Source organism: Kitasatospora sp. NPDC001540, assembly GCF_042894345.1.
Lineage (GTDB): Bacteria > Actinomycetota > Actinomycetes > Streptomycetales > Streptomycetaceae > Kitasatospora > Kitasatospora phosalacinea_C.
The window spans coordinates 112,034-161,306 of record NZ_JBIAVO010000018.1; the positions used below are offsets into that span (position 1 = coordinate 112,034).

At 75.4% G+C, this 49,273-nt stretch carries 44 protein-coding genes and 1 riboswitch (1 of these 45 only partly in view); of the genes, 20 read left to right on the forward strand and 24 right to left on the reverse strand.

The genetic code is table 11. The features are described from left to right. A protein-coding gene (locus tag ACFY00_RS21790) for a carboxymuconolactone decarboxylase family protein (protein WP_388033099.1) crosses the window boundary here: on the reverse strand, positions 1–134 show its start. Its footprint begins 316 nt before the window's first position; the window shows 134 of its 450 coding nt (coding positions 1–134); it begins with the start codon at positions 132–134; its stop codon lies beyond the left edge, outside the window. An 83-nt stretch (positions 135–217) separates the two neighbouring features. On the opposite strand from ACFY00_RS21790, the gene ACFY00_RS21795 reads away from it, so the two are divergent. After that, complete coding sequence (locus ACFY00_RS21795; protein ID WP_388033100.1) at positions 218–1,108, forward strand: sigma-70 family RNA polymerase sigma factor; 891 nt, start codon at positions 218–220, stop codon at positions 1,106–1,108. 535 nt (positions 1,109–1,643) lie between these two features. Here the strand turns inward: ACFY00_RS21795 and ACFY00_RS21800 are convergent. Next, positions 1,644–1,790: a hypothetical protein gene (locus ACFY00_RS21800; RefSeq protein WP_388033101.1), complete on the reverse strand. Its 147-nt coding sequence runs from the start codon at positions 1,788–1,790 to the stop codon at positions 1,644–1,646. 44 nt (positions 1,791–1,834) lie between these two features. Continuing rightward, the gene (locus tag ACFY00_RS21805) at positions 1,835–2,506 is read right to left on the reverse strand and encodes a TetR/AcrR family transcriptional regulator (protein WP_388033102.1); all 672 of its coding nucleotides are present in this window, start codon (positions 2,504–2,506) and stop codon (positions 1,835–1,837) included. Between the two features lie 76 nt (positions 2,507–2,582). On the opposite strand from ACFY00_RS21805, the gene ACFY00_RS21810 reads away from it, so the two are divergent. Next, positions 2,583–3,170 (forward strand): peroxiredoxin-like family protein, encoded by a 588-nt coding sequence (locus ACFY00_RS21810; protein ID WP_388033103.1) that lies wholly within the window; start codon positions 2,583–2,585, stop codon positions 3,168–3,170. Between the two features lie 143 nt (positions 3,171–3,313). Here ACFY00_RS21810 and ACFY00_RS21815 read toward each other — a convergent pair whose 3' ends face one another. The 3 genes from ACFY00_RS21815 to ACFY00_RS21825 form a co-directional block, all read right to left on the reverse strand. Next, positions 3,314–3,919, reverse strand: a complete 606-nt coding sequence (locus ACFY00_RS21815) for a bifunctional 4-hydroxy-2-oxoglutarate aldolase/2-dehydro-3-deoxy-phosphogluconate aldolase (RefSeq protein WP_388033104.1) — start codon at positions 3,917–3,919, stop codon at positions 3,314–3,316. Between the two features lie 174 nt (positions 3,920–4,093). Continuing rightward, the gene (locus ACFY00_RS21820) at positions 4,094–5,764 is read right to left on the reverse strand and encodes an amidohydrolase family protein (RefSeq protein ID WP_388033105.1); all 1,671 of its coding nucleotides are present in this window, start codon (positions 5,762–5,764) and stop codon (positions 4,094–4,096) included. Further along, a complete protein-coding gene (locus tag ACFY00_RS21825) occupies positions 5,764–7,179 on the reverse strand; it encodes an amino acid deaminase (protein ID WP_388033106.1) in 1,416 nt (471 codons plus the stop codon). Before ACFY00_RS21825 ends, ACFY00_RS21820 begins: the two co-directional genes overlap by 1 nt. Before the next feature lie 258 nt (positions 7,180–7,437). Here ACFY00_RS21825 and ACFY00_RS21830 point away from each other — a divergent pair, with 258 nt between their 5' ends. From ACFY00_RS21830 to ACFY00_RS21840, 3 genes are all read left to right on the forward strand, one after another. Beyond that, entirely contained in the window at positions 7,438–8,538 is a 1,101-nt protein-coding gene (locus ACFY00_RS21830) for a sugar kinase (protein WP_388033107.1), read from the forward strand. Between the two features lie 64 nt (positions 8,539–8,602). Beyond that, positions 8,603–9,361, forward strand: a complete 759-nt coding sequence (locus ACFY00_RS21835) for an IclR family transcriptional regulator (protein WP_388033108.1) — start codon at positions 8,603–8,605, stop codon at positions 9,359–9,361. A gap of 32 nt (positions 9,362–9,393) precedes the next feature. Continuing rightward, complete coding sequence (locus ACFY00_RS21840) at positions 9,394–9,804, forward strand: RidA family protein (RefSeq protein WP_388033109.1); 411 nt, start codon at positions 9,394–9,396, stop codon at positions 9,802–9,804. Between the two features lie 64 nt (positions 9,805–9,868). On the opposite strand, the gene ACFY00_RS21845 is transcribed toward ACFY00_RS21840, so the two are convergent. Next, positions 9,869–11,008, reverse strand: a complete 1,140-nt coding sequence (locus ACFY00_RS21845; protein WP_388033110.1) for a cobalt-precorrin-5B (C(1))-methyltransferase — start codon at positions 11,006–11,008, stop codon at positions 9,869–9,871. 141 nt (positions 11,009–11,149) lie between these two features. Between ACFY00_RS21845 and ACFY00_RS21850 the strand changes: the two genes are divergently transcribed. Beyond that, positions 11,150–11,890 (forward strand): cobalt-precorrin-6A reductase, encoded by a 741-nt coding sequence (locus ACFY00_RS21850; RefSeq protein ID WP_388033111.1) that lies wholly within the window; start codon positions 11,150–11,152, stop codon positions 11,888–11,890. A gap of 19 nt (positions 11,891–11,909) precedes the next feature. Here ACFY00_RS21850 and ACFY00_RS21855 read toward each other — a convergent pair whose 3' ends face one another. From ACFY00_RS21855 to ACFY00_RS21865, 3 genes are read right to left on the reverse strand one after another with little or no spacing between them, the layout of a single operon-like run. After that, the gene (locus ACFY00_RS21855) at positions 11,910–13,505 is read right to left on the reverse strand and encodes a precorrin-2 C(20)-methyltransferase (protein ID WP_388033112.1); all 1,596 of its coding nucleotides are present in this window, start codon (positions 13,503–13,505) and stop codon (positions 11,910–11,912) included. Continuing rightward, positions 13,502–14,128 carry a precorrin-8X methylmutase gene (locus ACFY00_RS21860; protein ID WP_380236043.1) on the reverse strand — a complete coding sequence of 209 codons (627 nt, stop codon included), beginning with the start codon at positions 14,126–14,128 and terminating at the stop codon, positions 13,502–13,504. The genes ACFY00_RS21855 and ACFY00_RS21860 overlap by 4 nt, the downstream gene beginning before the upstream one ends. Beyond that, a complete protein-coding gene (locus ACFY00_RS21865; RefSeq protein WP_388033113.1) occupies positions 14,125–15,339 on the reverse strand; it encodes a cobalamin biosynthesis protein CobG in 1,215 nt (404 codons plus the stop codon). Before ACFY00_RS21865 ends, ACFY00_RS21860 begins: the two co-directional genes overlap by 4 nt. Positions 15,340–15,579: 240 nt before the next feature. Further along, a riboswitch (cobalamin riboswitch) is annotated at positions 15,580–15,655 on the forward strand. A gap of 203 nt (positions 15,656–15,858) precedes the next feature. Here ACFY00_RS21865 and cobN point away from each other — a divergent pair. Next, on the forward strand, positions 15,859–19,467 hold the full coding sequence (gene cobN, locus ACFY00_RS21870) for a cobaltochelatase subunit CobN (protein WP_388033114.1): 3,609 nt from the start codon (positions 15,859–15,861) through the stop codon (positions 19,465–19,467). A gap of 163 nt (positions 19,468–19,630) precedes the next feature. Continuing rightward, positions 19,631–21,190 carry an apolipoprotein N-acyltransferase gene (lnt, locus tag ACFY00_RS21875; protein WP_388033115.1) on the forward strand — a complete coding sequence of 520 codons (1,560 nt, stop codon included), beginning with the start codon at positions 19,631–19,633 and terminating at the stop codon, positions 21,188–21,190. Positions 21,191–21,245: 55 nt separating this feature from the next. Here the strand turns inward: lnt and ACFY00_RS21880 are convergent, their stop codons facing one another. The 3 genes from ACFY00_RS21880 to ACFY00_RS21890 all read right to left on the reverse strand — a co-directional run bounded on the left by ACFY00_RS21880 (position 21,246) and on the right by ACFY00_RS21890 (position 23,988). Next, positions 21,246–22,010, reverse strand: a complete 765-nt coding sequence (locus ACFY00_RS21880; protein WP_388033116.1) for a VOC family protein — start codon at positions 22,008–22,010, stop codon at positions 21,246–21,248. Then, the gene (locus tag ACFY00_RS21885) at positions 22,007–22,930 is read right to left on the reverse strand and encodes an NADP-dependent oxidoreductase (RefSeq protein WP_388033117.1); all 924 of its coding nucleotides are present in this window, start codon (positions 22,928–22,930) and stop codon (positions 22,007–22,009) included. The genes ACFY00_RS21880 and ACFY00_RS21885 overlap by 4 nt, the downstream gene beginning before the upstream one ends. A 164-nt stretch (positions 22,931–23,094) precedes the next feature. Continuing rightward, positions 23,095–23,988, reverse strand: coding sequence for an NADP-dependent oxidoreductase (locus tag ACFY00_RS21890; protein WP_388033144.1), 894 nt, complete (start codon positions 23,986–23,988; stop codon positions 23,095–23,097). A gap of 239 nt (positions 23,989–24,227) precedes the next feature. Here ACFY00_RS21890 and ACFY00_RS21895 point away from each other — a divergent pair, with 239 nt between their 5' ends. Next, positions 24,228–24,641, forward strand: a complete 414-nt coding sequence (locus tag ACFY00_RS21895; RefSeq protein WP_388033118.1) for a winged helix-turn-helix transcriptional regulator — start codon at positions 24,228–24,230, stop codon at positions 24,639–24,641. 163 nt (positions 24,642–24,804) lie between these two features. Next, positions 24,805–25,743 (forward strand): zinc-binding alcohol dehydrogenase family protein, encoded by a 939-nt coding sequence (locus ACFY00_RS21900; RefSeq protein WP_388033119.1) that lies wholly within the window; start codon positions 24,805–24,807, stop codon positions 25,741–25,743. A gap of 226 nt (positions 25,744–25,969) precedes the next feature. Here the strand turns inward: ACFY00_RS21900 and ACFY00_RS21905 are convergent, their stop codons facing one another. Continuing rightward, entirely contained in the window at positions 25,970–26,230 is a 261-nt protein-coding gene (locus ACFY00_RS21905; RefSeq protein WP_388033120.1) for a hypothetical protein, read from the reverse strand. Positions 26,231–26,563: 333 nt separating this feature from the next. Between ACFY00_RS21905 and ACFY00_RS21910 the strand changes: the two genes are divergently transcribed. Next, the gene (locus tag ACFY00_RS21910; protein ID WP_388033121.1) at positions 26,564–27,106 is read left to right on the forward strand and encodes a tetratricopeptide repeat protein; all 543 of its coding nucleotides are present in this window, start codon (positions 26,564–26,566) and stop codon (positions 27,104–27,106) included. Positions 27,107–27,127: 21 nt separating this feature from the next. On the opposite strand, the gene ACFY00_RS21915 is transcribed toward ACFY00_RS21910, so the two are convergent. Beyond that, positions 27,128–27,628, reverse strand: coding sequence for a DoxX family protein (locus ACFY00_RS21915; RefSeq protein WP_388033122.1), 501 nt, complete (start codon positions 27,626–27,628; stop codon positions 27,128–27,130). Between the two features lie 102 nt (positions 27,629–27,730). Continuing rightward, complete coding sequence (locus tag ACFY00_RS21920) at positions 27,731–28,129, reverse strand: hypothetical protein (RefSeq protein ID WP_388033123.1); 399 nt, start codon at positions 28,127–28,129, stop codon at positions 27,731–27,733. 120 nt (positions 28,130–28,249) lie between these two features. On the opposite strand from ACFY00_RS21920, the gene ACFY00_RS21925 reads away from it, so the two are divergent. Further along, entirely contained in the window at positions 28,250–28,795 is a 546-nt protein-coding gene (locus ACFY00_RS21925; RefSeq protein WP_388033124.1) for a phosphotransferase, read from the forward strand. A 46-nt stretch (positions 28,796–28,841) separates the two neighbouring features. Here the strand turns inward: ACFY00_RS21925 and ACFY00_RS21930 are convergent, their stop codons facing one another. From ACFY00_RS21930 to ACFY00_RS21950, 5 genes are all read right to left on the reverse strand, one after another. Then, positions 28,842–29,738 (reverse strand): SDR family oxidoreductase, encoded by an 897-nt coding sequence (locus ACFY00_RS21930; protein ID WP_388033125.1) that lies wholly within the window; start codon positions 29,736–29,738, stop codon positions 28,842–28,844. A 174-nt stretch (positions 29,739–29,912) separates the two neighbouring features. Then, on the reverse strand, positions 29,913–30,356 hold the full coding sequence (locus ACFY00_RS21935) for a hypothetical protein (protein WP_388033126.1): 444 nt from the start codon (positions 30,354–30,356) through the stop codon (positions 29,913–29,915). A 633-nt stretch (positions 30,357–30,989) separates the two neighbouring features. Continuing rightward, positions 30,990–33,206 carry a putative bifunctional diguanylate cyclase/phosphodiesterase gene (locus tag ACFY00_RS21940; RefSeq protein WP_388033127.1) on the reverse strand — a complete coding sequence of 739 codons (2,217 nt, stop codon included), beginning with the start codon at positions 33,204–33,206 and terminating at the stop codon, positions 30,990–30,992. Further along, entirely contained in the window at positions 33,203–34,009 is an 807-nt protein-coding gene (locus ACFY00_RS21945; protein ID WP_388033128.1) for an SAM-dependent methyltransferase, read from the reverse strand. The genes ACFY00_RS21940 and ACFY00_RS21945 overlap by 4 nt, the downstream gene beginning before the upstream one ends. A 1,138-nt stretch (positions 34,010–35,147) precedes the next feature. Continuing rightward, positions 35,148–37,307, reverse strand: a complete 2,160-nt coding sequence (locus ACFY00_RS21950) for a glycoside hydrolase family 6 protein (RefSeq protein WP_388033129.1) — start codon at positions 37,305–37,307, stop codon at positions 35,148–35,150. An 850-nt stretch (positions 37,308–38,157) separates the two neighbouring features. Between ACFY00_RS21950 and ACFY00_RS21955 the strand changes: the two genes are divergently transcribed. Together ACFY00_RS21955 and ACFY00_RS21960 are read left to right on the forward strand one after the other, a co-directional pair. Next, positions 38,158–39,351 (forward strand): winged helix DNA-binding domain-containing protein, encoded by a 1,194-nt coding sequence (locus tag ACFY00_RS21955; protein WP_388033130.1) that lies wholly within the window; start codon positions 38,158–38,160, stop codon positions 39,349–39,351. 105 nt (positions 39,352–39,456) lie between these two features. Then, positions 39,457–40,095: a DUF7003 family protein gene (locus ACFY00_RS21960; protein ID WP_388033131.1), complete on the forward strand. Its 639-nt coding sequence runs from the start codon at positions 39,457–39,459 to the stop codon at positions 40,093–40,095. An 18-nt stretch (positions 40,096–40,113) separates the two neighbouring features. Here ACFY00_RS21960 and ACFY00_RS21965 read toward each other — a convergent pair whose 3' ends face one another. After that, complete coding sequence (locus ACFY00_RS21965) at positions 40,114–40,692, reverse strand: GNAT family N-acetyltransferase (protein WP_388033132.1); 579 nt, start codon at positions 40,690–40,692, stop codon at positions 40,114–40,116. Between the two features lie 255 nt (positions 40,693–40,947). Between ACFY00_RS21965 and ACFY00_RS21970 the strand changes: the two genes are divergently transcribed. Beyond that, positions 40,948–41,184, forward strand: coding sequence for a hypothetical protein (locus ACFY00_RS21970; RefSeq protein WP_388033133.1), 237 nt, complete (start codon positions 40,948–40,950; stop codon positions 41,182–41,184). A 199-nt stretch (positions 41,185–41,383) separates the two neighbouring features. Here ACFY00_RS21970 and ACFY00_RS21975 read toward each other — a convergent pair whose 3' ends face one another. Together ACFY00_RS21975 and ACFY00_RS21980 are read right to left on the reverse strand one after the other, a co-directional pair. Further along, the gene (locus tag ACFY00_RS21975; protein ID WP_388033134.1) at positions 41,384–42,094 is read right to left on the reverse strand and encodes a helix-turn-helix transcriptional regulator; all 711 of its coding nucleotides are present in this window, start codon (positions 42,092–42,094) and stop codon (positions 41,384–41,386) included. A gap of 10 nt (positions 42,095–42,104) precedes the next feature. Then, positions 42,105–43,118: an alpha/beta hydrolase gene (locus ACFY00_RS21980; protein ID WP_388033135.1), complete on the reverse strand. Its 1,014-nt coding sequence runs from the start codon at positions 43,116–43,118 to the stop codon at positions 42,105–42,107. 179 nt (positions 43,119–43,297) lie between these two features. Here ACFY00_RS21980 and ACFY00_RS21985 point away from each other — a divergent pair, with 179 nt between their 5' ends. The 5 genes from ACFY00_RS21985 (at position 43,298) to egtD (ending at position 49,019) form a co-directional block, all read left to right on the forward strand. Then, positions 43,298–44,497, forward strand: a complete 1,200-nt coding sequence (locus ACFY00_RS21985) for an aminotransferase class I/II-fold pyridoxal phosphate-dependent enzyme (RefSeq protein WP_388033136.1) — start codon at positions 43,298–43,300, stop codon at positions 44,495–44,497. Next, a complete protein-coding gene (egtA, locus tag ACFY00_RS21990) occupies positions 44,494–45,822 on the forward strand; it encodes an ergothioneine biosynthesis glutamate--cysteine ligase EgtA (RefSeq protein WP_388033137.1) in 1,329 nt (442 codons plus the stop codon). The genes ACFY00_RS21985 and egtA overlap by 4 nt, the downstream gene beginning before the upstream one ends. A gap of 85 nt (positions 45,823–45,907) precedes the next feature. After that, complete coding sequence (egtB, locus tag ACFY00_RS21995; RefSeq protein WP_388033138.1) at positions 45,908–47,254, forward strand: ergothioneine biosynthesis protein EgtB; 1,347 nt, start codon at positions 45,908–45,910, stop codon at positions 47,252–47,254. A 5-nt stretch (positions 47,255–47,259) separates the two neighbouring features. Beyond that, positions 47,260–48,036, forward strand: a complete 777-nt coding sequence (egtC, locus tag ACFY00_RS22000) for an ergothioneine biosynthesis protein EgtC (RefSeq protein WP_388033139.1) — start codon at positions 47,260–47,262, stop codon at positions 48,034–48,036. Next, complete coding sequence (gene egtD, locus ACFY00_RS22005; protein WP_388033140.1) at positions 48,033–49,019, forward strand: L-histidine N(alpha)-methyltransferase; 987 nt, start codon at positions 48,033–48,035, stop codon at positions 49,017–49,019. The genes egtC and egtD overlap by 4 nt, the downstream gene beginning before the upstream one ends. Positions 49,020–49,273: the final 254 nt, after the last annotated feature.

Here is a 49,273-nt window from a genome sequence, read left to right on the forward strand (position 1 = left end):
TTGACCTGACTGGCGCGCAGGTGGACCAGCGACAGCAGCCGCCGGTCGACGCCCCCTGCGGCTATCGCCTTGTGGAGGTGCTGGATCGCGGTCACCAGGTCGGGGTTCATCGCACCCTTGAGGCGTGCTTCCATCAGTCCTGCTCCTTCATCGGTTACCTGGACCCGTCCGGGCCCGTCATCCCCCATGACGGAGCGGATTCGGGGAAGGTGACAACATGGTCGAGACCGGCTCGACGGACCTGGTGGCCCGGGCGTTCGACGCCCAGCGCGACCGGCTGCGCGCGGTCGCCCACCGCATGCTCGGCTCGCACGCCGACGCCGAGGACGTGGTCCAGGAAGCCTGGCTGCGACTGTCCCGGCAGGACGCGGAGAGCATCGAGAACCTGGCCGGCTGGCTGACCACCGTGGTCGGCCGAATCAGTCTCGACGTCCTGCGCTCGCGCCAGGCCCGCCCCGAGGCGTCCTACGACGGACGCCTGACCGAGCTCGTGGTGACGCTCGACGACGCTCCCGCCCCGGACGACGACGCCGTGCTCGCCGACTCGGTCGGGCTCGCGCTCCTCGTCGTCCTCGAATCGCTCCGGCCCGGCGAGCGACTGGCGTTCGTGCTGCACGACCTGTTCGCGGTGCCGTTCGACGAGATCGGCCGCATCCTCGGCAAGTCCACCGACGCGACCAAGATGCTCGCCAGCCGCGCCCGCCGCAAGGTCCGGACGACCGAGCGGGAGACCGAGCGGACGACCCGCGCGGACCGGCAACAGCGCGAGGTCGTCGACGCTTTCCTGGCGGCGGCCCGCGGCGGCGACTTCGAGGGGTTGCTGCGCGTGCTCGACCCCGAGGTGAAGCTCACCGTCGACACCCCCGGCGGCACGGTCGTCACCCTCGGCGCCACCAAGGTCGCCGCCGGCGCACAACTGGCCGCCGGTGCGGCCTCCCTGGGCCGGGCGGCGCTCGTGGGCGGCCGCCCCGGAGTCCTCTCCTGGCGCGAGGACGGCACCCCGCTCTCGGTCCTCGCGTTCACCGTCGCCGGAGGCCGGATCACCGCCATCACCGCAGTGGTCGACCCGGCCAAGCTCACACGGATGAACCTGCCCGGCCCGGCGTGACCGGCACCGTTGCACCGCCTGCCCGTGCTGCGCCGCTGGGGCCCCGCCCGTATCGCCTATCTGCTCGGAATCGACCCGGCCACCGCCCACCGGTGTCCGCGCACTGAACGACGACACCGGTCGAGGGGCGGCGGGCGGCGGGCGGCGGCTACTGACGGCCCTGGGCCTGCCGCGGGTCGCGCCGCCCCTCGTTCTCGGTGACGACGTGGGCCCGCGCCCGCTTCGGAACGCTCGAGCGGGTCACCGTCTGCTCCTCGTGCATCGCGTTGCAGAGGCGGCGCCACGCGACACGGTCATCGGGCTCGTTCCAGGTGCCGTTGTCGAGTGTCGCCGGTGGCCCCTCGTTCCTCGGATGGACGCTCCGAGCCAGTTTCCGGTGCCCCGAGGGGTGCGGTCCACGGAATACTCGTGCCCGCCGCGTGTGGACGGGACGGGGCGACGGGTCGATCCGTTGGACGGGACGACTCGGTGGGGTTGAGTGAGCGGCGACCGGCGGAGAGTCGGCCTTCGAAGGCGAACTCCAGGAGCCTCTCCGTCAGCCGCTGGAGCAGGCCGCCGACACCGGTGAGCTGCAACCGCTCGCGCGGGCCAGGTCGACCAACCGCCCGATCAACTGGTCGTCCAGGACGTCCGCCTGCAACTCCACCGGCCGCACGGCCTCGGCGGAACCCTCGCCGGCCACCCCTGGCAGCCCGCGGGCCACTTGATCCACTTGGGAAACGGGCCCTAACGGTCCAGCCCCAGGCCCAGGCCGTCCAGGACGGTGCGCGCGCCGTCGGCGAAGGCGAGGGCCGGGTCGGTGGTGGCGCGGGTGGTCAGGGCGGCGGCGAGCAGCGGGAAGGTCTCGGGGACGGACGCACCGGCAGGAGCCGCGGAAGCGGCGGCGGCCTGGTGTTCGAGTTCGAGCGCCCCGATCACGTACGACACCAGCGCGTGCAGTGCGGACGCCCGGCGCGGCGCGTCGAGTCCGGCCTCGGCCAGCGCCTCCAGCAGCCGCTCGCGCCAGCGCAGCGCGGACGGGCAGCCGCCGTGGTGCCGGACCGCCAGCGGCAGGACGCCGGGGTGCGCACCGACGGCCTCGCGCATGAGCTCCAGCAGGACGAGCAGCCGGGCGCGCGGCCCGACCGCCGCGGCGGGCCGGTCGGCGCGGTCCGAAGCGACGTGGTCGGAGGCAACGTGCTCGGAGGCGGCGCGGTCCAGGACGGCGCCGAGGGCGAGGTCGACGACCAGGCACTCGAGTTCCTCGCGGTCCTCGACGTAGCGGTACAACGCCATGGTGCGGCGGTCGAGTTCGGCGGCGACGGTGCGCATGGACAGTGCCGACAGGCCGTCGCGGTCGATCACGGCGAGCGCGGCGGCGGCGATCTGCTGGGTGGTCAGGGAGCGTGGACGGGGCACGGGTTGACAGCGTACGGCATACGCCTACAGTTTAGGCGTACGGTCTACACCTACGAGGAGCTTCCGAGGAGCCCACGTGTCCCGACTCCGGACCGGCACCACCGCCCCGCCCCTCCCCGCCACCGCCGACGCCTCCGGCACGCCCCTGCCGCCGGTGCCCGCGGACGGCCTGACCCACCTGCAGTTCCGCCGCTTCGCGGGCTGCCCGATCTGCAACCTGCACCTGCGCAGCTTCGCCGTACGCCACCCGCAGCTGCGGGAGGCGGGGGTGCGGGAGGTGGCCGTCTTCCACTCGCCCGCCGACGAACTGCGGCCGTACGCCGACGGGTTGCCCTTCCCGCTGCTCGCCGACCCCGAGCAGCGGCTGTACCGCGCGTACGGCGTCGAACGCGGGGCCCGCGCGCTGCTCGACCCCCGGGTCTGGCCGTCGATCGTCCGTGGCCTGGCCCGCAGCGTCCCGCTGGTCCTGCGCGGCCGTGAACGCCCGCCCGCGTCCCGCCCCCTCGGTGGACGCCTCGGTCTGCCCGCCGACTTCCTGCTCACCGCCGACGGTCGGATCGCCGCCGCCCACTACGGCACCCACGCCGCCGACCACTGGTCCGTCGACCAGGTCCTCGCCCTCGCCGCCGAACACCGCACGGCGCCGGTACCCCAGCGCGACTGACCCCCTGCCACCCCGGGAGGGGCCCACCCCGACGAGGGCCGGCTCGGCCGAGCGGGAAACCGCCGGGCCGAGCAAACCCCCGCCCCGGCGAACCGAAAACCGCCCGCCCGAGCAGACCCCAGCCCTGCTGAGCAGAGCGGCGCTCAGTCCAACAGGGCGAGCGAGGCGACGAACTCCTTCGCGCGGCGGGTGATGTCGGCCCAGTCGCCGTCCGCGACGGCTTGCGGGGGGACGACGTCGGTGCCGGCGCAGACGGCGAGTGCGCCGTGGTCGAGGAAGGCCTTGGCGTTTCCGGTGTTGACGCCGCCGGAGGCGACCAGCGGGACGCCGGGGTAGGGGCCGTGCAGGTCCTTGAAGTAACCGGGGCCGAAGGCCTTGGCGGGGAAGATCTTGACCGCGGCGGCGCCGAGGTCGACGGCGTCGGCGACCTCGCTGGGCGTCAACGCGCCCATCACGACCGGGATTCCGGCCTCGCGGGCGATGTCGGCGACGGCGGGGCGCAGGCCGGGGGTGACCAGGAACCCGGCTCCGGCGGCGATGCCCTCGCGGGCCTGGTCGGCGGTGAGGACGGTGCCGACGCCGATCCGGCAGCCCGCTTCGGCGGCGCGGGCGACGTGGCGGGTCACGTCCGGTGTGGTGAAGGTGAGTTCGGTCCAGGCGATGCCGCCCTCGGCCAGGGCTTCGCAGAGCGCGACCGCGTCGGGGATCACGGGGGCCCGCACCACGGCGATCACCGGCTGCCGGGCCAACGCCGCGCGCAGGAGGTCCGCCCCCTCCGCCCCCGCCCCTGCTCCCGCTCCCGCTCCCGCCCGGGCTCCCGCTCCCGTCCCGGTTTCCGTTCCCGTCCCGGTTTCCGTTCCCATCCTGCCAACTCCTGTTCGATGTGCACTGGTTCGAAGTGATCGGGCGTTCCCCGCCGGAGGTCAGCCCCGGCTCGGGGCTCCGGCCCGAACCTTCCGGTCCGTGTCGCGGCGCAGGGCCCGGCCCGCGAGTTCGCCGGTGGGTTTGCCGTCGGTGAGGGCGGCGACGCCGTTGACCAGGACGTGCTGGATGCCTTCGGCGGCCTGCCGGGGGTGGTCGAAGGTGGCGGTGTCGCGGACGGTCTGCGGGTCGAACAGGACCAGGTCGGCGTGGTGGCCGGGGCGGACGAGTCCGCGCCGGTCGAGGCCGAGGCGGCGGGCGGGGCGGCCGGTCATCCGGGCGATGGTCTGCTCGAGGGTGAGGACGCCCAACTCGCGGCTGTAGTGGGCCAGGTAGCGGGGGAAGGTGCCCCAGGCGCGGGGGTGCGGGCGGGCACCGACCAGGAGGCCGTCGCTGCCGACGGTGTGCGCGGCGTGCCGCATGATGGCGCGGACGTTCTCCTCGTGGCCGACGTGCTGGAGGATCGTGGTGCCCAACTGGTCGGCGCGCAGCAGGTCGAAGAAGACCTCGGTGCCGGTGCGGCCCTGTTCGGCGGCGAGTTCGGAGATCTTCCGGCCGACAGCGGCGGAGAGCGAGCCGTGCCGGACGCCAGAGACCTGGATGGTGTCCCAGTCGGTGACGACGCCGTGGCAGCCGTCGCTGCCGCGTTCCTCGACGTCGACGCGGATGCGCTCGCGGGCGGCGGGGTCGGCGAGCCGGGCGAGGGTGGCTTCGGGGCCGCCCTCGGTGGACCAACTGGGCAGCAGGGCGGCCAGGGTGGTGGATCCGGGCAGGTAGGGGTAGCTGTCGAGGGTGATGTCGATGCCGTCGGCGAGTGCGGCGTCGACCAGGGCGAGGAACTGTCCGGCGCGGCCTTCGTTGACGCCGAAGTTCATGGTGGCGTGGGTGAGGTGGAGCGGGCAGCCGGAGCGCCGGGAGATCTCGACCATCTCGGCGTAGCCTTCCAACGCGCCCGCGCCGTAGGAGCGTTGGTGCGGGGCGTGGAAGCCGCCGCGGGCGGCGACGACGGTGCACAGTTCGACGAGTTCGGCGGTGTCGGCGTACATGCCGGGGGTGTAGGTGAGGCCGGTGGACATGCCGACCGCCCCGTCGGCCAGTGCTTCGTCCAACAGGTGCTTCATCCGGTCGAGTTCGGCGCCGGTGGGGGGACGGTTGGCCCAGCCCATGGCGAGCATCCGGACGGAGCCGTGCGGGACGAGGTAGCAGGTGTTGACGGCGGTGCCGGTGTCGAGGCGGTCGAGGTACTGGGCGACGGTGCGCCAGTTCCAGTCGAACTCCTCGTCGGCGGGATCGCCGTTCCAGCCCGCGAGTTGGCGGCGCAGCGCGGCGAGGGTGGTGTCGTCGACGGGGGCGTAGGAGAGGCCGTCCTGGCCGAGGACTTCGAGGGTGACGCCCTGGGTGATCCGGGAGGGGTGGTCGGGTTCGAGGAGCAGGCGCAGGTCGGAGTGGGCGTGCATGTCGATGAAGCCGGGGGCGAGGATCAGCCCGTCGGCGTCGATGACCCGGCGTCCGGTCAGGCGTTCGCCGGCGACCCGGGCCGTATCGGCACCACCGGCGCCGCCGGGGCGGCTGATCCGGTCGATGCGCCCGTCGGTGACGGTGACGTCGGCGCGGTAGCGGTCGGTGCCGGTGCCGTCGATGACGGTGGCGTCGCGCAGGAGGAGGTCGGCCATCAGAAGTACGTCCGGACAAGGTCGACGACGCGGGGGTGTTCGGCGTCGGCGTGGTCGAGGACGGGGATGAGGCTCCACTTGTCGAAGGCGGTGCAGGGGTGGGAGAGGCCGAGGCGCAGGACGGCGCCGACGGGGGCGGCGGCTCCGGCGTTGCGCAGGAAGGCGTGCTGGTCGTTGAGGGCGGTGACGGTGGCGCCCGCCGGGGTGTCCGCCAGGGGGCCTGCGCCGCGGACGAGTTGGGGTTCGGGAAGGCCTTCGTCGAACGGGAGGTCGCGCTTTCCGGCGTCGAGGAGGGCGAGTTGGGGTTCGGGGTGGGAGACGACGCGGGCCCAGCCGTGCATGGCGGAGCGCAGCGGGGTGGTGTCGGGGCGGCGGGAGAGCGGGGAGATGCCGCGGTAGAAGCCGTCGTCGTGGGCGAGGTAGGCGCCGGCCCGGACGATGACGGTGGTGCCGGGGACCTGCCGGGTGAGGGGGGTCAACTCCTGGGCGACGGTGTCGAAGTAGGCGCTGCCGCCCGCGGTGACGACGGGGGTGGGGGTGGGGTAGTCGGCGGCGAGGCGGCGGTGCAGGTCGGCGAGGTCGGCGAGGTAGCCGCGGACGGCGGCGAGGGCGGCGTCGGAGGCGTCGTGGGCGAGGGCGCCTTCGTAGCCGCCGACTCCGGCGAGGCGCAGGGTGGGGGCGGCGAGGACGGCGGCGGCGACGTCGAGGGCGGCGGGGACGCCGCGGGCGCCGGTCCGGCCGCCGGGGCCGCCGAGTTCGACCAGGACCTCGACGGGGCGGCGGGCTCCGGCGGCGCGCAGGGCGGCGTCCATCTGGCGGACGCTGTCGGTGGAGTCGACCCAGGAGGTGAAGGCGAAGTCGGGGTCGCGGTCGAGTTCGTCGGCGATCCAGGCGAGTCCGGCGGGGTCGAGCAGGGTGTTGGCGAGGAGCAGGCGTTGGACGCCGAAGGCGCGGGCGACGCGGAGTTGGGGGAGGTTGGCGAGGGTGATGGCGTGGGCCCCGGCGGCGAGTTGGGCCTGCCAGAGGGCGGGGGCCATGGTGGTCTTGCCGTGCGGGGCGAGGCGGACTCCGGCGTCGCGGCACCAGGCGGCCATGGTGTGCAGGTTGTGGGCGAGGGCGGCGGCGTCGAGGGTGAGCAGGGGGGTGCCGAGGCCGTCGAGGGTGGGGCGGGTGGCGAGCCAGTCGCGGACGGTGCGGCCCCAGGCGTCGGCGGGGACGGCCTTGAAGCGGAAGTCGAGGATCTCGTCGGCGAGGGCGGCGACGGCGGCGGTGTCGATGCCGATGCCGGGGCCGTCGCCCTCGCCGGGGCCGGGGCTGCGGACGGGGTCGGCGAAGTACTGCGGGCCCGCCTCCGCCCGTCCGGCGGTTCCGTTCGCCCGTTCCGCGGTTGCGTCCGTCCCGCTGTTCTCGCCCATCGCACTGCCTCCGTGTCAGACCCGTCAAGCCCCGGCCCGCCGACGAGCTGGGAAGTTGCAACATGCGCAACCTGTATTGCGCATGTTGGTGATACGGTTCTAGCATTCACGCCGGACGGCGGTCAACGGACCGCGGCGCGGCCCGTCCACCCCTCCCACCAGGCACGCAGCACCGGGGCTCACCGCCGAGCGCCGGGCCGCGCGGGCCGTCGGCGGTGGGGGCGGGGGTGCGGGCCCCAGGGTGAGGGAGCGGGTTTGATGGCGGATCGAGGCGGTGCGGACCGGGCCGGTGCGGGCCGGGACGATGCGGCCGCCGCCCGGGCGGTGTGCCTGGGCGAGTCGATGGCGGTGCTGCTGCCCGACCGGCCGGGGCCGTTCGAGGCCGTCGGCGCGTTCCGGCCCTCGGTGGGGGGCGCCGAGTCGAACGTGGCGGCCGCGCTGGCCGCGCTGGGCGTGCCGACGGCGTGGATCAGCCGGGTCGGCGCGGACGGCTTCGGCCGCCGCCTGACGGGCGACCTGGCCGCGGCGGGGGTGGACGTGTCGGCCGTCGCGGTCGACCCGCACCGCCCGACCGGCGTGTACCTGAAGGAGACCGGCGGTTCCGGCCTCCCGCACGACCTGGGCCCGGGCCGTTCCCGCCTGCACTACTACCGCACCGGTTCGGCGGCCTCCGCGCTCTCCCCCGCGCTGCTGGACGACCCGGTGGCCGCGGCCCTGCTGGACGCCGCGCCGCTGCTGCACCTGACCGGCATCACGCCCGCGCTGTCGGACGACTGCCTGGCCCTGGTGCGCGCCCTGCTGGCCCGCCGCCGCCCGGGCCGGCTGGTCTCCTTCGACCTGAACTGGCGCCCGGCGCTGTGGCGGCTGCGCGACCCGGCGGTGCTGCCGGAGCTGCTGGATGCCGCGGACGTGCTGCTGCTGGGCGCGGACGAGGCCGAGGAGGCGTTCGGCACCGGCGACCCGCGGGCGCTGCGGGCGCGCTTCCCGTCCCCGGCCACCGTGGTGGTCAAGGACGCCGGGCACCTGGTCACCGCGCTCGACCAGGGCGGCGGCTCGGTCACCGAACGGGCGCTGCGCGTCGAGGTGATGGAGCCGACCGGCGCGGGCGACGCGTTCGCGGCGGGCTACCTGGCGGGCACCCTGCGCGGTCTCGACCAGCGCTCCCGGCTGCGCCTGGGCCACCTGGCGGCGGCGGGCGCGCTGACCGCCCCCACCGACCACGGCGCGCTGCCGGACGCGGCGACGGTGGCCGCGCTGCTGGCCGCCGACGAGCGGGCCTGGGCGGCGACCCGGGTCTCCGCGTCCGGCATCGACTCCCCCGCGCTGCCGGCCCCCGTCCTGCCCGCCCCCGTCCGCTGAGCCCCTGCCACCACCGCAACCGCACCGCACCCTCCCGGCACCCTCGAAGACCCTCGGGACACCCATGAGCCAGACCGTCACCCGCGCCCTGCGCCTGCTCGCCGAACTCGGCGAGGGCGAGCGCTCCCTCGACCAGTTGGCCGAGCTGATCGGCGTGCACAAGACCACCGTGCTGCGGCTGCTGCAGAGCCTGGAGGAGGAGCGCTTCGTCCACCGCGACGCCCAGTACCGCTACCACCTCGGCGCGGGCCTGTTCGCGCTGTCCAGCCTCGCGCTGGAACAGCGCGGCATCCGCCGCACCGCCGCCCCGCACCTCGCCGAGCTGAACGCGGCGACCGGCCAGACCGTGCACCTGGCCGCGTACGAGGGCGGCGAGGTGGTCTACATCGACAAGTACGACTCGCGGCACCCGGTGCGGATGTACTCGCGGATCGGGCTGCGGGCGGCCCTGCACAACACGGCGGTGGCCAAGGTGCTGCTGGCCGACCTGTCACCGGCCGAGCGCCGCCGGGTGGTGGACGGGATCGAGTTCACCGTGCACACCCCGAACACGATCACCAGTCCGAAGGCGCTGCTGGCCGAGCTCGACCAGGTCGCGGCGCAGGGCTGGGCGCAGGACCACGCCGAGCACGAGGCGTTCATCAACTGCGTGGCCGCGCCGATCCGGGACGTCTCGGGCCGGGTGGTGGCGGCGGCGTCGATCTCGGTGCCGGACGTGGTCCTCCCGTACGAGCAGGTGCTCGAACTGCTCCCCCAACTGCTCGCCTGCACCCGGGCGATCTCCGCCGACGCGGGCCTCCCGGCTCGCGGCACCGTTCACTGACGCATCGTCGACAACCGTATGGAGCAAGACACATGAGCGACAAGATCGAGGTCCGCACCGATGGCGCCCCGGCCCCGGCGTGGATGTTCTCGCAGGGCGTGCGCAAGGGCCCGATCCTGCAGGTGTCCGGCCAGGGCCCGCAGGACCCGGCGACCGGCGAGTACCTGTACCACGGCGACGTGAAGGCGCAGACCCGGCGGACGCTGGAGAACGTCAAGGCGATCGTGGAGGCGGGCGGCGCGAGCATCGAGGACGTGGTGATGTTCCGCGTCTACCTGACCAAGCGGGCCGACTTCCCGCTGATGAACGAGGTGTACGCCCAGTTCATCGAGGAGAACATCGCCCCGGGCGGCGTGAAGCCCTGCCGCACCACGGTCTTCGTCGAACTCCCGCAGGAGCCGATGCTGGTGGAGATCGACGCGCAGGCCGTCGTCACGGACTGAGCCTCCTCCGGGCGTCGGCCGCGCCGCCCCGCGCCGCCCGGTCCGCCGCCCCGGGGCCGTCCCGTCAGGGGCCCTTCGGGGCGGCGCGGCCGACGATCGTGCCCGCGCGGTCGATGCAGATCACGTCGACGGTGACGGGGGCGCCGAGCAGCACGTCGAGGGCGGTGGCGCGGGCCCGTTCGGCGACCAGGTCGCCGAGGGGGACGCCCGCCGCCGTGCACAACTGCACGGCCTCCAGGGCGGTGTTGGCGGCGGCGACCCGGGCGGCCAGCTCCTCGGTGGCGCCGCCCTCCCTTGCCAGGGCGGCGAGTTGGGCCTTGTCGACCTGGGAGCGTCCGGAGTGCAGGTCGAGGTGTCCGGCGGCGAGCTTGGAGAGCTTGGCGAAGCCGCCGCAGACGGTGAGGCGCGGAACCGGGTGCCTGCGCAGGTACTTGAGGACGGCCCCGGCGAAGTCGCCCATGTCGAGCAGGGCGTCCTCGGGCAGGCCGTACTCGGCGACCACCACCTTCTCGGAGGTGGAGCCGGTCGCGCCCGCGACGTGGGGGTGCCCGGCGGCGCGGGCCACGTCGATGCCGCGGCGGATCGAGTCGATCCAGGCCGAGCAGGAGTAGGGCACCACGATGCCGGTCGTGCCGAGGATGGACAGGCCGCCGAGGATGCCCAGGCGCGGGTTCCAGGTGTGCCGGGCGATCTCCTCGCCGTGGTCGACGGAGAGTTCCACCTCCACGTCGCCGGACGCGCCGAACTCCCGGGCCACTTCGGCGACCGCCTCGCGCATCAGCTGCCGCGGCACCGGGTTGACGGCCGGTTCGCCGACCGCCAGCGGCAGGCCGGGCTTGGTGACCGTCCCCACGCCCGGTCCGGCCCGGAACACCACGCCGCTGCCCGGCGGGCCCGGCCGCACCGTGGAGCGGACCAGCGCGCCGTGCGTCACGTCGGGGTCGTCGCCCGCGTCCTTGACCACCCCGGCGCTGGCCCGGCCGGGCGCGAGTTCCTCCACCGCCAGCGCGAACGCGGGCCGCTCGCCCTTGGGCAGGGTGATGACCACCGGGTCGGGGAAGCCGCCGCCGAGCAGCGCCGTGTACGCCGCCTTGGTCGCGGCCGTGGCGCACGCGCCCGTCGTCCAGCCGGGCCGCAGTCCGCTGCTACGCAGCTGCCCCTTGCGCCCGCCGCCCACCGGGCCGTCCTGCGCCGCGCTACTCACCGCTCACCACTCGTCCCGCCGTTCACCGCTCGTCCGCCGTTCTCCTGGCCGTTCCCACTGCTCCCACCGTCCCACGTCGGCGGCCTCGGGCGCCCGGTTAGGGTGGTGTGTCCTGCTCGCACCGGCCCAGGGAGCTTCCGCATGCACGTCCTGATCCTCGGCGGCACCAGTGAGGCCCGCCGGTTGGCGGAGGTGCTGGTGGCCGATCCGGCGCTGCGGGTGACCAGTTCGCTGGCCGGGCGGGTGGAGCGGCCGCGGCTGCCCGCGGGGGAGGTCAGGGTCGGCGGGTTCGGCGGCCCGGCCGGTCTGGCGGCCTGGCTGCGGGCCCACGCGGTGGACGCGCTGCTGGACGCCACCCACCCGTTCGCGGAGCGGATCAGCCGCAACGCTGCGCTGGCCGCCGCCGAGACGGGCACGCCGCTGCTGGCGCTGCGCCGCCCGGGCTGGGTGCCGCAGGACGGCGACCGCTGGCACGCGGTGCCGAGCCTGGCCGCGGCCGCGGAGGCGCTGCCCGCGCTCGGCCGCCGGGTGTTCCTGACCACCGGGCGCCAGGGCATCGCCGCCTTCGCGCACCTGGACGGGCTGGTCTTCCTGGCGCGTTCGGTCGAGCCGCCGGTGGCGCCGATGCCCACCGTGACCGAAGTGCTGCTGGAGCGCGGCCCGTTCACCCTGGACGGGGAGCGGGCGCTGCTGCGGGCGCACCGGATCGAGGTGCTGGTGACCAAGGACAGCGGCAGCGCCGCGACCGCGCCCAAGCTGACGGCGGCCCGCGAACTCGGCCTGCCCGTGGTCGTGGTGCAGCGCCCGGCGCCCCCGGAGGGGGTGCGCACCGCCCCGGACGTCGCCGGGGCGGCCGACTGGGTCAGGCGGCTGGTGGGCTGACGCACCGTCGACTCGCCTGCTACGCCTCGGGGTAGCGGCGCGGCGTCCACACCACTTCGGCGCCGCCGCCGCGCCGCGCCCACTGGGTCTGGCTGGAGCCGACCAGCAGCAGGGTGCGCATGTCGACGTCCGCCGGGTCGAGTTCGGCGAGCGCGACGGTGCGGATCCGTTCGGTGGGGCCGCCGACGTCCCGGGCCAGCACCACGGGGGTCTGCGGGGAGCGGTACTCCAGCAGCAGGTCGCGGGCCGAACCGACCTGCGTGGTGCGGGACTTGGAGCCGGGGTTGTAGAGCGCCAGCACCAGGTCGGCCTCGGCGGCGGCGCGCAGCCGCCGGGCGATGACCTCCCAGGGCTTGAGCCGGTCGGAGAGCGAGACGACCGCGTAGTCGTGGCCGAGCGGCGCCCCGATCCGGGAGGCGGCGGCGTGCGCGGCGGTCATGCCGGGCAGGACGCGGACCGGGACGTCCCGGTAGGGGTCGGTGCAGGCGGCCTCGAGGACGGCGGTGGCCATCGCGAAGACGCCCGGGTCGCCGGAGGAGACCACGGCGACGCGGCGGCCGCGGCGGGCCAGGTCGAGGGCGAACTCGGCCCGGACGCCTTCGACCTTGTTGTCGGAGGCGTGCCGGAGCTGCCCGGCGCGGACGGGGACCCGGTCCAGGTAGGTGGTGTAGCCGACCAGGTCGGTGGCGCTCGCGAGGGCGCCGCGCGCCTCGGGGGTCAGCCACAGCGGCCCGGCGGGCCCGGTGCCGACCACGACGACCTCGCCGACGGCCGGGGGCACGTCGCCCGGGGTCGCGTCGACCGGAGCCTCGGCGGCTGAAGCCGCGTCGACCGCAGCCGTATCGGCCGGGTCCGTGTAGGGCCGTCCGCTGGAGTCGAGCGCGGCGACCTTGCTGGGCAGCACGGCGACCGAGAAGTACGGGACGCCCTCGGGGTCGATGTCGGCCAGCCGTCCGGTGCGCTCGCCGTCCATGGTGGCGCGCTCCACGTACCGGGCGTCGTCGAGGCGCCCGGCCCGTTCCAGGGCGCGGCGGACGGTGGGGAAGGTGCGGCCGAGCTTCATGACGACGGCGGAGTCGGTGGCGGCGAGCCGGGCGGCGAGTTCCTCCTCGGGGAGGGTGCCGGGGATGATCGTGAGGACTTCCTCGGCTTCGACCAGGGGGGTGCCGAGGCGGGCGGCGGCGGCGCTGATCGAGGTGACGCCGGGGACGACCTCGGTCGGGTAGCGGTGCGCGAGCCGCTTGTGCATGTGCTGGTAGGAGCCGTAGAACAGCGGGTCGCCCTCGGCGAGGACGACGACGTCGCGTCCGGCGTCGAGGTGGGCGGCGAGCCGGGCGGAGGCCTCCTGGTAGAAGTCGTCGAGGGCGCCGCGGTAGCCGCCGGGGTGGTCGGTGGTCTCGACGGTGACGGGGTACATCAGCCGCTCTTCGATCTGCCCGCCGGTCAGGTAGCGTTCGGCGATGGCCCGGGCGTGCGAGCGGCCGTGCCGGGCGCAGTGGTAGGCGATGACGTCGGCCTTGCCGATGAGTTCGGCGGCGCGCACGGTGACCAGCGACGGGTCGCCGGGGCCGACGCCGACCCCGTACAGCCTGCCGGTTTCCTGACGTTCCGTCATTCTTCTTCGCTCGCAATCGCGTTGATGGCTGCGGCGGCTATGGCGCTGCCGCCGCGGCGGCCCCGGACGACGAGGTGCTCCAGGGCGGAGGGGTGGTCGGCGAGGGCCTGCTTGGACTCGGCGGCGCCGATGAAGCCGACGGGGACGCCGATGACGGCGGCGGGGCGGGGGGCTCCGGCCTCGATCATCTCCAGCAGGCGGAACAGCGAGGTGGGGGCGTTGCCGACGGCGACGACGGCGCCCTCGAGGCGGGGCAGCCACAGTTCCATGGCGGCGGCGCTGCGGGTGGTGCCCATGGCGCGGGCGAGTTCGGGGACGGCGGGGTCGGTGAGGGTGCAGAGCACCTCGTTGTCGGCGGGCAGCCGTTTGCGGGTCACGCCGCTGGCGACCATGTTGACGTCGCAGAGGATCGGCGCTCCGGCGAGCAGGGCGCGGCGGGCGTCGGCGACGGCGTTCGGCGACCAGAGCAGGTCGTCGACGAGGTCGGTCATGCCGCAGGCGTGGATCATCCGGACGGCGACCCGGGCGACGTCGGCGGGCAGGTGGGCGAGGTTCGCCTCGGCCCGGATGGTGGCGAAGGACTGGCGGTAGATGGCCGCGCCGTCCTTCTCGTAGTCGATCATTTGGGCCTCCGCCATTGGGCGTTGCGGGCTTCGGCGACTGCCTCGGCCGTCTGGTTCTCTTCGGTGTCGCGGACGGTGCCGTCGACGGTGACGCGGTGTCCGGCCGCGGTGGCCAGGACGTCGACCCAGCGTCCGGCGGGGTGCCCGCAGCGGCGGGCGCAGCCGGACCAGTGGACGGGCAGTCCTTCGGCGGGGACGTCGGTGTGGGCGCGGGTGGCCTGGGCGCGGACGTCGGCGAGCGACTTGGCGCAGCCGGGCAGGCCGGTGCAGGCGGTGACGCCTTCCCAGGGGCCGCCGGGGGTGGTGCGGAATCCGGCGTCGGCGAGGTGCGGGAGCCGGGCGGGGTCGGCGCCGGGCAGCACGACGCCGCGCCAGGGGGTGAGCCGGGCGGTGCGGCCGGCGGGGAGGGCGTCGGCGAGCAGCCGCCACTGGGCGCTGGTGGCGCGGCCGAAGCGCAGTCCGACCGAGAGGCCGTCGCCCACCTGCCCCAGCAGGGGTTGTTCGCCCGCGAAGGGGGGGAGCGGGACGGTGCCTTCGGGGAGTTCGGACTGGATCTCGCGGGGGTGCCAGGCGCGTCCGGCGGCGAGGTCGAGGAAGCGGCGGGCGGCGTCGAGCGCGGCGGGGACGGGTGCGTCGACGGCGGTGGCGCGGCGGGCGCGGCCGAGGCGGAGCAGGGCGCGGCCGCTGCCGACTGCGATCAAGGTCACATCGGCCTGGAGGGCCGCGACGTCGCCGCGGCCGTCGTCGAGGGCGAACAGGAACTTCCCGGACAGTCGGGCGGCCCACGGCGCGGCGCACAGCGCCTCGTCCAACTCCCTTACCCAGCACTCGAATTGGGCATCGCCTGCGCCGCGGCCGTCGATTCCGGCGAGTGGGGAGGCGACGATGTTGCGGACGCGCTCGTGGGTGTCGGAGGGCAACAGGCCGACGGTGCGCAGGCGTTCGGCGAGGTCGGCGGCGCAGGCCTCGGCGAGGCCGCGCAGCTGGGCGTTGCCGCGGGAGGTGATCTCGATGCCGCCGTCGCCGAGGGCGTCGGCGGCGTCGGCGATCGCGCACAGCTGACGGTGCGTCAACTTCCCGCCGGGGAGCCGGAGTCGGGCCAGGTGCCCGTCCTCGGCGGGGTGCAGTCGGAGCGCGCCGGGGCAGGCGTCGGCGCGGCCTCGGTCGGGCCCGACGGAGGGTGCCTGGGCGGCGTCGGGTGTGGGTGGCATGGCGGCGAGCATACCCATCGGGCGCGTTCGCGCCACCGCCTCCTCCGTCACACCCGCCCGGCGGCCCGGGCGCCCGCCGCGCGGCGATTGCGCAGCTCAGGGCGGTGCGGGCCGGGAGCGGGGGGCGCGGGTGGTCGGGTTTCGGTCAGCGTCGCAGCTCACACTCCCCCGGGGGCCGATCACCCCGTACGATGCTCGCGGGCGTCTCTCGGGGCGTCCGCTGCCAGCGACGGCACAGCGGAGGAAGTCCGGTGCGAATCCGGTGCGGTCCCGCCACTGTGACCGCGGCTCAGTGAGCCGTGGGAGCCAGGAACTCCGGCCGTCCTCCACTGCCCGGGGCGAGGACCCCGAGGAAGGCCGTTCCATGCGCTGCCGCCTGCCCGCGCTCCGCCGGGTGCCCGCCGTTGCCGGGCCGCCCCGTGCCGTCCGCAGGGCGCGACCTGCCCGCCCCGCCCTGCCCGGGTGCCCTGCCCTGCCCGTGTGCCCCGTGCCGTTCGAGACGCCCGGGAGGGCCTCCGCATGATCCTGCTGCTGTCGACGTCCGACACCGACCTGCTGAGCGCCCGGGCGGCCGACGGCCCGGTGCCGTTCCGCTGGGCGAACCCGGCGCGCCTGTCGCCCCAGGAGCTGCCCGCGCTGCTGGAGGGCGTGGAGCTGGTGGTGGTGCGGCTGCTGGGCGGCCGCCGGGCCTGGCAGGAGGGGTTGGACGCGCTGCTGGCGGGTCCGCGCCCGGTGGTGGTGCTGACCGGTGAGCAGGCGCCGGACGCGCAGCTGATGGAGCTGTCGAGCGTCCCGGCGGGCATCGCGGCGGAGGCGCACGCGTACCTGGCGCACGGCGGCCCGGCGAACCTGGCGGAGCTGGGCGCGTTCCTGTCGGACACGGTGCTGCTGACCGGGCACGGTTTCGCTCCCCCGGCGTCGGCGCCGTCCTGGGGCCCGCTGGAGCGCGAGGCGCGCACCGCCGAGGGCCCGGTCGTCGCGGTGCTGTACTACCGGGCGCACCACATGAGCGGCAACACGGCGTTCGTCGAGACGCTCTGCCGGGCGGTCGAGGACCGGGGCGCGCAGGCGCGGGCGTACTTCTGCGCCTCGCTGCGCGGGGCGGAGCCGGAGCTGCTGGCGGAGCTGGGCGCGGCGGACGTGATCGTGACGACCGTGCTGGCGGCGGGCGGCACCCGGCCCGCGGACGCGCAGGCGGGCGGCGACGAGGAGGCGTGGGACGCGGGGGCGTTGGCGGCGCTGGACCGGCCGATCCTGCAGGCGCTGTGCCTGACCTGGTCGCGGGCCCAGTGGGAGGGCAGCGACGACGGCCTCTCCCCGCTGGACACGGCGACCCAGGTGGCCGTCCCGGAGTTCGACGGTCGGCTGATCACGGTGCCGTTCTCGTTCAAGGAGGTCGACGCGGACGGGCTGACGGTGTACGCGGCGGACCCGGAGCGGGCGGCGCGGGTCGCGGGCATCGCGGTGCGGCACGCCCGGCTGCGGCACACCCCGGCGTCCGAGCGGCGTCTGGCGCTGGTGCTGTCCGCGTACCCGACCAAGCACGCCCGGGTGGGCAACGCGGTGGGCCTGGACACCCCGGCGTCGGCGATCCGGCTGCTGGAACGGCTGCGCGCGGAGGGCATGGACCTGGGCGACGGCCTGCCGGGTTTCCACACCGGAACGGAGCGGGGCCACGAGGGCGACGCGCTGATCCACGCGCTGATCGAGGCGGGCGGCTACGACCAGGCCTGGCTGACCGAGGAGCAGTTGGCCCGCAACCCGGTGCGCATCCCGGCGGCCGACTACCGCCGCTGGTACGCCACCCTGCCGGCGGCGCTGCGCGAGCGGGTGGAGGAGCACTGGGGCCCGGCGCCGGGCGAGCTGTACGTGGACCGTTCGCAGAACCCGGACGGCGACCTCGTCCTGGCGGCGATCCGCTCCGGCAACCTGCTGGTGCTGGTCCAGCCGCCGCGCGGGTTCGGCGAGAACCCGGTGGCGATCTACCACGACCCCGACCTGCCGCCCAGCCACCACTACCTGGCGGCGTACCGGTGGATCGCGGCGGACCGCGCGGACGGCGGTTTCGGCGCGCACGCGGTGGTGCACCTGGGCAAGCACGGCAACCTGGAGTGGCTGCCGGGCAAGACGGCGGCGCTGTCCGCCGAGTGCGGCCCGGACGCGGCGCTGGGCGACCTGCCGCTGGTCTACCCGTTCCTGGTGAACGACCCGGGCGAGGGCACCCAGGCCAAGCGCCGGGCGCACGCGACGCTGGTCGACCACCTGGTGCCGCCGATGGCGCGCGCCGACTCCTACGGCGACATCGCCCGGCTGGAGCAACTCCTCGACGAGCACTCGAACATCGCGGCGATGGATCCGGCGAAGCTGCCCGCGATCCGGGCGCAGATCTGGACGCTGATCCAGGCCGCGAAGCTGGACCACGACCTGGGGTTGGCGGAGCGGCCGGAGGACGACGGCTTCGACGACTTCCTGCTGCACGTGGACGGCTGGCTGTGCGAGGTGAAGGACGCGCAGATCCGCGACGGCCTGCACGTGCTGGGGCAGGCGCCCAGCGGCACCGACCGGGTCAACCTGGTGCTGTCGATCCTGCGGGCCCGGCAGATCTGGGGCGGGGTGAGCGCCCTGCCGGGCCTGCGCGAGGCGCTGGGGCTGGACGAGGCGGCGCTGACGCTGGGGGCGACGGACGCGGCCGAGGCGAAGGCCCGTTCGCTGGTCGAGGCGATGGAGGCGGAGGACTGGAACCCGGCCGCGGTCGCCAAGGTCGCCGAGGGGCTGCCGCCCGCGGTCGCCGACGTGCTGACCTTCGCCGCGACCCAGCTGGTGCCCCGACTGGCCTCCACCACCGACGAGTTGGACGCGGTGCTGCACGCCCTGCGGGGCGGTTTCGTCCCGGCCGGCCCGTCCGGCTCCCCGCTGCGCGGGCTGGTGAACGTCCTTCCCACCGGCCGGAACTTCTACTCGGTGGACCCGAAGGCCGTACCCTCCCGCCTCGCCTGGGAGACCGGCCAGGCGCTGGCCGCCTCCCTCGTCGAGCGCTACCGGGCCGACAACGACGGCCAGTTCCCGCCGTCCGTCGGCCTCTCCCTCTGGGGCACCTCGGCGATGCGCACCGCGGGCGACGACATCGCCGAGGCGCTGGCGCTGCTGGGCGTGCGCCCGGTGTGGGACGACGCCTCGCGCCGGGTGACCGGCCTGGAGCCCGTCCCCGTGGGCGAGTTGGGCCGTCCGCGGATCGACGTGACGCTGCGGATCTCGGGCTTCTTCCGGGACGCCTTCCCGCACGTGGTGGCGCTGCTGGACGACGCGGTACGCCTGGCGGCCCGCCAGGAGGAGCCCGCGGAGCAGAACTTCGTCCGGGCCCACGTGCAGGCCGACCTGGCCGAGCACGGGGACGAACGCCGGGCCACGGTGCGGGTGTTCGGCTCCCGCCCGGGCACGTACGGGGCGGGCCTGCTGCAGCTGATCGACAGCCGGGACTGGCGCACCGACGCGGACCTGGCCGAGGTGTACACGGTGTGGGGCGGCTACGCGTACGGGCGGGGTCTGGACGGGCGGCCCGCGCGCGAGGAGATGGAGAGCGCGTACCGGCGGATCACGGTGGCGGCGAAGAACACCGACACCCGCGAGCACGACATCGCCGACTCGGACGACTACTTCCAGTACCACGGCGGCATGGTGGCCACCGTGCGGGCGCTGACCGGCTCCAGCCCGGCCGCGTACATCGGCGACTCGACCCGCCCGGAGACGGTGCGCACCCGCACCCTGACCGAGGAGGCGGCCCGGGTCTTCCGCGCCCGGGTGGTCAACCCGCGCTGGCTGGAGGCGATGCGGCGGCACGGCTACAAGGGCGCGTTCGAGATGGCCGCGACCGTCGACTACCTGTTCGGCTACGACGCGACCACCGGCGTGGTCGCGGACTGGATGTACGAGAAGCTGACCGAGGAGTACGTGCTCGACCCGGTCAACCGCGAGTTCTTCGCCGAGGCCAACCCGTGGGCCCTGCACGGCATCGCGGAACGCCTGCTGGAGGCCGCCGGGCGCGGCCTGTGGGCGGAGCCGGACGCGGCGCTGCTGGACGAGCTGCGGCAGGTGCTGCTGGAGACGGAGGGCGACCTGGAGGGCGAGTGACGGCGGCCGGGCGGCCCCCGGCCGGAGGGCGGTGGCCGCCCGGGGCGGGTCGCGGCGGCCGGGGCGAGTGACCGCGCGGGATCCGGGCAGGCTTGGGGGGACCTTGACATGCCGGTGATCGAATAGGGGTGCCTTCCGGCACCACCGGACGGACAATCTGCCCATGAACCTGCGAACCGCCCTCACCCGACCCGCCCGCTACGGCGCGCTGGCCTCCGGCGCGCTGCCCGTGCTGACCTTCCCCGGCGCGGGCCTGGCCTGGCTGGCCTGGGCGGCGCTGGTGCCGGGGCTGCTGCTGATGCGCGCGGCGGACGGGGCGCGCGAGGCGGCGGTGCGCGGCTGGTGGTTCGGCGCGGGGTTCATCCTCACGGGGATGTACTGGCTCATCCCGTCGATCGGCCCGGGACTGCCGGTGCTGGCGGTGCTGTTCGGCGCGCTGCAGGCGCCGCTGGGCCTGGCGGCGTGGTGGCTGCTGGGCGGCGAGCCGTCGCCGCGGCGTTCGGCGGCGGCGCTGGTGGTGCTGCCCGCGGTGTGGGTGTGCGCCGAGTACGCCCGTTCCTGGGGTGCGCTGGGCGGGCCGTGGGCGGTGCTGGGCGCGACCCAGTGGGAGCATCCGGCGGTGCTCGGCCTGGCGTCGATCGGCGGGGTGTGGCTGGTCAGTTGGGCGCTGGTCGCGGTGAACGCGGCGCTGCTGGTGGTGCTGTGCGCGCGCGGCCTGCGGGTGCGCGCGCTGGCGGCGGCGACGGCGCTGGCGGCGCTGCTGGCGGGTCCGGCGGCGTTCTCGGCGCTGGCGGCCCCGGCGACGGCCGGTTCGGCGGCGGTGGCGCTGGTGCAGGCGGGGTCGACGCCGGACGAGCAGGCCCGGCTGGAGGCGAACGTGCGGATCACCCGGGCGCTGGCGGGCCGCCCGGTGGACCTGGTGGTGTGGGGCGAGAGTTCGACCACCGAGGACCTGGACCGGCAGCGGGCGACGGTGGACCGGCTGGCGGCGCTGTCGCGCTCCACGGGGGCGCAGCTGCTGGTCGGCGAGGACGCCCGGAAGGCGGACGGCAGGATCTCCAAGGACGCGGTGCTGGTGGACGGTTCGGGCGTGCTGGCGCGCTACCGGAAGATCCGGCTGGTGCCGTTCGGCGAGTACATCCCGCTGCGTCCGCTGCTGGGCTGGATCGCCGGGGTGAGCGCGGCGGCGGGCGAGAACCGGGTGCCGGGGAGTTCGGTGCACCTGCTGCCGGTGGTCGGACGGGACGGGCGGCCGCTGCCGGTGGGGGCGCTGATCTGCTTCGAGTCGGCGTTCCCCGACATGTCGCGCACCGCGGCCCGGCAGGGCGCCGAGCTGATCGTCTACCAGTCGGCGACGTCGACGTTCCAGTCGACCTGGGCCCCGGCGCAGCACGCCTCGCTGGGGGCGCTGCGGGCCGCGGAGAGCGGCCGCCCGGTGGTGCAGGCGGCGCTGACGGGCGAGTCGGTGGCGTACGACGCGCAGGGGCGGCGGCTGGCCCGGCTGGGCACGGACGCGTCGGGGTCGGTGACGGTGCAGGTGGCGCTGGCCGATCCGGCGGCCCGCACCTGGTACGTGCGGCTGGGCGACTGGGTGCCGCTGACGGCGCTGGCGGTGGTGCTGGCGGCGGTCGCGGCCGCGGCCGGGCCGGTGCTGCGCGAGCGCGGCCGCCCGGGGCCGCCGCCGTCGGCGACGCCCACCGGCCTGCCGTCGGCCCGGGTGTGAACTCCCGTGCGCGACGGGACCGGTGGGGCCGATGGGGTCGCCGCGCCCGCCGCGCTCACTCCTTCTCCTCCACCGCGTGGATGCCGAAGAGCGCGCCCTGCGGGTCGTGCAGGACGGCCAGCCGGGGCCCGTCGGGGACGTCGGTGGGCGGGAGGGTGACGGTGGCGCCGAGCAGGGCGGCGCGTTCGGCGCCGAGGTCGACGTCGGCGACCACGAAGTACGGCATCCAGTAGGGCGCGACCTCGGCCGGGAACTGGTCGGACATGTCCATCATGCCGCCGAAGTCGCGTCCGCCCAGGCCGAACCGGGTGTACATCTCGCCCGCGTTGACGCTCCAGCCGAACACCCGGGCGTAGAACGCGGCGGCCGACTGCGGTTCGCGGGTGGCGAGTTCGACCCAGCCGAGGGAGCCGGGCGCGTCGCGCAGGTCGACGCCGCGCAGGGCGGCGGGCTGCCAGGTGGAGAAGACCGCGCCGGTGGGGTCGGCGGCGACGGCGAACCGGCCCCAGTCCAGGGCGTCCGTCGGCGGGACGATCAGCGTGCCGTCGGCGTCGGCGATCTCGTCGGCGGCGGCGTCGGTGTCGGGGGTGTGGAAGCCGATCGTCCAGGCGGTGGGCTGTTCGGGCCGCATCAAGGCGCTGAGTCCGGCGACGAGTCGGTCGCCGAGGTGGAGCCCGGTGTAGCCCATGGCCCTCTCGTCGGGGACGACTTCGGCGCGCCAGCCGAAGAGTTCGTGGTAGAAGGCCTTGGCGGCGGCCGGGTCCTTGGTGGCGAGTTCGACCCAGCAGGGTGCGCCGGGGCTCGGTTCGGTGCTGGTCACGGTCGGCTCATCTCCAGGATCAGTTTGCCTCGGACGTGTCCGCCCTCCACCGCGGCCATCGCCTCGGCGGCGCGTTCCAGCGGGTAGCGGGCGCTGATGTGCGGGTCGAGGGTTCCGGCGGCGACGAGTTCGGCGAGGGCGGCGAGCGGGGCGGCGGTGCCGTCGCGCTCGACGTAGGCGCCGCCGAGTTCGGCGGCGGTGGCCGGGTCGGCGGTGGAGACCAGCCGGCCGGGGGCGCGCAGGGCCCCGGCGACCTCCCGGACGGCGTCCCCGCCGATCAGGTCGAGCACGGCGTCCACGCCCTCGGGGGCGACGCCGCGCAGCCGGTCGGCGACCCCGGGGCCGTAGCGGACGGGGGTCGCGCCGAGCGAGCGGGCGTACTCGGCGCCGCCCTCCCCGGCGGTGCCCAGCACCTCCAGGCCGCGGCCGCGGGCGAGCTGCGCGGCGACGGTCCCGACGCCCCCGGTGACGCCGACGACCAGCAGGGTGTCCCCGCGCCGCAGGCCGAGGGCGGCGAGCTGGTCGAGCGCGTCGTGGGCGGTGGCGGCGGCGACGGGCAGCGTGGCGGCCTCGGCGAAGCCGACGGTGCGGGGCTTGTGCGCGGTGGCGCGGGCGGGGAGCAGCGCCTCCTCGGCGAAGGCGCCGCCGGGGGCGGTGCCGAAGACCTCGTCGCCGATCCGGAAGCCCGGCACGTCCTCGCCGACGGCGGTCACCACTCCGGCCGCCTCGCTGCCCATGACCAGCGGCGGGACGGCGTCGGTGCCGAACCAGCCCTGCCGCCTCTTCCAGTCCGCGGGGTTGACCCCGGCGGCCACCACCCTGATCCGCAGCGTGCCGGGCCCGGGGACGGGCGCCGGCCGGTCCAGGAACGCCTGCTGCTCCGGTCCGCCGTACGCGACGAACCCGAATGCCTTCGCCATCCGGTCCCTCCTCCTGCTGTCGCCCCCTCCCGTCCCTCCCACCTTGCCGGGGTACCGGCGAGTAGCCCGGGGGGCGGTGGGCCGAACGGGAGGGGGCGCCGTCCGGGAGGCAGCCCGCCCCTGCCCGCGGTGCGGCCTTCACCGTCGTCGGCCGGGCGGGCGGTTCACGGCACGAGGACGATGCGTCCGGGCAGGCCGCCCTCGGCGAGTCGCGCGTGGGCCTCGGCTGCGGCGGTCAAGGGGTAGGTCCCGGCGACGCGGGTGAGGAGCACGCCCTGGTCGGCCAGGCGGGCCAGGTCGGCGAGGAGGGCCGCGTCGGACCGGACGCTGACGGCCTCGACACGGATGCCGCGCTCGGAGGCGGGTTCGCTGCCGGGCCACACGCCGCCGTAGACGCCGCCGTCGCGGACAGCGGCGAGCGCGGCGGCACCCAGCCTCGCGGTGTCCAGGACGCCGTCGAAGGACGCCGGCTCGGCGGCCTCGCCGCGGGCCAGGAAGTGATCGGCGCCGCGGGCGCGGACGAACTCTTCGCAGGCCGCGTCGGCGACCCCGGTGACCTTCAGGCCCCGCTGGTGGGCCAGCTCCACCGCGTGGGCGCCCACCCCGCCGTTCGCTCCGACGACCAGCAGGCTCTGCCCCGGAGCCAGGTCGAGCAGGTCGAGCAGCTGGGAGGCGGTCGTGGCGTTCAACGGCAGTGTGGCGGCGTGGACGTCGTCGAGGGAGACGGGAGCGGGGGCGAGGATGTCGGCGGCCACCACGATGTGCTCCGCGTGGGTGCCCAGCGGCTTGTGGTGCCCGGTCACCACCGCGAAGACGCGCTCGCCCGGCTTCCAGTCGACGCCGGGTCCGACGGCGTCGACGACCCCGGCCACGTCGAAACCGAGCCCGACGGGGCCCTGGCCGCCGAAGGCGCCGGAGCGCATGGCGAGGTCCACCGGGTTGACCGCGGCGGCCTTCACCTCGACGCGCACCTGCCCCTCGCCCGGAACGGGCAGCGGGTGCTCGGTGATCTCGACTGCCTCGGGGCCTCCGAAGCGGGAAACGGTCGCGGCGCGCATGGTCATGGTCCTCCTCCAGGAGCGGGCGGGTGCCGCCCGGGCGTTGATTAGGGGTGACGTCCGGTCTCGCGGGGCCGTCGGCGCCGCCCCCGCGGGGTCCGCGCCGGGGCGGTGTCACGGCGTCCCGCTGCTCACCGATCGGTCGTTACGTACGATTGGTGCGTAACCCCATGCTGCGTCAGCACGGAGGGGCCCACAAAAGGCACACGCGTGTGCGGAGCCGGAAGAGCAGGTGCGCCATGCAGGTCGACCGGAAGACCGAGCGGACCGCCGCGCTGCCGGGGCCGTGCGCCCGCTGGCCGGCCGAGCAGGGCGAGACGATCCGGCAGATCGTGGACCGGGCCGGCGACAAGTGGACCGTGCTCGTCATCGGCACCCTGCAGCACGGCCCCCTGCGCTACACCGACCTGCAGAACGCCGTCACCGGCATCTCCCAGCGCATGCTCACCCACACCCTGCGCCAGCTCCAGCGCGACGGCCTGGTCACCCGCACCGCGTACCCCGAAGTGCCCCCGCGCGTCGAGTACGCCCTCACCGACCTGGGCACCACCCTCCTCGACGCCGTCACCGCCCTCGTCGACTGGGCGGGCACCCACCACGACGAAATCCAGGACAACCGCGCCCGCTACGACGGCGAGGCCGCCGTCGACTGACGCGCGACGCCCCGCACCGGTCGTCCCCTCGCACCGGGGGGCGCTCCATCCGTACTTGCACACGCGGGCATTCTCGATCTGCGGAGATAGTGGACCGCAGGTTCGCCGCGGGGTTCTCCTCGACGGGTACCGCCACTGACGACCGTTCCCCCTGGAGGACGCCGTGCTCGCTGCTCGTCTGCGCACCTGGGACACCGCTCCCGCCCTGGAAGAGACCGACCCCCCGGGACCGGCACCGGACGGTGAGGTGGTCGTCAAGGTCGAGGCCGCCGCCGTCACCCACCTCGACCTCACCGTCATGACCGGAACCTTCGTCCACCGGCCCGCCCTGCCGTTCACCCCCGGCACCGCGGGCGTCGGCACCGTCGTCGCAGGCGGCGCCGCGCTGCTCGGACGCCGGGTCCTGGTGCGCGGCGGCGGCATCGGCCTGGAGCGGAACGGCACCTGGGCCGAACAGGTCGCCGTGCCGGTCGGCGCGGTCCGCGGAGTCCCCGAGGAGACGGACGCCGCACTCGCGGCCACCTGCTACTCCCCCATGACCACCGCGTGGGCCGCCGTCGGAGCAGTGGGCCGGATCGGGCAGGGGGAGCGGGTCCTGGTCACCGGGGCCGCCGGCGCCGTCGGCTCGCTGTGCGTGCAACTGGCCGCCCGGGCCGGCGCCCACGTCGTCGCCGTGGTCCGGGACGACGACGCGGCCCGCGCCGTCCCCGACGCCGCGCACGAGATCCTGGTCGGCCCGGCACCGGAGGCGGCCGCGATCGGGGAGGACGCCGACGCCCTGCTCGACACCGTCGGCGGGGACGCCCTCCCCGGCCTCCTCCGGGCCGTCCGACCGGGCGGACGGGCGGTCCTGATCGGCTACGTGGCCGGCACCGCCCTGCGCCTCGACCTGCCCACCCTGCTCTCCCGGGACATCGCGCTGCTCCCGGTCAACATGGTCCGCCGCCACGTGCCCGCCCCGGTGTTCGACGCGCTCCTGGAGGACCTCACCAGCGGTCGGCTCACCCTCCGCACCGCCACCCTGCCCTTCGCAGAAGCGGCGCGCGCCGTCACGGTCCGCCGGAAAGGCGGACTACGGGGAACACTCGCCGTGCTGATGTGAGCGGCAAAAGCTCACCGCACTGCCGGTGCCGGACGAAGTGACCGCCCGCAAGGCGGCCGCCACCGAAGCGACCGCGGTGGCCGCTCGACGTCCGGAACACCCCGACGTCAGGTCGACGACGCGCCGCGCCCCGGTAAGGCGCCGCTCGACCTCCGCGCCGAGGTCGAACACACCCGGCACACTCCCGCCCCGGCCCCCTGGTCGGCTGGCGACGGACCGTCGCGGGTCAGCCGCCCAGGCCCGGGATCCAGACCAGGCGCAGGACGTCGATCGTGCGCTCGTCGGCGTTGACGAACAGCTCCGCGGTGACGGCCGGGGCGAGGACGACGCTGCGCAGGTCGCCCCAGGCGTCGACCGGGGTGCCGGCCCGGTCGTCGAGGAGGACGAGGGCGGCGGTGACCAGCGCGAACAGGTCGTCGTCGGCCTTCGAGATCGCGATCATCGTCTGGGCGGGCTGGTCCTGCAGCCAGACCTGCCAGCCGTTCACGTCGCCGTCCCGGTCCGCCGCCCGCGGGTGCGGGCCGGTCCGCTCCCGCGGCCGCCGCGCCGCACCTGCCGTGCTCCGGGTTCCGCCGTCGCGGTCATCCCCTCGCCTCCCCTCGCGTCCCGACCGACCGTACCCCCTCCCCAGCCGATCCGTCCGCTCGCTCCCCGGGGGGAGGCCGGTGCCCGGGCTGCTGTCGTGACGCCAGTTCGACGGTGCCGGGCGGCAGTTCGGGGTGCCCCGGGCCGACAGCGTTCCGCCGGGTCAGTACCGTGGCGGTCACCACGAGCGCAGTCGGCCAGGACGACGCCGGGCAGGACCGAACGGGAGGGCACCGTGCTGCACCACCTCATCACGCAGGACGCCGACCTGCGCATGGTTCCCACCGACCGGGCCGAACTGGCCGCCGCGGTCGACCGGCTGCACGCGGAGCTGTCCGCGGGGGCCGACCCCGATCGGGCCCGGGTCCTGGCCCGGTGGATCGGCATCGGCCACCTCGGACTGGGGAACCACGACGAGGCCCGCGCGTTCCTGCGGCGCGCCCACGAACTGGCCGTCGCCGCCGGGGACGCCCGGGCCGTCGTCGCCACCGGCGTCAACTCCGGCGACGCCCACCGCTACGCCGGGGACCTCGAGGCCGCGGACGCGTGCTACCGCAGCGCCCTGGACACCGCGCGGAGCGCCTGCCCGGAACTCCTCGACTTCGCGCTCCAGCACTTCGGCAAGCACCTCGCGGAGCGCGGCGACCTCCCCGGCGCCCGCGCACACCTGCAGGAAGCCCTGCGGCTGCGGACCGCCAAGGGGGACGCCGAACTGATCGGGTCGACCCGGGACGCGCTCGACCTGGTCGAGTCGCTGCTGCGGGCCGCCGGGGAGTGAGGGCCGGGGCCGCGCCGCCGGTCAGCGGTGCGGGCGCGGACGCGGACGCGGGCGCAGCAGGGCGGCGGTCTCGGCGCGGCGGTTCCAGGCGATGACGGCCAGCGGGACCATGAAGAGGAACGGGGTGCCCGCGTTCTCGCCGTGCATGGCGGTGAGTTGGACGGCGAACGCGCAGCCCAGGAAGGCGATCAGCGCCGTCGCGGCCGGGCCGGCCAGGCGGGGCAGCAGCAGGCCGATCGCGCCGGAGAGTTCCACCAGGCCGGTGAGGTACATGAACCAGTCGCCCGCGCCGATCGCGTCGAAGACCGTGGTGGCGCTCGGGAGCGCGAGCAGCTTGGGCAGGGCGCTGGCCAGGGCGAAGAACAGCGCCATCAGGATCCGCAGCGTCCGGACCGTCCGGCGGAGGGCCTTCCCGGGCGCAGCGGCGGAAGCGGCGGAAGCGGCGGAAGCGGCGGCGGTGGTGGCGGTGGCGGCGGTGGAAGTAGCGGTGGTGGAAGTAGCGGTGGTGGTGGTGTTGGGCATCTCAGGTCTCCCCGGTGGGCTGTCGTTGCTCTCACCGCCTTCGACGGCCGCCGCCCCGGGAACTCATCGGTGCCCGGAGGGGAAATTCCTCCGCCCGCGCGGTCAGGGCACCGGGGGGACGTCCCACCAGCGGTCGGCGGTGGCGCGGGCGAGTTCGGCGTCGTACCGGCGGGCGTCGAAGCGGAAGTCGGGCAGGCGGGGCTCGTCGCCCGGGGTCTCCCAGTCGGACCAGACCACGAGGCCGTCGTGGCGGCGGACGGACGCGGCGAGGTAGCCGCAGCAGTCGCCGGTGCACTCGGGTTCGCCGAGCAGGACGCGGCGGGCCTCGGCGCCCGCCCGGAGCGGGCCCTCGCCGGTGGCGGGCAGCAGGAGCGGGGCGTACCCGCCGAAGCCGCCGGGGCCCGTCGTGTCGGCCACCAGGTCCGCCCCGTCGACCCGGACCCGCACCTCGGCGGTGCAGCGTTCGGACCGCAGCACGTCGATCCGCAGGTGGTTGAACACCCGGCCGTCCTGAGGTCGGTGGGCCCTTGGGAAGGGGTACTCTCGGGCGGCGTCCGGTCGCTCGGGGTGGCCGGGCAGGCACGGGGTGTCGGGGGCGGCGCGGGCCGGGACGGGCGGCTGGTGGACGGCTGGTTGGGCCACCGGCTGGCGGTCCTCTCCGACCGGGTCCGCTGGTGCTGCGGCGCGGAGGGAACCGCCGGGCTGCTGGCCCTGCGCGCCCTCCTGCGCCGCGAGTTGGCCGAGCACCCGGTCGAAGTCGCCTGGACGCACGGCGACTTCACCCCCGGCAACCTGCTGTTCCGCTCCCCCGCCCGCCCCGGCCCGCCGCTGGACGACGATCCGCCCGTCGCCGAGTCGTCCGTCACCGGCCTGGTCGACTGGGCGGACGCGACGGCCGACGGCCCGGCCGTGGTCGACCGGGCGTCGTTCGCGCTCGCCCTGGGCGGGCTGCTGGAGGGCCGTTCCTGGGGCGAGCAGGTGGTGGCGGCCCTGCGCACCGGCGCCCTGCGCCGCCCCGAGGTCGGCGAACTCCCGCTCTCCGGAGCCCTGTTGGCCTGGTTCTGGCACGTCTCGGGCAACCTGGAGAAGTCCCGACGCTTCGCCCGCAACCGGCACTGGCTCCGCGAGGTCCTCGTCCCCGTACTGCGCGAACTCGCCGCTCCGTGACGCCCCGTGGCACTCCGGGCGGGCTCAGGGCGGGCTCAGGGCGCGCTCAGGGCAGCGGGGTACCGCCGGTGGCGTTGACGATGTCGCCGGTGATGTATCCGGCCTCCGGCGAGGCGAGGAAGACGTAGGCGGGCGCCATTTCGGCGGGCTGGGCGGGGCGGCCCAGCGGTGACTGCTTTCCGAACCCGGCCACCTTGTCGGCGTCCATCGTCGCGGGGATGAGCGGCGTCCAGATCGGGCCCGGGGCGACCGCGTTGACCCGGATCCCCTCGGGGGCGAGCTGCTGCGCGAGTCCTTGGGTGAACGTGACGATGGCGCCCTTGGTGGCCGCGTAGTCCAGCAGGTGCGGGCTGGGCTTGTAGCCCTGCACGGACGTGGTGTTGATGATCGACGATCCCGGCCCCAGGTGCGGCAGCGCCGCCCGGCACAGCCAGAACATCGCGTAGAGGTTGGTCTTCACCACCCGGTCGAACTGCTCGGTGGTGATGGCGGCCAGCCCGTCCGGCTGGGACATCTGGTAGGCGGCGTTGTTGACGAGCACGTCGAGGCCGCCGAGCTCGTCGACGCAGCGGGCCACCAGGTCGGTGCAGAACCGCTCCTCCCGCACGTCGCCCGCCACGGCCAGGGCGCGCCGCCCGGCGCTCCGGACCAGCCGGACGGTCTCCCGGGCGTCCTCCTCCTCCGCGGGGAGGTGGCAGAACGCCACGTCGGCACCCTCCCGGGCGAACGCGAGCGCGACGGCCCGGCCGATGCCGGAGTCCGCGCCGGTGACGAGCGCGACCCGGTCCGTCAGCCGTCCGGTGCCGCGGTAGGTGTCCTCGCCGTAGTCCGGCTCCGGGTCCATCTCGGCGCTGCGTCCGGGGTGGGGCTGCTGCTGCTCGGCGAAGTCGGGCTTCGGGTACTGCTCGGTGGGGTCGTTCGGGGTGAACTGGTCACGGGTCATCGGTCGTCCTCCCAACGGGCTGCTCCGGGGCCGCTCCGACCGCCCCGGGCCGGGTACGGGCCGGGTACGGGCGCCTCCGTGGCGCCGGTCGGCGCGCAGACCCCTCGCGACTGCCCGGGCCGGAGCCGGCGAAACCTCTCCCACCTGCGCCGGGGTGCGGCGGGCCGGATGGGTTCACCAGGCGTCGTGGGTCTGTCGCGGGACGGCCGGGGTGCGGCCGGTGGCCACCCGCAGGAGGGCCTCCAGGATGCCGGTGCTCTCCGCCGCGGACAGCGCGGCGGTACGCGGCAGGCCGTCGGGGGTGCAGGCGATCTCCAGGAGGACCCGGGCGGCGTCGGCCAGCGCGGCCGCGGCACGCTCCGCGCGTTCGACCGGGTCGGGGTCGGGGCCGATCGGCAGCCCGAGCGCCTCGGCGGTGTGGCGCCGCTCGCGGCGTGCCTCGTAGGCGCGCTGTCGGCAGGACTGGCCGCAGTACTTGGGGCGGGCCCCCCGTTTCCCCGCCGCGGGGACGGGCTTGCCGCACCAGACGCACGGGGGCGTGTCCGGGCGGTCGTCCGTCCCGGGGACGGGGGCGGTCCTGCGGGCGGGACGGGTGTCGGGGGCGGTGGCATCGTCCATGCCCTGATCCAACGCCTGCGGCCCGGCACCGGAGGAGGGCGCGGAACCGGTTCACCTGAACGGGGGGCGGGGCACGTGACGGCCGCGGTCGGCCGAGGGTCCGTCTTCAAACCCCCGTCGCAGCCCTGCGGCGTCTGGTGCGTGCTCTCGGCGTGCCGGGTGGAAGGCCTCGTACTGGATGTACTTGGCCTTTCGCCCGGTGCGGCGAGAGGGCGTGCCGAGGGGGCACCTCCCAGCCCCCCTTGGGGCTGGGGGAGTCGTGGGGCAGGCGGGGGTTTGAAGACGGACCCTAGGGCCCGCACGCGTTCCCAGTGCTGCCGGACGCCGCCCCGGGCGACGCGGAGCCGGGCGGCGGCGGTGCCGGGCCCTCGTCGTGCGATCGTGCGCCCGCGGCGGAGCGACTGCCAACCGCCTTCGCGACGACCTGTCCGTTTTTGCCCCACCGTGCGGACGCCGTCTCCCGCCCCGTTACGGCCTTCCGTCCACCGCCGGGCGCGCGACCCCGTCGCGTCGCGTCCGAAACTGCCAAGCAGTGCGTACGCACCCACCGAGGTCCGCGCCGCGCCCTGACGGGCCGTCGGGGCGGGGGCGTCTCTCCGTTGCCCGCGCTCGCCCCCGTCCCATGGAGAGGTTTCAGCTCTCGTACCCGAGCCCGGGCTCGGGCGCCGCTTCGAGGTCGGCCTCGGCGATCCGCCGGGCGATCTCGGCGGGACGGACGGGGCGGCCGAAGTGCCAGCCCTGGGCGAGGTCGCAGCCCATCAGGCGCAGGCGTTCGGCGTCGGCGCGGCTCTCCACGCCCTCGGCGGTGACCGACAGCCCCAGGGTGTGGGCGAGCGAGACCAGTCCGCTGACGATCCGCCAGCCGAGGTGGGCGTCCTTGGCGGGGTCGTGCAGGTCCCCGACGAAGGAACCGGCGATCTTGAGGTTGGAGACCGGCAGGTCGCGCAGGTAGGCGAGGTTGGACCAGCCGGTGCCGAAGTCGTCGACGGAGAGCGAGACGCCCATGTCGACCAGCGCGTGGAGGGCCTTGAGCGCCTCGTCCTCGGGGCCGACCACGGTCGACTCGGTGATCTCCAGCTGCAGCATGGACGGGTCGAGCCCGGTGCTGCGCAGGGTGCGTTCGACGTCGCCGACCAGTCCGGCGCTGCGGGCCTGCCGCACGGCCAGGTTGACGCTCACCCGGGGTGCCCGGTCGCCGAACCGGGCGACCCAGTCGGCGGCCTGTTCGCAGGCCTGTTCCAGCACCCAGCGGCCGAGCGGCATGATCAGCCCGGTCTCCTCGGCGACGCCGACGAACTCCTCCGGACCGAGCACCCCGAGCTGCGGGTGCCGCCAGCGCACCAGTGCCTCGACGCCGGCCATCGCGCCGGAGGCGAGGTCGACCATCGGCTGGTAGTCGATGAAGAACTCGCCGCGGTCCAGCGCGGCGGGCATCCGCACCGACACCGCGTAGCGACTGACGGCGCGCGCGTTCTCCTTGGGGTCGAAGAGCGTCCAGCGTCCGCGACCGGCCTCCTTGGCGCGGTACAGCGTGAGGTCGGCGGCCCGGACGGCGGCGCCGGGCGTGGTGGTGGCGATGCGCCGCTCCAGCACGCCGACGCTGGCGCCGACGGCTAGCCGGTGGTCGCCGATGACGACGGGCTTGGCGAGTGCGGCGAGGACGGTCTTGGCGGCGGCGACGGCCTCCTGCTCGCCGCGGCAGTTCTCCAGCAGCACCACGAACTCGTCGCCGCCGAGCCGGGCCACCATGTGGCCGAGCGGGCTGAGCGCGTTCTCCAGGCGGCGGGCCACCACGGTCAGCAGCTGGTCGCCCATGTCGTGGCCGAGGCTGTCGTTGACGACCTTGAAGCCGTCCAGGTCGACGTAGCACAGGCCGAAGCGGACGTCCGGCTCCGGCTCCTCGAAGATCTTCTCCAGCCGTTCGAAGAACGCGGCCCGGTTGGGCAGGCCGGTCAGCGGGTCGTGGGTGGCCTGGTGACGCAGCCGCTCCTGCAGGCGGTAGCGGTCGGTGACGTCCTCCAACATGGCGACCTGGTAGAGCGGGACGCCGTCGTCGTCGCGGATCAGCGAGACGGTCAGGTGGGTCCAGACCACTTCGCCGTCGCGGCGGTAGTACGGCTTGTCGAACTGGAAGTACTCGCGCTTGCCGCTGATCAGCTCCTCGTACGCCTCCCACACGCCGGGGGTGTCCTCGGGGTGGACCAGGTCGTTGACCCGCACGCCCTGCATGTCCTCGGGGCCGGCGCCGAAGATCTCGCCGAGGGCCCGGTTGACGGCCAGGATGTTGCCGTCGGTGTCGCCGAGGCCGATGCCGATCGCCGCGGATTCGAACAGGGCGCGGAAGCGGGCCTCGGAGACCCGCAGGGCCTTCTCGACCTCCTGCCGGGCGGTGTCGGCGGCGAGCCGGATCGCCTCCTGCTCGCGCAGCGTGCGTTCGCGCAGGGCCGCGGCCCAACCGGCCGCGAAGGCGCCGCTGAGCTCCGGTCCGCGCTCGTCGGGGACGGCCTGACGCTGGATCAACTGCACGGCATCGGCGAGCAGTTGCGGGTCGGTGAACTGGCTGTCGATGAGCAGCGCACCGGCCTGCCCGGCCAGTTCGGGGCGGAACGGGTGCTCGCGGGCGGCGCGCAGCAGCAGGTCGGCGGTGCGGGCGATCAGCGGGTTCAGCACGCCGGGACGCACCGCGGCACCGTGCCCGGTGCGCAGCATGGCGGACCAGGCGGTGCGGAAGTCGGCGGTCGCGGCCTCCTCGGTCTGCACGTCCTGCGCCGCCTCCGCGCCGGGCAGGCCGTCGCGGCCCGGCGCACCGTCGTTGCCCGGCGGGCCGGGCAGGCCTGCCGACTCGTTCACGACAGACGTCCGACTCCGGCCATCCCGGCCATCCGCTCGGGGTGCGGGCCGACCGAGTCCGCGTCGTCGGGGCGCCATTCGGGCAGGTAGACGACGCCGGGTTCGACCAGTTCGTAGCCCTCGAAGAAGGCGGTGATCTGTTCGCGGTTGCGCATGGTGAGCGGGGTCGGGGTGGAGCGGTACAGGCTCTGGTGGGAGCCGGCCTGGTCGGGGCGGCCCTCCAGGGAGGCGTGCGAGAGGATCAGGATGCTGCCGCTGGGCAGGGCCTCGCGGAGCTTGGCGAGGATCTTGGCGGGCTCGTCGGCGTCGGTGACGAAGTGCAGGACGGCGTTGAGGATGATCGCGACGGGTTCGCCGGGGGCGAGCAGTTCCTCGACCTCGGGGCGGGCGAGCAGGTCGTCGATGTTGCGCAGGTCGGCGTCGACGACCTGGCAGAGCGGGTCGTCGGCCAGGATGAGGCGGCTGTGCGCGACCGCGACGGGGTCCATGTCGACGTAGACGACGCGCGCGTCGGGTCGGCGCTCGCGGGCCACCTCGTGGACGGCGCCGAAGGTGGGGATGCCGGAGCCGATGTCCAGGTAGCGGCTGATGCCCTCCTCCGCGGCGAACTGGGTGGCGCGGCGCAGGAAGGCCCGGTTCGCCCGCATGATCATGGGCAGGTCCGGCCAGAGTTCGATCGCCTTGCGCGCCATCTGCCGGTCGACCTCGAAGTTGTGCGATCCGCCGAGGTAGTAGTCGTAGACCCGGGCGGCGTTCGGCTTGTCGAGGTCGGTCCCTGCGGGCACCCAGTTCGGACGCGCCATGACGGCACTCCCTCCGACGTGGCAGTCGAAAATGGCAATAGGACATAAAGATCTTCCTATATTTGTGATGCGCATCGCAAGCGGCGGCATCCGAACGGCGGCGCGTCCCGCCTGGCGGATCACCCCGGCCGGACGACCGACCGCGCGAGGGGCCGCGACCTCGGCGAGCCCCGGGTGCCGGAGTCGCGCCGACGCACCCCGGACGGCGAGGTCGCGCCGGCCGGCCTGATGCCGCACCGCGACCGGGCCCCGGCCACGCGTCCCGCCGGGCGTGCGCACCCACGGCGCGGACGGCACTACCGTCTCCGGATCCACCGTCCGGCCCGGGGGGCGCGGTCCGCCGGAGACCGAGGCCCGTCGGCTGCCCGGGCACCTCGGCTCGACGCCCGTCCGGTGCGGCGACGCGGCCGTCGGGCAGCCCAGGCTCGACGTCTGCAACGAGGTGGTGGACGCCCTCGACCTGGCGCTGCGGTCGGGCACCCCGATGGAGCGGCGGGTGGGGAGCCTGCTGCGCACGCCGCTCGGTTCACCGGCCGCGCGCCGGCTCGAGCCCGACGGGGGACCGTGGGAGGCGCGCCGCGGGGCTTTCGTCCGCTCCCGTGGGGCAACGGGGTTGGACGCGGCGACGCTGTCCGTCGCCACCGCCGGTCTCCTGCCGCCGGACGACCCGCGAGTGGTGCGCGCCGTGGCGGCCGCCCAGGAGGACCTGGACCACGGCGGGCTGGTGCGTCGCCACCTGCGCCCGCCGGGGCGGCGGACGGCCCGTCCGGTTCCGAAGGGGCTTTCCTGGCCCGCTCGTTCCGGTCGGCGGACGCGCCGGAACTGCTGGGCCGCCGCGGCGAGGCGTGCGAACTGTCCCTCAGGGCAGCTTCGTTGGCCGGTGCCCCGGGCCCGCCCGGCGAGCGGTGGGATCCGGTGGGCGGCCACCGGCCGGGCGGCACCCCGCAGGCGTTCACCCTTGTCGCCCCGACCAACACCGCGTCCCGGCCGGGCGGTTGGCGTTCGTCGCGGAAAACGGCAGCCGCCCACCTGCAGACCCTGCTGGTGGGCGGCGCCTCTGTTGTGGTGGTGCGTTGCGGCTCTCCCCGCGTCAGTCGGGTGGGGTCGCTACCTGCTGCGTGCTACCGGCTGCCTGGTGTCAGCTGGTGGCGGTGCAGGTCAGGGTCGGGACGGCGTTGCTGCCCGAGTAGTTGGCGCCGAAGCCGAAGCTGGTGGAGCCGTTGGCGGCGACGGTGCCGTTGTAGCCGGCGTTGTTGACGGTCACGGACTGGCCGGACTGGCTCACGGTGCCGTTCCACAGGTTGGTGATCTGCTGGTTGCCACCGTAGGTCCAGGTGACCTTCCAGGACTTGATCGCGGTGTTGCCCGCGGTCACGGTGACGTCGGCGTTGAAGCCGGCGCCCCAGTCGCTGCTGACCTTGTAGGTGGCGGTGCAGCCGGAGCCGGTGTTGCCGCTGCCGGCCTGGGTGGTGGCGGTGACGGCCGCGGCGGCGGAGAGGTTGCCGGCCGCGTCCTTGGCCTTCACGGTGTACGAGTACGCGGTGGAGGCGGTCAGGCCCGAGTCGGTGTACGAGGTGTTGCTGGTGGACCCGACCAGGGTGCCGCCGCGGTACACGTTGTAACCGGTCACGCCGACGTTGTCGGTGGAGGCGCCCCAGGTCAGCGTGGCGCTGCTGGAGGTGGTGGTGGCCGCCAGGTTGGTCGGGGCGGTCGGGGCGGTGGTGTCGGCGGTGCCGCCGGAGGCCGTGGTGGCGCTGAGCGCCGCGGAGGCCGCGGAGAGGTTGCCGGCCGCGTCCTTCGCCTTGACCGTGTACGAGTACGCGGTGGCGGCGGTCAGGCCCGTGTCGGTGTACGAGGTGGTGGCGGTGGACCCGACCAGGGTGCCGCCGCGGTACACGTTGTAACCGGTCACGCCGACGTTGTCGGTGGAGGCGGTCCAGGTCAGCGAGACGCTGCTGGAGGTGGTGGTGGCCGCCAGGTTGGTCGGGGCGGTCGGGGCGGTGGTGTCGGCGGTGCTGGTGCCGAGCGCCGGGTAGGCGTTCTTCAGCAGCTCCTGGAACTGGGCCGAGAACCAGTGGCCCGCGAGCGGGGCGTTCGGCAGCGCGCCCGACATGTTGTTGTTGTTGCGCGCGTTGCCGGTGTAGGTCGGGTCGCACATGGCGTCGAAGCCCTTGCCCTCGTCGTTCGCGACGGCCGAGCTGGCGCCGTCCGACTCACCCGGGGGCTTCACCCACACGTACGCGGCGATGCCGTCCTCGGGGGCGGCCTTCGGGCGCTCGCCGAGGCCCGCGCCGGACTGGTTGCACCAGTTGCCGGTCTGGAAGCGGCGGTCGATGCGGCCGCCGTCGACGTACGCGTCCACGGTGGTCTTCGGGCCCGGGCCGGCCGGACGGTTCGCGCCGCCCCAGCCGTTGCGGGAGGTGTCGATGATCATGCCGATGTTCGAGTTGAACCCGGACGCGATCGCCTTGGTGCGCCACGCCTTCGCGAAGGACGCCTCGTCGACGTACTGGTTCCAGTCCACCCACTTCGACTGGCGGACGGAGGTGCCGTTCACCGTGTCGGCGACGGTGAAGTTGGGCTCGTGCAGCGCGCCGTAGTTGGCGGTGTTGACGACGAAGCCCTGGACGTTGTTGAGCGTCGAGCCGGACGCGGTGGCGGCCTGCTTGATGACGTCGATGGCCGGCTGCATGTTGGAGTCCCAGCCGAGCCAGCCGTGGTGGCCCGCGTCCACGTAGTTGTAGACGTTCGGGATCGCGCCCAGCTTGGCCAGCGCGTAACCGACGCCCTTGACGTAGTTGCCGTTGGCCTTCATGGTTTCGCAGTTGGCCGTCGAGGTGGCGGTGCCGCCCGCGTTGGTCGTCAGGTTCGGCAGCGAGTCGAGCTCGACCGTGGTGACGATCCGCAGGTTCGCGTAGGCCGGGTCGGCCAGGATCGCGGCGATCGGGTCGATGAACTCGCTCTGGTAGCGCGGCAGGTCGGTGGGGCCGAGCTCGCCGTTCGAGGCAAGGGCGGCGCAGTCGCGGCCCGGCAGGTCGTAGATGACGACCTGGAACACGTACGGCTTGCCCGCGGCCTGCTGCACCGCGGCGTTCAGGTGGTCGCGCAGGCCCATGCCGCCGTTGACGCCGTTGATGGCGGCGATGCGGTCCAGCCAGACGAAGGTGGGCTGGTTGGCGATGGCCGAACCGCCCGGCTCGGCGGCGGCGTGGGAGGACCACTCGGGGTTCACGTAGACCCCGGCGCCGACGAAGGGGTTGTCGACACGGGTCGCCGCGTGGGCGGCGGTGGTCGTCATGGCAAGGGGGATCACGGTTGCGGCGCTGAGCACCGCGGCCGCTGCCGCCGTCCGGAGGCGACGCGTCAGATTTGCCGACACGGTAAGGGAGTCCTTTCGGGTGGGGGACGGACTCGATGAAAACGCCCCAACTAATGGGAGCGCTCCCATACTTGGCCCGGGCTGAGGCGAACTCAGCTCGGGGACAACCGATATGAAGCCATGACCTCGAACTCCCGTCAAGAAGTTCGACAGAACCCGTGGGAGCGCTCCCGCCGACCGGGGATGGGTGCCGCCCGCCGGGGTTCGGCCACCCCGCCCCCGCTCCGCACCGGCACTCTCCCCCCGTACCCCCGGCGCCCCAACAGCCGCCGCCCGCACCACTGTTCACCCCTGAACCGGGGACGGTTCGCCGACGATCCACCGACGCCCCCGCCGACCGCGCACCACCCCCGCCGGGCCCGCTCCGGGCCCGCGCCGCACCTCCCGGCCGGGCCGCCGTGGCCGGATCCGCCCCCCTGCGGCCGGGCGGGCGCACCCCGCCCGCGACCGGCGGGAACCGTGGGGCGCGGCACGGGGTGCCGCGCGGGCCGGTGCACGGCGCCCGGGGCCGCCGGACGCCCCCGCCCCGCCCCGCCGCCGCCCCCCACCTGCACCTTCGCCCCGCCCGTCCGCCCCGCCCCCGTACCACCCCGGCCGCCGCCCCGCCGGACCGGACGAACCGCCCCGTGCCGGAGCCGTTCTGCTGCGAAACTTTCACGGTCCGCCGCGCCACGGGGCGGATTCCGGCCCGGTCGAGCCCTGCGCGCGCCGTCCACCGGGCACGGACGCGGCCCCGTGGCAGGCTGTCCGCGACCCGCAGGAGGAGCCCGTGCCCGCCCGACCCCGCTTCGACGACGACCAGCGCCGCGCCCGGCTCGCCCGCCGCCACCGGCTCGCCCCCGGCACCGGGGCCGACCGGGCCGAGCAGGTGGTGGACGACCTGGTCGCCGTGCACGCCACCGACCCCGCCACGGTGTTCCTCGCCGTCGCCGCCCGACTCGCCGCCCCGGGCACCGCCGACACCGAGCGCGCCCTGTACACCGACGGCACCGTGCTGCGCCGCCACGGCATGCGCAAGACCCTGTTCGCCGTCCCCGCCGACCTGGCCCCGGCGCTGTACGCCTCCACCACCGCGAAGGCCGCCGCGGCCGAACGCGCGCGCCTGCTCAAGGACTTCGCCGCCTCCGGCCGCGACGCCGCCTGGACCGCGGCCGCGGAGCGCGCCGTGCTCGACGCCCTCGCCGCCGCCCTCGACACCTCGCCGGACGGCCTGACGGGAAGTCAGCTGGGCGAATTGGTGCCGCAGTTGCGCGAAACCATCGACTACGGGGTCGGCACCTCCTACCAGGCCGCCCAGCCCGTCAGCATGCGGCTGCTGCGGCTGCTCGGCATGGAGGGGGCGATGGTCCGCCGCCGCCCGCTGGGCGGCTGGACCAGCAGCCGGCACCGCTGGGTTCCGGGCCCGCCCGTTCCCGCCGCCCCGAAGCCCGCCGAACGCGCGGCCGCCCAGGCCGAGTTGGCCGCCCGCTGGCTCGCCTCCTACGGCCCCGCCACCGAGGACGACCTGGTCTGGTGGACCGGCTGGGGCGTCCGCGAGGTGCGCACCGCGCTGGCCGCCTGCGCGGCCGCCGAGGTCGAACTCGTCGACGGCAGCACCGGGTTCGTCCTGCCCGACGACCTCGCCCCGGAGTCCGCCCCGGCCCCCTGGGCGGCCCTGCTGCCCGCCCTCGACCCCACCGCCATGGGCTGGAAGCACCGCGACTGGTACCTCTCCCCCGAGCACCGCCCCGAACTGGTCGACCGCTCCGGCAACCTCGGCCCGACCGTCTGGTGGAACGGCCGCGTCATCGGCGGCTGGGCCCAACGCCCCGACGGCGAAGTGGCCGTCGAACTCCTCACCGACCCCGGCCCCGAGGCCCGCCGGGCGGTCGCCGCCCGGGCCGCCACCCTCCGCACCATCCTCGCCGACGTCCGCGTCACCCCGCGCTTCCGCACCCCGCTGGAGCGCCGCCTGACCGCCTGACCGCTGACCACCCGGCCGTCTGACCGTCTGACCGCTGACCGCCCGCCCCGCCCGCCCCGCCGGTCCGACGGCGGGCCCGGGGCGCGATGGGCCTAGCCTGGGGCGGTGACGTCCACCTCGTCGATCCTCGACCAGTTCGACCTCTGCGCGGACCGGGCGGAGTTCCCCGACCTGGCCAACGGCTACTACTACCCGGTCGCCGAGCGGCTCCACCTGTTCGGCGACCGCACCCGCTGGGCCGTGGTCGCCGAACTGCTGGGCCACGCCCCGCGCGGCGGCAACCTCTTCGACGTGGTGCACCGCTTCGGCAACTGCCTGACGCACGGCGAGCCCGGGTTCGGCGAGTTCCTGGAGCGGGTGGACAACATGGCGGAGCTCGACCCCGACCGGACCGGCCGCTACCCGGGCGGCGCCCCGGTGGTCGTCCGCGGCACCGCCCTGACCGTCCCCGCCGCACCGGGCACCCCCTGGCAGGACGTCTTCCGGCAGCTCGCCCCGGCGCACCGTTCGCTCCTGCTCGCCGACCCGGCGGAACTGCGCGCCGGCCTCCCCGCCGACCTGCCGGTGCTGCTCCGGCTCGACGAGTGGAACCAGCCGGAGGACCTCGGGGGCGTCATGCCCAGCGAGCACGAGACCTTCCGACTGATCGCCGAGGTGCTGGTCTCCGGCGACCCGTCCCGCTACCGGCCCACGCTGGCCCCGAACACCCACTGGTCCCACTGGCCGGAGGCCGGAACGCTGTAGGCCGCCCCTCCCCGGCGGCTACCGCGGCGCGGCGGTCGTCGTAGCGGCCGTCGCGGCGGGCTCCTCGGCCGGGGTGGTGGGGGTCGGGACGAGGGTGAGCTGCATCAGGAGGGTGTCGATCCAGCGGCCGTGCTTGTGGCCGACGGCGGCGAGGCGGCCCGCGTCGGTGAAGCCGAGGCGGCGGTGCAGGGCGGTGGAGGCGTCGTTGCCGGGGCTGGCGATGACGGCGACGAGCTGGCGCAGCTCGGTGCGTGCGCAGGCGTCGACCAGGGCGCGGAGCAGGGCGGTGCCGTGGCCGCGGCCGAGGTGCTGCGGGGAGAGGTAGACGGAGTTCTCGGCGGTGTGGCGGTAGGCGGGCTTGGGACGCCAGGGCGCGGCGTAGGCGTAGCCGACGACCTGCCCGGAGACCTCGGCGACCAGGAAGGGCAGGCCGCGGCCGGTGAGGTCGGCCAGTCGCTCGTGCCAGTGCTCGACGGGGGGCGGGGTCTCTTCGAAGGTGCTGACGGTGTGTCGGACGTAGTGGGTGTAGATCCCGGCCACGTCTTCCAGGTCGGCGGGGGTGGCCGGGCGGATCAGGCGGCGGTCGTCGACGGTCACGGGGACGAGTCTAGGGTTCGGCCGGGCCCCCGTCGGAGCGCGGGTCACACCGGGTACGAGTACGGGTCCGGGTCGGTGGCGCCGGCCGAGCGGAGCGGTCGTCCGAGCTCCCCGGTGACTCGCGCCGGAACCGTCCGGACCACCGAGATGCGGCCCGCCGCAGGTCGGTCACGGTGCCGCCCGTCGTCCGGCCGCGGGGTTGTCGTTCCGACAACGCGTCGCGGCGGCTGTCGCCTCCGTGGCACGATCCGGGGCATGCGCCTGCCCACTGACGGAGTCACCCCGATCCCGCGGCTCGTGATGGTCGACGACTTCGGGGAGGACGACGGCTACTTCTGCGAGCTGACCGATCCGCTGTTCCTCGCGCCGGGTGACCGGGTCCGGTTCGACGGCATGAGGATGGACCTCGTCGTGACCCGGGCCGACGGCGGGATCCTCTCCCCGGCCGGCACGTGGGGCGTTCGCTGCGGCCGCGACCGCTCGCGACGCTGAGACGGCGGCCCGCACGCGGTCCTGGAGCTGCGGCGCCCGGGTGGACCGCCGGGCGGGCGCGTTCACGGACGTGCCGCCGGGCCCTGCGTGCGCCTGTTCGCGGGCGCCGGGCCGGAGTTGCCCGGCCACGAGCCGCGGCCGCCGGGTGCCCGCGTCCCGCACGTGCACAAGTCCCGCGTCGGGAGCGCGGGTTGACGCCTCACAGCGCGTCGAGCGCGGCGGCCGGTCGGGCGCCCGCCGCCGCGGAGCCGTGCAGCAGGGCGGCGAGGTCGTGGTGCCCGGCGGGTTCGGCGGTCGGGTCGGCGGCGGTGATCCGGTCGAGCCGGAAGCCGCGTCCGGCCCGGCGGGTGCGGCACCAGGCGATCAGGTACCAGTGGCCGCCCGCGGTGAGCAGCCCGGCGGGTTCGACCAGCCGTTCGCTCTCCCGTCCGGCGGCGTCGGCGTAGCGCAGGCGCAGCACGGTGCCCTCGGCGAGGGCGTGTTCGACGGCGGACCGGGCGGCGGCGGTGGGCTCGGGGGCGGGGAGGGTGACGATCCGGCGGGCGAGGTCGCGGGCGGTGGTGGCGGCGGGTTCGGGCAGGACGGCGGCGAGTTTCTGGGCGGCGGTGCGGGCCGCGGCGGCGTACGGGGTGCCGTGGCCGGTGGCGGCGAGGGCGACGGTGAGGGCGGCGGCCTCCTGTTCGGTGAACCGGACGGGCGGGAGGGTGGTGCGGGGGTCGATGGACCAGCCGCCGCCCCGTCCGGTGGTGGCGCGGACGGGGAGGCCGGCGGCGGTCAGGGCCTGGAGGTCGCGTTGGACGGTGCGGGTGGCGACCTCGAACCTGGCGGCGAGGCGGGCGACGGTCAGCGGTCGGGGCGCGGCGGCGCGCAACTCCTCGACCAGGGCGTACAGTCGGGCCGTTCGGTTCACCCGGGGGACCTTACCGGCCCGCGGCGGTGAGGAACTCGGCCTCGCGTCGGCGTTCGCGGGTGGTGACGGTGAGCGGGTAGAGCGTGAAGCCGTGCATCGCGCCCGCGACGACGTCGAGGCGGGCGGTGCCCCCGGCGTCCTGCCAGCGGCGGGCGAGCAGGACGGAGTCGTCCAGCAGCGGGTCCTCGGTGCCGACCACGAGGCGGGCGGGCGGCAGGCCGGTGAGGTCGGCGTACAGCGGGGAGAGCGCGGGGTCGCGGCGCTCGACGGGGCCGGTGCCGGGGCTGTACATCTCGTAACTTCCTTGCAGGCTGCGGGTGTTGCTGAGGAGTGGGCGGTCGCCGAAGTCGCGCTGGCTGGGGGTCATGGCGAGGTCGTAGGGGCCGAAGGCGAGGTGGGCGGCGCGGTAGGCGCCGGGGAGGCCGCCGTCGCGCAGGCGCAGCAGGGTGAGGACGGCGAGGTGGGCTCCGGCGGATTCTCCGGCGATCAGCAGGCGGCGGGTGCCGAACTCGGCCTCGGCGTGCTCGGCGAGCCAGCGGGCGGCGGCTTCGCAGTCGTCCGGTCCGGCGGGGTGGGGGTGTTCGGGGGCGAGGCGGTAGTCGACGCTGACGACGGCGAGGCGGGTCCGGCGGGCGAGTTCCCAGAGCCGTTCGTCCTGCCCGTCGGCGGAGCCGAACGCCCAGCCGCCGCCGTGCAGGTGCAGCAGGACGCCTTCGGGCGCGCCGGGGTCGAGGACGCGGACCCCGACGCCGCCCGGGAGGCGGCGGTCGCGGGCCTGCGGGAGGCGGCGGGGCGGGGTGTCGCCGCCGAGGCGGTTGCGGCGCAGCAGGGCGAGGGTGGCGGCGTCGAGCGGGCCCCGGCGGGCGGGGCGGCTGCTCGCGGCCCGTTCGAAGGCCCGGTTGAAGGCGAGCGTCTCGTCGAGGCGGTCGAGGTCGACCAGGTGGGCGCGCAGCGGGTGCGCGTCGTAGGCGCCGGGGCCGGTGGTGGAGGGCGTGGCGGGGTCGCCGGTGGCGGGGTGCGTCATGGCCCAGACGGTGGCAGGGGGCGGCGACAGCCCCGTGTCACCCTTTCGCCGTGACCCCGGTCACACCGCGCACGAGTCCCGGTCACACCGCGCGCGGGCCCTCGCGGGGCGGGGTCCGTCCCGCGCCGGAGCCCGCGGCGGCCTAGCGTGGGTGGGAGCGGCGGCGGAGGGAGCACCCGGTGTTCGAGCGGTTCTCGCGGGCGGGGACGGGCAGTGCGAAGTGGGCGCGGGCGGGGGCGGGGCGGATCGCCATGGGGGTGGCCGACATGGACCTGCCGGGGCCGCCCGCGGTGGGGGCGGCGCTGCGGGCGCGGGCGGGGCACCCGGCGTTCGGGTACCCGGTGGCGGAGGCCGCGGACCGGGCGCTGGTGGCCGACTGGTACCGGCGGCGGCACGGGGTGGAGGTGGATCCGCGCTGGGTGATGCTGCTGCCGTTCGCGCCGGGCACGGCGGTGCGGCTGCTGGTGGAGGCGGTGCGCCCGCTGCCGGGCCCGGCGGTGTTCGTGACGCCGGAGTGGGGCGGTTTCGCCCGGGTCTGCCGGGCCGCGGGGGTGGCGACCCGGGAGCTGCCGCTGCTGGAGACCGGCGACCCGGCCGACCCGTACCGGCTGCCGCTGGCCGAGGTGGCCGCGTCCCGCCCGGGCCTGGTGCTGCTGAGCAGCCCGCACAACCCGTCCGGGCGGATCTGGTCGGCCGCCGACGTCCGGGCGCTGGCCGCGGCGGCCGGGCCGGGGCTGCTGATCTCGGACGAGGTGCACGGCGACCTGCGGCACCCGGACGCGGGGGCGGAGCAGCCGGTCGCGGTGGCGGTGACCGGCGGGGCGGCGAACGTGGTGACGCTGAACTCGGTGGGCAAGACCTTCAACGTCTCGGGCCTGCCGAGCTGCTTCGCCCTGGTGCCGGACGCGGGGCTGCGGGAGCGGCTGACGGCGGTGATGGCGGGCTTCGGGCTGTGGGAGGGGGGCCTGCTGGGCGCGGTCGCGCAGCGGGCGGCGCTGGCCGAGGGCGGGCCGTGGCTGGACGCCGCGCTGGCGCACCTGGTGCGGGCCCGGGAGCTGGCGACGGCCGCGCTGGGCGGTGCGGTGCTGGCCCGCCCGCAGGCCTCGTACCTGCTGTGGCTGGACGGGGCGGGGCTGGGCACCCGGGAGGAGCTGCTCACCCGCTGTCACGTCGAGCTGGCGGACGGGGCCGATTTCGGAGCGGCCGGTTCCGGGCGGCTGCGGCTGAATTTCGCCCTGCCGCTGGACCGCCTGCGCACCGCGCTCACCCGCCTGAACTGCGAAATGTCGGTTCGGGCGGCACCGAGGTTTGCCCCGGAGCAGACTGAGCAGGAACAACCGGGCTCAAGTCGCGAACCGAGGGATGGTGAAACCCGGTGACATCCGTACGTCCGCAGCAGGCCGCACCGGCCCCCGACCCGATACACAGCGTCACGCTTCGGGCGGAGTTGACCGAGGCGTCGGCCGAACGCCACCTGGGGGCCATCTGCTTCAAGATCGGGCCCCCGGCGTTGGTCGGGGTGGAGGCGGAGTGGTTCGTCCACGACACCCGATGTCCCGGCGCACCGGTGGATCCCGACCGGGTGGCGGCCGCACTGGCGGCGCTGCCCGAGGCGGCCGACGGCCCGGTGTTCCCGGCGGGCTCGCGGCTGACGTACGAACCCGGTGGGCAGGTCGAGCTCAGCTCCCCGCCCGCCGCCGATCCGGCCGACTGCGCGGCCGGGCTGAGCACCGACCAGGCGGTGCTGCGGGCGGCGCTGGCCGCCGAGGGGCTGCGGCTGACCGGCAGCGGCACCGACCCGATGGACCGCGAGCGGCGGATGCAGGCCACCCATCCGCGCTACCGGGCGATGCAGCGGTACTTCGACCGCGGCGGCCCGTGGGGCCGGATCATGATGACCGGCACCGCCTCCGTGCAGGTCTGCGTGGACGCCGGGACGGCGGCCGACTACGCCGAACGCTGGCGCCTGGTGCACGAGTTGGGGCCGGTGCTGGTCGGCGCGTTCGCCAACTCGCCGCTGCTGGAGGGGCGTCCGACCGGCTGGAAGTCGACCCGGCAGCTGGTCTGGTCCCGGATGGACCCCTCCCGCACGCTGGCCCCGCCGCCGACCGCCGACCCGCGCACCGCCTGGGCGCGGTACGTGCTGGACGCCGCGCTGCTGTGCGTGCGCCGCCCGGACGGGCTGCCCTGGGACGCCCCGGCCGGGCTGACCTTCCGCGGCTGGCTGCGCGACGGCGGCGAGCGGCCCGCCACGCTGGCCGACCTGGAGTACCACCGCACCACGCTGTTCCCGCCGGTGCGGCCGCGCGGCCACCTGGAGCTGCGGATGATGGACGCCCAACCCGGCGAGGGCTGGCGGGTGCCGCTGGCCCTGGTCAGCGCGCTGCTGGACGACCCGCGGGCCGCCGACGAGGTCCGCGCCGCCCTGGAGCGGCTGGGCCACGCGGGCAGCCGCGCCCCGCGCTCGGGCCTGTGGCGGCGCGCCGCCGCGCTCGGCATGGCCGACCCGGACCTGCGCCGCGCCGCCCTGCTGTGCTTCGCCGCGGCCGAGCGCTCGCTGGCCCGCCGGGGCAGTGAACTGCGCCCCGCCCTCGTCGAGTTCGCCGAACGCTACCCGGCCCGCGGCCGCTGCCCGGCCGACGACCAGCTGGCCGCGCTGCGCGGCGGCGCCGCCCCCGTCCTGCTGGAGGACGCCCCGTGCTGACCGCCACCGCTCCCGCTCCCGCCCGGCAGGAGGAACGCCACCCGCCGGGCGCCGAACTCCCCTTCCCCCCGCTGGAGGTGGCCGCGTGCTGAACGCCGACCGGACCGACCCCGCGCTGCTGCGCGAGCTGATCGCCGCCGAGCTGCTGACCGCCCGGGAGCGCACCGCGCTCCTCACCGAGGCCGTCGACGACGCCGAACTCGTGGCCCAGCACTCCCCGTTGATGTCGCCCCTGGTGTGGGACCTGGCGCACATCGGCAACCAGGAGGAGCTGTGGCTGCTGCGCAACATCGGCGGCCGCGACCCGATGCACCCGGAGATCGACCCGCTGTACGACGCGTTCGAGCACCCGCGGGCCGAGCGGCCCCGGCTGCCGCTGCTGCCGCCCGCCGAGGCCCGCGCCTACGCGCACGAGGTCCGCGGCCGGGTGCTGGACCTGCTGGCCGCCTCACCGCTGGAGGGCGCGCCGCTGCTGGACGCCGGGTTCGCGTTCGGGATGATCGCCCAGCACGAGCAGCAGCACGACGAGACCATGCTGATCACCCACCAACTGCGCAGCGGCCCGGCCGTGCTGGACTCCCCGCCGCCGCCCGCCGCCACCGGCGGCCCGCTGCCCGCCGAAGTGCTGGTCCCCGCCGGGCCGTTCACCATGGGCACCGACACCGAGCCGTGGGCGCTGGACAACGAGCGCCCCGCCCACCAGGTCGACCTGCCCGCGTTCTGGCTGGACACCACGCCGGTCTCCAACGGCGCCTACCGGCGCTTCGTCGCCGACGGCGGCTACCACGACCCGCGCTGGTGGACGCCCGCGGGCTGGGCGCACCGGATGTCCGCGGGGCTGGAGGCGCCGCTGTTCTGGCAGCGCGACGGCGGCCAGTGGCTGCGCCGCCGCTTCGGCCACCTGGAGCCGGTGCCGGACGAGGAGCCGGTGCTGCACGTGAGCTGGTACGAGGCCGACGCGTACGCCCGCTGGGCGGGGCGGCGGCTGCCGACCGAGGCCGAGTGGGAGAAGGCGGCCCGGCACGACCCGGCCTCCGGCCGCTCCCGGCGCTTCCCGTGGGGCGACGCGGCGCCCGGCCCCGAGCACGCCAACCTGGGCCAGCGGCACCTGCGCCCGGCCCCGGTCGGCGCCTACCCCGAGGGCGAAGCACCCTGCGGGGCACGGCAGTTGATCGGTGACGTGTGGGAGTGGACGTCCAGCGACTTCACCGGCTACCCGGGGTTCACGGCCTGGCCGTACCCGGAGTACTCGGAGGTGTTCTTCGGCCCCGAGTACAAGGTGCTGCGCGGCGGCTCGTTCGCGGTCGCGCCGGTCGCCTGCCGGGGCACCTTCCGCAACTGGGACTACCCGGTGCGGCGGCAGATCTTCGCCGGCTTCCGCACCGCCCGCGACGCCGAGCCCCGGACGGCCGAGCCCCGGACGGGGGGCTGAGCCCGGTGTGCCGCCACTTCGCCTACCTGGGGCGGCCGGTGCCGATCCGCTCGGTCCTGCTCGACCCGCCGCACGGGCTGCTGCGCCAGTCCTGGGCGCCCCGGCTGCAGCGCTACGGCACCGTCAACGCGGACGGCTACGGGGTCGGCTGGTACGCCGCCGGGGACGAGCGCCCGGCCCGCTACCGGCGGGAGGGGCCGATCTGGGCCGACGGCGACCTGGCCGACCTGGCCCGGGTGGTGGCCTCGCACGCGGTGCTGGGCGCCGTCCGCTCCGCCACCGCGGGCTGCGCGGCCGGGGCGCAGGCCGCCGCCCCGTTCGCCGCCGGGCGCTGGCTGTTCAGCCACAACGGCGCCCTGCCGGGCTGGCCGGCCGCCTTCGCCCCGCTGGCCGAACTGCTGCCCGCCGCCGAGCTGTTGGAGCTGGAGGCGCGCACCGACTCGGCGCTGCTGTGGGCGCTGGTGCTGAACCGGCTGCGCGCGGGCGTCAAACTCGGCGAGGCGCTCTCCGACGTGTGCCTGCTGGCCGGCGAACTGGCCGATGCCCGGATCAACCTGCTGGCCACCGACGGGAGTTCGATCGCCGCCACGGTCTGGGGCGACACCCTGTTCCAGCACCGGGGCGCGGACGGCTCCGTGCTGGTCGCCTCCGAACCCTTCGACGACGGACCCGGCTGGTCCGAAGTCCCCGACCGCACCCTGCTGGTGGCCGATCCGGCCGGCAGCGTGCTGACCCCGCTGGCCCCCATCGGCCCGCGCACCCGAGAGGACGCCCCCCGATGACCGGATACCGGCTCACCCGCCTGCTGCCCCCCGACCACCTGCACCACGCGCTGCGCGCCGACGTCCGCGACGGGCTGACCGGCGAGCCCAAGCGGCTGCCCCCGAAGTGGTTCTACGACGCCCGCGGCTCCGAGCTGTTCGAGGAGATCACCCGGCTGCCCGAGTACTACCCCACCCGGGCCGAGCGCGAGATCCTCACCGACCGCGCCGCCGACATCGCCACCGCCACCCGGGCCCGCACCCTCGTCGAACTCGGCTCCGGCTCCTCGGAGAAGACCCGCCTGCTGCTGGACGCGCTGCGCGCCGCGGGCACCCTGGAGCGCTACGTCCCGGTGGACGTCAGCGAGAGCGCCCTCGAATCGGCCGCGCAGGCCCTGACCGCCGACTACCCGGGGCTCGAGGTCGCCGCCGTGCTCTCCGACTTCACCCAGAGCCTCGGCCTGCCCGACGGCGGCGGCCCCCGCCTGGTGGTGTTCCTCGGCGGCACCCTCGGCAACCTGCTGCCCGCCGAGCGCACCGCCTTCCTGACCGGCCTGCGGGCCCAACTCCTGCCCGGCGACTGGCTGCTGCTCGGCACCGACCTGGTCAAGGACCCCGCCGTGCTGGTCGCCGCCTACGACGACGCCGCGGGCGTCACCGCCGCCTTCAACCGCAACCTGCTGGCGGTCCTCAACCGCGAACTGAACGCCGACTTCGAACCGGAGCAGTTCGACCACGTCGCCCTCTGGGACGCCGAGCACGAATGGATCGAGATGCGGCTGCGCTCCCGGCGCGCCCAGACCGTCAAGATCGCCGATCTCGGCCTCCCCGTGCACTTCGAGGCGGGCGAGGAGCTGTACACCGAGGTCTCCGCGAAGTTCCGCCGCGAACGCGTCGAACGCGAACTCTTCGCCGCGGGCCTGCGCCTGGCCGACTGGTGGACGGACGGGGAGGGCCGCTTCGGACTCTCGCTCTCCCGCCCCTTCGAGGACGGCTCCGACTAGTGCCGCGTCAGGCAACCTTTGCCGCCAAGGAGCGGCGTCCGGTGCGTTCTCTCGGCGTGCCGACCGGAAGCCCTCGTACTGGGTGTACTTGGGTTTTCGGCCGGTGCGGCGAGAGGGCGTGCCGGGCGTCGCGACGGGCGAAGGTTGCCTGACGCGGCACTAGGCCGTGTCTCATAATTGATCTTGTGGTGGGTCGTGGAGAGATAACGGATGCTGCGTGGGCTCGGATTGAGCCGTTGCTGCCGCAGCAAGAT

Coding starts and splice junctions, on each gene's coding strand:
- ACFY00_RS21930 (WP_388033125.1), bottom strand. CDS start 29,738: ATGACCCGTGACCAGTTCACCCCGAACGACCCCACCGAGCAGTACCCG.
- ACFY00_RS21820 (WP_388033105.1), bottom strand. CDS start 5,764: ATGGCCGACCTCCTCCTGCGCGACGCCACCGTCATCGACGGCACCGGC.
- ACFY00_RS21835 (WP_388033108.1), top strand. CDS start 8,603: ATGAGCCAGACCGTCACCCGCGCCCTGCGCCTGCTCGCCGAACTCGGC.
- ACFY00_RS21865 (WP_388033113.1), bottom strand. CDS start 15,339: ATGCCACCCACACCCGACGCCGCCCAGGCACCCTCCGTCGGGCCCGAC.
- ACFY00_RS21950 (WP_388033129.1), bottom strand. CDS start 37,307: ATGACGACCACCGCCGCCCACGCGGCGACCCGTGTCGACAACCCCTTC.
- ACFY00_RS21935 (WP_388033126.1), bottom strand. CDS start 30,356: ATGGACGATGCCACCGCCCCCGACACCCGTCCCGCCCGCAGGACCGCC.
- ACFY00_RS21855 (WP_388033112.1), bottom strand. CDS start 13,505: ATGACGGAACGTCAGGAAACCGGCAGGCTGTACGGGGTCGGCGTCGGC.
- ACFY00_RS21915 (WP_388033122.1), bottom strand. CDS start 27,628: ATGCCCAACACCACCACCACCGCTACTTCCACCACCGCTACTTCCACC.
- ACFY00_RS21850 (WP_388033111.1), top strand. CDS start 11,150: ATGCACGTCCTGATCCTCGGCGGCACCAGTGAGGCCCGCCGGTTGGCG.
- ACFY00_RS21970 (WP_388033133.1), top strand. CDS start 40,948: ATGCGCCTGCCCACTGACGGAGTCACCCCGATCCCGCGGCTCGTGATG.
- ACFY00_RS21840 (WP_388033109.1), top strand. CDS start 9,394: ATGAGCGACAAGATCGAGGTCCGCACCGATGGCGCCCCGGCCCCGGCG.
- ACFY00_RS21980 (WP_388033135.1), bottom strand. CDS start 43,118: ATGACGCACCCCGCCACCGGCGACCCCGCCACGCCCTCCACCACCGGC.
- ACFY00_RS21860 (WP_380236043.1), bottom strand. CDS start 14,128: ATGATCGACTACGAGAAGGACGGCGCGGCCATCTACCGCCAGTCCTTC.
- ACFY00_RS21885 (WP_388033117.1), bottom strand. CDS start 22,930: ATGGCGAAGGCATTCGGGTTCGTCGCGTACGGCGGACCGGAGCAGCAG.
- lnt (WP_388033115.1), top strand. CDS start 19,631: ATGAACCTGCGAACCGCCCTCACCCGACCCGCCCGCTACGGCGCGCTG.
- egtD (WP_388033140.1), top strand. CDS start 48,033: ATGACCGGATACCGGCTCACCCGCCTGCTGCCCCCCGACCACCTGCAC.
- ACFY00_RS21825 (WP_388033106.1), bottom strand. CDS start 7,179: ATGGGCGAGAACAGCGGGACGGACGCAACCGCGGAACGGGCGAACGGA.
- ACFY00_RS21895 (WP_388033118.1), top strand. CDS start 24,228: ATGCAGGTCGACCGGAAGACCGAGCGGACCGCCGCGCTGCCGGGGCCG.
- ACFY00_RS21890 (WP_388033144.1), bottom strand. CDS start 23,988: ATGCGCGCCGCGACCGTTTCCCGCTTCGGAGGCCCCGAGGCAGTCGAG.
- ACFY00_RS21945 (WP_388033128.1), bottom strand. CDS start 34,009: ATGGCGCGTCCGAACTGGGTGCCCGCAGGGACCGACCTCGACAAGCCG.
- cobN (WP_388033114.1), top strand. CDS start 15,859: ATGATCCTGCTGCTGTCGACGTCCGACACCGACCTGCTGAGCGCCCGG.
- ACFY00_RS21795 (WP_388033100.1), top strand. CDS start 218: ATGGTCGAGACCGGCTCGACGGACCTGGTGGCCCGGGCGTTCGACGCC.
- ACFY00_RS21830 (WP_388033107.1), top strand. CDS start 7,438: ATGGCGGATCGAGGCGGTGCGGACCGGGCCGGTGCGGGCCGGGACGAT.